We start from the raw sequence: 57671 nt of genomic DNA, 5'->3' as shown, positions 1-57671 counted from the left end.
TGATTTCAGATATCTGTAGTATTCTCTGCAAACGATCCAAGTTTGATCCTTGAGGAGGCAGAGATGTCACAAGCCGAAAATGCAGTTACTTCCTCATCGAATGGAAAACGAACGTACCGTAAAGGTCACCCGCTGAGCGCTTCAGAGCGGCAACAAAGTTTTGTTGCCCGTAAGCGTGAAACGCACAAAGAAATCAAGATCCTTGTGCCCAATGAGCTCAAGAGTAAATTTCAGGAAATGTGTGCTGAGAGTGGCCTCAGCCAAGCAGAACTGTTTAGTCGTTTAATTGATAAAGCCGAGTGAACTGGCGTTATGGGCTGACATTCTTGCTTGCTAGGATACGTAGTGCTAGATTACTGATCGTTTGACAGAATTATTTGGTTGGCCACACCACAAGGTGGCAGGGAACTGGTTCTGCTGAGGTATCAACTTGGGACCAGAAAAGCAAAAACCCCGATAATCTTCGACTTGTTTGGCGACGCGAAGAAGATTAACGGGGCCTACTTAAACTGTATAGAAGCTGTTGCTCTATGCAGGGAGTATAGTTTTATGCTCAGAAAACTGCAATACCCGTTTCTGTGCCATTTACTCCTTCCGTGCAACATAAGTGCGGGAAGGTGTGACTGACGCTCAGCCCCTGTTCTCCCATTACCGTCAGGTTAAAAACCCGAATCCGGAATTCACGCCGCGAGAGGGGAAAAAGACCCTGCCGTTCTGCCGGAAGCTGATGGCGAAAGCCGAGGGCTTCACGTCCCGTTTTGACTTTTCCGTCCATGTGGCGTTCGTACGCTCGCTGGGTAAGCGTCATCGCATGCCGCCATTGTTGCGCCGTCGAGCCATCGATGCGCTGCTTCAGGGGCTCTGTTTCCACTATGATCCGCTGGCTAACCGCGTCCAGCGCTCCATCACCAATCTGGCCATCGAGTGCGGTCTGGCCACGGAGTCAAAAAACGGCAATCTCTCCATCACCCGCGCCACGCGGGCGCTGAAGTTCATGGCGGAGCTAGGGCTGATTACTTACCAGACCGAGTATGACCCGCAGATAGGCTGCAATATACCGACAGATATCACCTTCACGCTGGCACTGTTCTCGGCGCTCGATGTCTCTGACGTGGCTGTTGTGGCTGCACGCCGCAGCCGCGTTGGATGGGAAAATCAGCAGCGCAAAAAGCAGAACCTGAATCCGCTGGAGATGGACGAGCTGATAGCGAAGTCCTGGCGGTTTGTGCGCGAACGGTTCCGCAGCTACCAGTCCGAACGTAAGCAACATGGCCTGAAACGTGCCCGTGCCCGCCGTGACGCGGGCAGAACCCGTCAGGACATTGTCACCCTGGTGAAACAGCAGCTGACGCGTGAGTACGCCAGCGGCCGCTTTACCGGCGGGATCGATGCGATGAAGCGCGAGCTGGAACGTCGCGTGAAAGAGCGCATGCTGATGTCGCGCGGTAACAACTACACGCGGCTGGCCACCGTCCCCATATAACCCTTCCTGAGTGAAAAATCCGGCTGGCGCCGGAGGGTTTCGCACGTCTGCTGCTCCCGGCTGACGGTTTTCTGCACGAAATGACGGCCGTCTTTCCTGACATTCACACCATTTCGCCATCAGAATGGCCAGAAATTGCATCAGAGTGGCCACATCTGGTTGCCAGATTCAGTTACCTACAAATAACTGCAAGGGAACTTCCCATAAAGTTACAACCGTTATGCTCACAGAGCGCCAGGCGACCTGTTTTCAAAGTGCGTAGTTTCCTTTAAAAACCTGCTCTGTACTTCTTTTAAATATCTTTTATCTCATTCATATAAATATATAACCTATTCGTCGCCTGACCTGTGGACAGGCTCCTGAGAATGTCCGCCCTTGCAGCGGACTAACGTCCGCGCCGGTTCGGTAACTACCTGAAGTAGCTCCCATCGCTATGCGACGGGCCCCAAACGGCCTAATAGTTACAACATACAAAATAATCACCTAAAGGCACCAACAGCGCACATCGGAAACCCCACTGCTCCTCCCAACCACTGAAAAGCGAGGCCGCCCCGGGCCAAAGGCCCGGAACAACATCGCTTTTAATGATGGATGTTGTAACTAGAATTCTAAGTGGCTGTGAGTGGTTTCGCTGGAGATTTTAAGTACACGCCCGTAAGCGGCCCTGACGGCCCGCTAACGCGGAGATACGCCCCGACTGCGGCTAAGCCTTGTCGTGACCACTCCGACAACGCACAAAAGCTTCTGTATCGCTTTTAGCGGGTTTTGGTCTGGCAGGGCGAAGGAGTGGATTGGTGGAACCTATCAACAATGTAACCGGCTGCGCCGGGCTACGGCGCCAGTCTCTCACTAAGCCATATTCACTATCAGCTAGCGCCTCCATGACGCTTCGCGCCATTCAGTGGACCGGCTGCGCACTGCTCGCCAGTCCGGTATGCATGTGATATAAACGATTGTGTTTATAAACACTTCTGTGGATATCGTTATGCTGCTGACCGACTACATTGAAAGGGTGTACGGAACGCCGCGCGGAAACCGTGCTCGCTTTCTGAAGGTCAACCCGGATATCCTTCCCCAAGAACTGAGCCGCTGGCTTAAGGCAGGCCTGAAAATCAGGCCAGAGACCGTCGGTGGGGACCGACGGGGCGTGCGTCTTTCTCTCTGACGACCTGCGTGAACGTGTTGCGTCACTGACCATCGCGCTGAACGTGATATCTGAGACCATGCTTAATGCCCTGGTGGAGCGCGAGGAGCTGTGCCGTAAACTGTCCCTTCAGACGGAGAATGGTGGCGCCGCGCCGGAACAGCAGATTTCCGGCATTGTCAGCCGGTACTTTTCAGCACTGCCTGAGCGCAGTGGAACCGGTTCCTGGCACAGGGTGCTGGAGAGGCTGGTCCGGGAAGTGACTGAGTCCGGCCAGCTATCATTCCATACCGGTAATATTGCCGGGAGCCGTCGGCTGAACATTCCCCGCACCGCGTATTACTGGTACGGCAGTTTCGTGGCAAAACGCGTGGCCATGATGCTGGGCTGCTACGATATCTACCTGTGGAATGAAATGATTCGGCCGTACAGCGATGTGGTCTTTGCGGGTGATGCGCGCAACGTCGTCGCCTGCTACTTCATCTGCCAGCAGATGTGCCGCCTGCTGAAAGCCGTGCGGCTTAACTGGCGTAAGCAGCAGGGGGCATGGAGAAGCCGGGCAGGGCTGGATGAGGCTGCGCACCGGTACACACAGCGGCTGGCGGAGGGGATAATGGATAACGGCATTTTTATCCGTGGCGACGAGCAGAACTCTTACCGGCTGTACGATTATGCAGAAAAACACTTCGCCTGGGCCATGCGATGAGCGGATGCAGACGGTTCCGGATGCCACTTTGTTGCTGTTCCGGTTAAAATACTCTCAGTTTGACAGCAGGTGGGGTCCCGCCAGAATTTTGTGGACAGAATGAATAAGGAAAAGAGTACTCAGTGACGCTGACAGAAAAATCGGGCCATCTGGCATGGTGTGCCCTGGTGGCGCTTGCGCTGGCCAGACAGAACGGAGATGCCCTGTCACCGGCACAGGAAAATCTCTTTCTTACCCGCTGGCTGGCGACCGCGCTGAAGCAACGACGTTTTTCGCGTGATGTGGCGCCCGATATCGAGTGGCTTCTGAAACAGGGACGCCAGCTGGGCGTCAGCGCGAAGCTGGCCAGCAAGCTGAATTACCTCTGGCGCTCCTTCACCGGCGAATTGTCTGAGCAAAACGACCTGTTCCGGCTGACGTATGCCCTGGAAACCGCGAAAGACAGGAGCTGGAATTACCGACTGTTGACGATCGGGAATGGTCAGGTCGGTATGCCGTTGCGCTGAACGCCGGCGTGAACGGCATTTATCTCTCGCGGACTAACCTCGACGTGGCAGTTGACGACGATGGGCGACAGATAAATCCGCTGCTGACGCGCCTGACCGGTAATGTTGGGGGCGTGGTAAAGCTGTTTAACCGCTGTGGCTGGCAGGCTGATTCGGCACAGGATACGACCCTGCCCCACCAGTTTATGTTGGTAGCCTGCCGGGGATAGGTTATCCTTATTACATATGTAATACATAAATGTTCATGGTTAGGATTTTCAATCGATATTTTTTAGTTGTCTTTTAACCATGAACGACAGTGACCGTAGTCTGACATTTCAGAGACTTGAAGTGGATTTCGTAGAAAAATGACCATGTAGTCCCATATTTAACCTTAAACCTGTTTTCCAGACGCACTGATCCACAGATCCTGTCTGCAGCCTTCGTTTTTTTACCACCCCGTGAAGCCTTTCTGCCAGTAATTCTGTCGGATGTATTCCGCTTTGTGCGCCTGCAAAATGCAGCCTGTCACCGCACAAAATGCATTTGTATGGATCGGTACCCAGAAAGCCCTTCATCAGTGCCGTAAAACCGGGTTTCTCTGGCTTTTTCTTTTCTACCGTATCAAGGGCTTCATAAACTTTTGGCAGCAGTGCGCCCCGTTTACGGGGGCGTTTCAGATAGCGGCCAATGTATTTGACGTTACGCCAGGCTCCCCGGGTCTTTTTGGCGAAATGGACTTTCCAGTGACGCTGATACTGAGCTTCCAGATAACGCCTCCACTATTTATTGTCCCGGATATGACCAAAACCAGGCAGGCTGCCGGAGTTTATGCGGTCATAGCTTCTGCGATGCAGTCCGGTGACGGCGATACGCCAGATGTGCTCCACATTTTTCTTTCTGAAGAACAGGGCACGCCAGTGGCCGTGCTTCAGGCACAGACCACCACGGGTGATGGACAGGTGGATGTGGGGATGTTGCACGAGCTGGCGGCCATAGGTGTGCAGGGCGCAGAGAATGCCAATTTCGATACCCATTTTGCGTGCAAAACGGAGCATGGACCGGGTGGCGCTGTGAAAGAGGTGATTGAGCAGTGGCCAGTTGATGTTGAAAACGGCCAGAGCACATGAGGCATGGAGAATGTGATGTGCTGCCAGTCGCAGTCGGGGAGGATGTGCTATTGTGTCGCAATCCACTGCTCTCTGTCTTTGAGGCCGCAACTGCTGCAGGCTTTTGATTTGCAGTTCTGGCAGAAGAAGCGGGAGGGGGCTGTCGGGTGAGGCACAGCAATAAGCGGCGAACACCCATGGCACAGGTGCCGCAGGCGAGCATACGTTCCACGGAGAGCTTCGTCCATTCACTGACGCTGTCGCCGAATTTATCGAGAAAGCGATTCCAGCCGTAATCGAAGGTGAAAAGCAATTTTGCGGGGCGCGGGATATACATAGTGCAGAGTACAAAACGGGGAAGGGGAAGGATAAAAGGCTGTGGCTGCAGGGCAGCCGCGCTCACGCCGGAGGCGCGCTACCGTTCAGGCAACGCGCCCCGGGAGACTTTAGGTTTAACAAGCACAGCATTGCCATTTTTATCAACTCCATGAACGCCAAAAATATTCTTGGCGAGGACAATCCCAACTGTTACAACGGCCATGATTATTTCCCTGTGATATTTTTGCTCCCCCCATGATGTTATGGAAGATGGATACAGTAGCAAAATCGAGAGGAAGCCCCTTTCATCCGTTAAGCCATATTTTCTTACTCCTAGTATCAGACCATTAAAAAATCAAATCAATAACTTAGATAATAAAGTAACAAGATGTAATTGTATTTGCCGATCAATTTTCACGGCTTGATAGCTATAGGCTATCAAAATAACTATGAATGATCGATAATAACCATTTTTACTGAGCGGGTTTAAGGCGTATTGTCATTTTCAGAGACGAAATGACCCCAGGTGAGTATCGCCATCCGGCATTTAGCCGGAACTCACTTAAAGCGTCATGACTTTATGGGATTGTTCACTACTGCCATGCGATTAACGCCGGGATCAGGATGGAGATGAGGTCAATGCGCGTAGTGTTTTTTGGGGGAATTGTCTTCGTCATGGCCGCTTTTTCCTGGTCAGCCCGATATTATTTTCAGCAGTCTGTCAGGTGGCAGGAAAAAGCAGGCGAAGCCAGTTCAGCACTCAGACGATATGAAGTTCAGTTAAAAGTGCTGCAACGTCAGCAGCGCAGGCTTGCAGAATTAGATGAACACTACACGGAGAAAATCAATGAAGCTGTTCAGGAAAACAGGATTCTGCGTACTCAGCTTGCCCGTGGCCATCGCAGGATGCTCATCTCCGGAAAAAATACCTGTTCAGACCGGGCTTCTTCCTCAACCTGCTGCCTGGGCCATGATGGCACCCTCGAACTCTCTGCAGATGCTGGACAGCGTATTCTTTCTGTCCGGGAAGGCATTATCCGGGACCAGCAAAAAGTGATGTATCTTCAGCGCTATATTCGTCAGTTTTGTTTGCAGGAGTAAGAATATAAAGCTGTTTCATTATGCAGTATGCGCCCATTGTTACGAACCGATTTATGCAGGTCTACAATATTAACAAAAATGGGATTAGGGGGAGCACCGGGTGGCCATTTACTGGACCTGTTATGGAAGCGATTTGCCCGTTCATTAGAAAAAGAAAATAGCTTTAAACACTAGCTAAAGTAACAGGCCGCCTCAAAGGCAGAACTTATTTCAGGATGTGAGAACAGGTAAAGTTAAAAACATGAGTCACTGATGTTCAGGTCTCAATGTTTATGTATGGTGCGCTGTAAAGAGACGCACAGATTTTACTGCTTTATTAATGCAGGCCGGTGGTTCAGGGGGCGATATAATCTGAAGAGCCTGAAGCCTTTCTTTGTTCACCGGGCCCGGGTTGCGCATATATGCTTTGCTAAGTAAGGAACTGGCATAACTCTCCTTAATTTGCTTTTGTCAAAAAGCGGACTGAAGCGTGGCCGTAACTGGATTTGTTATATTTTAATTTCTAGGTTTTTTCTTTCATTAAAGGGGAATACGTAAGAGGTTGCAGTGGTTTGCATTATCGTAATGTTTGTATTGCTTATTTTGGCAAATACAGGGAGGGGCTGTGGTGCTATATCAGCAAAATCATTCTGCCCGGGCTGTCAGCGGTCAGATAAGCCTGCAAACCTGGAGGTTACCATGAAAACTGGCATTAATGGAATTAATCTCATCACAGAGTATGAAGGGCTGAGGCTTCAGGCCTATAAATGCCCGGCGGATATATGGACCATTGGTTACGGGCATACCACCGGTGTCAGCGCGAATGATGTTATCACCGAAGAAGACGCGCTTTTTTTTCTGCGTCAGGATGTGGCTGAGACTGAGCAGGCGGTTAATCAGTATGTGCATGTTCCGCTTACGCAAAATCAGTTTGATGCGCTTGTTTCCTTTACTTTCAACGTGGGCGTCGGGAATTTCCGGACCTCAACGCTCCTGAAAAAACTCAATGCCGGGGATGATGACGGCGCGGCCCGGGAATTTGGACGCTGGATCCATGCCGGCGGTAAAACACTGCCCGGCCTGGTGCGCAGAAGAGAGGCCGAACGCGCTCTCTTTCTGAAATAAGCAGCACAGTCAGACATATTTCTTTATTTATAAGCATGAAAAAACAACTGGTGTAAATCAGGGGCGGTAGCATGCTTTTTTTCAGGGGAATACCGGGTTAATTAATCCATACACCATGCAGATAATTTCACCGGAATTATTTGCACTCATTATCCATTGTAGAAAGAAGGATTGTATTCATGGCTATTACCGCAGATGACATTGCAGTGCAGTATCCCATTCCGACCTATCGCTTTATTGTGACCCTGGGCGATGAACAGGTGCCGTTTACCAGCGCGTCCGGTCTGGACATTAATTTTGACACTATTGAATACCGTGACGGGACCGGCAACTGGTACAAAATGCCCGGACAGCGGCAGGTACCTAATATCACACTGAGTAAAGGGGTATTCCCGGGCAAAAACGCGATGTATGAGTGGATTAATTCCATTCAACTTAATCAGGTTGAAAAGAAAGACATCATGATCAGCCTGACCAATGAAGCCGGCACGGAAGTGCTGGTCAGCTGGAATGTGAGCAACGCTTTCCCGACCTCCCTGACTTCCCCGTCATTTGATGCAACCAGTAACGAAATCGCGGTACAGCAAATCACGCTCATGGCCGATCGCGTGACCATTCAGACTGCCTAACCAGGAGGACATGTTGCCATGACAGTGACAACCACTTACCCCGGCGTTTATCTCAGTGAAGATGCCGTATCGGGCTTTTCGGTCAACAGTGTCGCCACCGCGGTGCCTCTGTTTGCGTACAACGGTAATAGTACCGTCAACACGAATAAACCGGTTCTGGTTTTTCACAACTGGGCGGAATTTACCACCCAGTACCCTGCGCCGCTGGAAGACGCTTTTTATACCAGTCTGAACCTGTGGTTTATGCACGGCGGCGGTAAATGTTATCTGGTGAACGAAACCAGTATCGCCGACACGGTTGCACAATACGATGATATTACGCTGATTGTTGCCGCAGGGACGGATACCACTACAGCGACCACTGTTTATGATGCCTTCAACACGGTGGTGAATCAGGGCTACCGCATCTTTGGCCTGTTTGACGGCCCGAAAGAGAAAATTGCCGGCACAGCTAAGCCCGATGAGGTCATGAAAGCCTATCCTGCCTCCCCGTATGGCGCGGTGTTTTACCCGTGGTGCACCCTGGCATCGGGTACGGCGGTGCCGCCGAGCGCTGTCGCTGCGGCTGCCATTGCCCGGACCGACAGTACGCGTGGCGTGTGGAAAGCGCCGGCCAACCAGGCCGTGAATGGCGTCACCCCGGCGTTCCCCGTCAGCGATGATTTTCAGGGCACGTATAACCAGGGCAAGGCGCTGAACATGATCCGCACGTTCCCGGGCCAGGGCACCGTGGTGTGGGGTGCCCGCACACTGGAGGACAGCGATAACTGGCGCTATATCCCGGTTCGTCGCCTGTTCAACGCGGTTGAGCGGGATGTTCAAAAAGCCCTGAATAAACTGGTGTTTGAACCCAACAGCCAGCCGACCTGGCAGCGCGTCAAGGCCGCCGTAGACAGTTATCTGAACGGTCTGTGGCAGCAGGGCGCGCTGGCCGGTAATACCCCCGCCGACGCCTGGTTTGTTCAGGTCGGTAAAGATCTCACCATGACTCAGGAAGATATCAATCAGGGGAAGATGATCATCAAAATCGGCCTGGCCGCGGTTCGCCCGGCAGAATTCATCATCCTGCAGTTCAGCCAGGATATCGCGCAATAATTCACTGAAGGAAAAGAACATGCCTGAAGATACAACTGTACCGGGTGTTTATATTGAAGAAGATGCCTCGCCGGCGATGTCGGTGAGCACGGGAGCGACCGCCGTGCCGTTATTTGTCGCGCGTTTTACCCCGTCCGATAAAAAACTGGCGGGCGTGATCACCCGCATCGGCAGCTGGCTGGACTATACCACCCTGTTTGACAGCAACGTGCCCTCTTCCGCCACTGTTACCGTAGAGTCTACGGAGGTCACTCCGCCTCCGGCAAGCGCCGCGCCGGAAACGGCACCTTCTGAAGCGGCAGTACGCGACGGTGGGGCGGCGACGACATATTCCTGGCAGATTACCGATACTGCAGTCGTGGACCACAGCGCCTCCGTCGCCCTGCGGCTTTATTTCCAGAACGGCGGTGGCCCCTGCTACCTCTGTCCGCTGGAAAAGGCAGACGATAAAGACGCACTGGCCGCGCTGCCGGGCCTTATCGATGAAGTGGGGGCGATCACGCTGCTGGCCTGTCCGGAGCCCGATGAGGCTTACCGCACGGCGGTGTATGGTGCGCTGGCTGCATCACTGGGTGAGAACAAAGGGTACTTCCTGCTGGCCGACAGCGTCAACGGTGAGGCACCTGGCGCGGTCAGTAATTCTGCCCGGGTGGCGGTGTATTACCCGAACCTGGTGATGCCTTACACCCGCACGCTGGATGACAGCCAGGTTGCTGTTACCGGTTATAAAGACGGAAGTAACACGACGATTGCCACGCTGGCCGACCTTCGTAAAGTGAACGCTGACTTTGCCGTTACGGTTGATAAAGCCCTCGCCGAAAAACGAAATGTCCCGCTGTCGCTTCCGCCTTCCGCTTTGATGGCGGGGGTGTACAACAGGACAGACGGTGAACGCGGAGTGTGGAAAGCGCCGGCGAACGTGGTGCTCAATGGCGTCAGCGATGTCAGCGTCCGGGTCACCCGTGAGCAACAGGCGGATCTGAACCCGAAAGGCATCAACGTCATTCGTTACTTCAGCGATCGCGGGCTGGTCGTATGGGGCAGCCGCACGCAGAAAGATGATGATGACTGGCGATATATCCCGGTGCGCCGCCTGTTCGATGCAGCAGAGCGCGACATCAAAAAGGCGCTGCAGCCGATGGTGTTTGAACCCAACAGCCAGCCGACCTGGAAACGGGTGCAGGCAGCGATTGATAACTACCTTCACCGCCTCTGGCAACAGGGGGCCCTGGCCGGCAATAAGGCGGAAGAGGCATATTTTGTGCGTGTCGGTAAAGGTATCACCATGACACAGGACGAGATTAACCAGGGACAAATGATTATTCAGGTAGGGATGGCCGCCGTGCGCCCGGCCGAATTCATCATCCTTAAGTTTACTCAGGACATGTCTCAGTAAAGGGGGAAACCCCTTTTCCGACTCTTTATAAGGATACTGTGATGGCAATGGTTCTTCCCGGGGTTTCGTACGATGAAACACTGTTAACGCAGGCGTCAGGCGACGATCCGGTGACGATGCCCCTGTTTATTGGTTATACCTCTGGCGCAGTGAAAGCGGACACAACGATGCAGCCCGTCAGTGTCGGCTCACTGACACAGGCGGGCAGCCTCTTTGGACAACGCGGGACGCTGGCGTACTCCCTGCGCCACTTCTTTGAAAACGGAGGCCGGCAGTGCTACGTGCTGTCCCTCGGGCCAGGGCAGGGAGAACCGGCCGCGCGTCTGCAGGCGCTGATTGCCGAATTACAGGCACCGCCGGTGCTGGAGGCGCTGTTAGCGGATGACAAAACCGGCCTGGTCCTGGTGCCGGAGCTGAGTGAGCTCAATGAGGTGAATACGTCCGGGGGGGCGGGTATGGGTGAGGCTGACGTCGATGCCCTGTGGTATCAGGGCTGGCAGGCGTTACTGACGCTGTGTCGTCAGGCCCCGCAGCGCTTTGCGCTGCTGGAGTTACCGGACTCTCCGGCGCAGGCGGTGACGCTGACCGGACAGTCCTTTTCCGCTGACCTGTGCCAGCGCGGGGCCGCCTGGTGGCCACGACTGGAAACCAGTTACGAAGATGAAATGTCGGCACCCGTGGTGTTGTCCCCCCTGCCGGCCGTTGCGGCGGCCATTCAGCGCAGTGCCCACGATAACGGCGTCTGGAAGGCGCCGGCCAATATCCCGCTGGCCAGAACCCGTCGCCCGACCCGGAGTATCCTGACATCTCAGGCATTGCTGAATCATGACGGGGTGTCCTGCAACCTGATCCGCAGTTTTGTCGGGAAAGGTGTGCGCCTGTGGGGATGCCGGACCCTGGTCAATGAGGAGAACACGGCCTGGCGCTATATTCAGACACGTTTGCTGGTCAGCAGCGTGGAGCACTACCTGTGCAAACTGGCGCGTGCTTACCTGTTTGAGCCGAATACGGCCCCGACCTGGATGAAATTAAAGGGTCAGGTCTGGACGTGGCTGCGTGAACAATGGCTGGCCGGTGCCTTTTTTGGCACGGTGGAGGATGAGGCCTTTTCGCTCAGTATCGGACTGGATGATTCCATGACGGATGACGATATTCGCCAGGGAAAGATGATCCTGCAGGTACGTCTGGCGCTGCTGGCACCCGCGGAATTCATTGCTGTCAGCCTGACGCTGGATCTGCGCGACGGCACGGCCAGCGCAAAAACCGAAGGATTATCATGATGAATACACCCGCGGTATCCCATCGTTTTCTTGTCAATTTTTTATTTAACAACATTCCCGGTCCGTTTGACATCGCGTTTCAGCGTGTCTCCGGGTTGTCGCGGACACTGGCCGTGAGCCAGCACCGGGAGGGGGGTGAAAATGCCCGCAATCTCTGGCTGGCCGAACAGGTGGATCACGGCAGCCTGGTGCTGGAGCGGGGCGTGATGAATGCCTCCCCCCTGACGCTGCAGTTTGATCGTGTCCTGCGCCGGGAAAGTACGCAGTGGGCCAACGTGGTGATCATGTTGCTGAACGAGCAGTCATTACCGGTGACCACCTGGACGCTGAGCCATGCCCTGCCGGTGCGCTGGCAGATGGGCGACCTGGATGCCGGCAGTAATCAGGTGCTCATCAACACACTTGAGCTGCGCTATCAGGATATGCGCATGCTGGGGATAAAACTATGACCGTCGAAATTCGTGAGTTGATCGTTCAGGTTGAGGTTACCGGACCTGCCCCTTCTGCCCCGTCCCTGCCGTTTGCGCAGCACCGTGAGTGGGACGACGAGCGGTGGGTGGAAAGAATTAAACAGGAGGTGCTGGAACAGCTGCTTGAAAGGGGGTCTCAGTGAGCTTACTTGAACGGGGGCTGTCAAAGCTGACCCTCAACGCCTGGAAAGATCGCGAAGGAAAAATCCCTGCGGGCAGCATGAGCGCGATGTATAACCCGGAGACGATTCAGCTGGATTATCAGACGCGGTATGACACCGAAGATACCATTAACACGGCGTCGCAAAGCAACCGCTATGTGATTTCCGAGCCGGTCGGCCTCAACCTGACCCTGTTGTTCGACAGCCAGATGCCCGGGAATACCACCCCGATAGAGACGCAGCTGGCCATGCTGAAATCCCTTTGCGCCGTGGATGCGGCCACCGGGTCACCTCACTTTTTGCGCATCACCTGGGGAAAGATGCGCTGGGAGAATAAAGGGTGGTTTGCCGGGCGCGCCCGTGATTTATCGGTGACCTACACGCTGTTTGACCGTGACGCCACGCCGCTGCGGGCTACCGTACGGTTAGGCCTGGTGGCGGATGAGAGTTTTGTTATTCAGCAATCCCTTAAGGCGCAAAGCGCCCCCGACCGGGCACTGGTCAGCGTACCGGATCTGGCCTCGCTGCCGCTGCTGGCACTCAGCGCCAGTGGGGCGCTGGCCGGCAACGTCGATCCGTTATCACTGGCCTGGGATAACGACCTGGATAACCTTGATGATTTTCAGTCCGGAGACATGCTGCGGGCGACGAAAGGGGGGGAGGCATGAGCCACATCACCCTGCACATTGCGGGCGAGCCGAGCACACTGGGGATCCGTCACTTACGGGTACAGCAGTTGATCAATGAGATCCCGCTGGCGCAGCTGGAGCTGCGTATTCCCACGGATAACCATGGCGCAGCGGAAAACACGGTACAACGCGAAGTCAGCCGTTTTAGCCCTGGCGCCCGTGTGGTGATTGCCCTGGATAACAGTCCGCTTTTCGACGGTTATCTGGTGCAAAAGAAGATGCATCTGAAGGGAAAAGAGTGGTCCGTACGGCTGGAAGCGCGCCACGCGTTGCAGAAACTGACGTTTTTGCCCCACAGCCGGGTATTCCGTCAGCAGGATGACAGTACCGTCCTGAAGGGACTGCTGCAGTCTGCGGGGGTGAAACTGACGCAAAAAGCGACGGCGCAGCTGAGCAGCAGACACGATCAACTGATCCAGTTTCGTCTCAGTGACTGGCAGTTTATTCGCAGCAGGCTGCTGTCCACCAACTGCTGGCTGCTGCCCGATGCCGCCAGCGACGCGGTGGTGATCAGCCCGCTGACCGACGCAGCAACGGCCTCGCGGCGGCTGGCTCGCGACAGTAACGATTACACGCTGTATGAAATCAATCTGAATTTTGATAACCGCTTTACGCCGGACAGCCTGTCGCTGCAGGGATGGGATATTGCCGCACAAAAGCTCACGCCGGCGCAAAAAAGCGCGGCCGGGGCATTTCGTCCCTGGAAGCCTGCTGAGGGGCAGGACTTCCGGGCTTCCGCCGGGCGGCAGGACTACGCCCTGGCGTTCAGCATGCTGCCTGAAGCGCCGCTGCAGTCACTGTCGGACTCCTGGCTAAACTATCAACAAATGACCGGCGTACAGGGGCACATTGTGCTGGCAGGAACCCGGGACTTCGCGGCGGGTGAAAGCATCACCCTGAGCGGCTTTGGGGCGGGGCTGGACGGTACGGCGATACTGAGCGGGGTCAGTCAGCTGTTTGACACTGAGAATGGCTGGCGCAGCGAGCTGGTGATGGGGCTGCCGACGTCCATACTGGAGCCTGCGCCACCGGTGCGTTCGCTGCATACCGGCACGGTAGCGGAGTTTACCGCCGATCCCCTGCATCTGGATCGGATCGCCCTGCATCTGCCAGCCCTGAATCTGCCCGACTCGCTGATTTTTGCCCGTCTGAGTAAACCCTGGGCCAGTCACGCGAGTGGATTCTGTTTTTATCCGGAACCCGGTGATGAAGTGGTGGTGGGGTTTATCGACAGCGATCCGCGTTACCCGATCATCCTGGGTGCGATGCACAACCCGAAAAATATCGCGCCGTTCCCACCGGATGAAAAGAACAACCGTAAGGGACTGATTGTGAGTCAGGCCGACCAGACACAGGCCCTGATGATCGACACCGAAGAAAAAACGCTGAAGCTGATGGCCGGTGACAATACTCTCACCCTGACCGGCGAGGGGGACATTGCCCTGCATACGCCGAACGCCCTGCAACTGCAGGCCGACGGTAACCTGTCTGTCAACAGTAAAGAGCAGGTGGAGATCACCAGCGCGAAAATTAACATGAAACAATAACCCATTACGGCGAGGCTGAAATGAGTAACGACGTATTAACAGAGACACTGGGGCAGTGCTGGGCATTCCCGCCGCAGTTTGCACCCGACGGCGTGTCCCTGACGGCGGGTGTTGAGGCGGTGATGCAGAGTCTGCGTGTGCTGTTTATCACTGAGCCGGGAGAACGCATTATGCGTGAGAGCTATGGCGGGGGCATGCATGACTTCATCTTTGAGAATATCACCGATGAACTGCTGGCCGGTATCCACAACCGCATCGAAGAGAGCATTCTACGGCATGAACCCCGGGCGCTGCTCAGGGACGTCATTATCCAGCCGGACACACAGGACGCGAGCCGTCTGCGGGTGCAGATCACCGTGTCTCTTTCGGGCACGGATCTGGTCGAGACGGTGGACGGCACGCTGAACATCAATGAAGCGCAGACGCTGAGGTTACTGTGAGCAGCCTGGTGGTCATTGACGGTGATGCGCTGAAATTTGAAACCAATTTTGGCGCCAATATGGTTACGCCAACCGCGCCCTGCGTGATTCAGGGCTCTGGGGAGGCCGATATTACGAATAAAAAAATCTGTGTGCTCGGCGATGAGAGCAAGGTATCTATTGCCGCTACGTATACCAAGTCCACACATCCCACACCGGGGACGGGAACCATAACCATTGCTGCGTTGGCCGCCGACCAACAGGCTCTGTTCGTCACGGCAGGAACGGCCGTCATTGTGGTCGGCAGCCAGTTTACCGCGCGCTTTACACCCGGTTCTCCAGCGATGGATCCGCAAGGAAAACCGGACCCGGAAATGGGGCCTGCGCAGGGAACCGGCACATTTATTAACAGCCAGACGTTTGTCACCGCCGGGTGAGCCATTGCGCTGCCGACAGGACGAAAACGAACCCTGCGTGTCTTCTTTATCAACACATAACCAATGGACAACATCATGTCTGACCTGGAGCAACTGAAACAGAAACTGGGCAGCGGATTAACCGACCAGTCTTTCCTGCTGGAGCCACGGACAGGAAAGGACCTGCTCAGTCTGGTAGCAAAATATACCGGAACGGTGCCGTTTGCCGGCCATGCCGGAGCTGACTGGAACCGCTTCTGGCTGGCCGGCCGCTCGCCGCAGGCGCTGAGTGACATCTGTCAGCACCCCGAACAGGCAGAGAAAACGCTGCCGGTGCAGCAGGCATTCCTGCTGGCGCTGCTGCATTTGCTGGAAACGCCCGGAACCCTGCTGAACACGGTGCCGGCACGGCACCGTTCACTTTACTACCGGGATTTACTGGGATTTGCCCCCCACGCCCCACAGCCGGACAGGGTGGCGGTGAGCTTTACGCTGCAAAAAAACGCGTCCCCGACTGCGTTACCTGCCGGCAGCCTGCTGGATGGCGGTCAGGACAGCGCCGGAAACAACATCACCTATCAGACTGATGACAGTCTGCTGATCACCGGCCAGCAACTGGAAAAGCTGTGCTGGACGGCCCTGGACAAGAATACCAACACATGGCAACGGTATACCGCCATCGACAGCGCGACGGGCGTTGCGCTACCGGCTGAGGGTCTGCGTCTTTTTACCGCAACCGGGAAAGGGACAAACACTCAGGAGCCGGCTTCCGTGCTTTATCTGGGGTTCAGCGGGACGTCGGCGCAGGACACCCTGTCGGTTTACTGGTCTGTGCGCGCCTCCTCGGTGCTGGATCTGGCATGGTGTTATTACAATGGTACAGACTGGGCCTCGCTGGATGCCGGCCTGCAGGACGGTACGGCGGGCCTGTCCGTCAGCAACCTGTGGCGGGCGCGTCTGCCGGCGGACAGTCAGCCGGGTTCGCCAGAGAATGACGGGCTGCAGGAGGCCGGGTATTACTGGATCAAAGGCACGCTGAAAGAAAAGCAGGAGGCAAAGAACGGGAACGCGGCCTCCGGGGCGATGCCAAAACTGCAGGCCGTGCTGGCCAGTGCGATGACTGCGACCCTGAATATGGCGCAGGCAATTGATGACAGCCACTTTGACCGGCCACTGCCGGCCGGTACCATCAACCAGCTGGTGACGCCGGTTGCCGCCATCAGCGACGTTCGTCAGCCCCTGCCTTCAGTCGGCGGGCAGCCACGGGAAACGGAGGCGGCGATGTTACAGCGTGCCGCGACCCGGATAGCTCACCGGCAGCGGGCGATCACCTGGAACAATATGCGCAGCCTGCTGATGGCGCACTACCCGGAAATTTTTGATGTTCGTTTTCCCGATGTGGACAAACTGAGCCGGCTGCCCGCACCTGTGGAGCAGTCGCTGATGGTTATTCCTGACAGCCGTTATGGTGACAACGATGACCCGCTGCGCCCGGCGCTCAGTGACGGCCGGCTGAACCGTATGGCGCAATGGCTTGTGCAGTACACCTCGCTGTGGGCGGCACCGGCGCTCAGGAACCCGAAATATATCGATGTGACGGCCCGCTACCGGGTGACGTTCGTGGCGGGTATTCGTCCTGATTATGGTCATCGCGAGCTCGCGGCGCAGCTGCAGCACGACTATATGCCCTGGGCGACCGATCGACGTCAGGCGGTCACGCCAGGCAATCAGGTGGACTACTACCGGCTGCTGGCCACGCTGCAACAGTCACCGCTGGTGCAGTCCGTGAACTCGCTGGTCCTTATTCACGACAGTACCGATAACACGGGAAAAACCACCCCGGTGGAAACACAAAGCACCGTCATCGCCAGGGATGACGAGGTCCTGATTTTATGTCCGGAAGGAGAGACTGATGTCTAAAGAAAACGCCCTGTACCCGGCGGTGAAAGACGCGATTGCGTTTGATGCGCTGTGGCAGCAGGCTCACGAGGTAGTCACCGCGCTCAGTGGTGACGTCTGGACAGATACCGGCGATCACGATCCGGGCATCACCCTGCTGCAGTCCGCGACCTGGAACTGTTCCGACCTCAGCTATCGCGCGTCGCTGCCCCTGAATGACCTGTTGACCTGTCAGGACCAGCGCCCGTTATTCCCGGAAGAGTTTGGTCCTGAGCAGGTGCTCACCTGCAATACGGTGACGGCAGAGGACTACCGCCGGGCCTTACTGGATCTGCACAGCAGTGATATTGACACGCTGAATACCCCCGGGGATTTTTTATTCAGCGATGTCAGCCTGATTCAGGAGCCTGAAGACCATCGTTTTCACTGGTGGTATAACGCGGAAAAACGTGAATACAGCTTCACGGAGCCGGCGGTCACCAACGATGATGACAAGAAGACGCTGTCCCTGAGGGGGAATCTGTGGCTGTCGCTGGTCCCGACCCGCTATACCCAGTCCCTGTTGTCCGGTAACAGGACTGTCGTGGAGCAACATCTGGCGTCCTTTCTCGCCGATCACCGTAATCTCGGCGAAGCGGTGTCGCGCATTACCTGGCTGCAGCCGGCGACCTTCAGCCCGCGGATGACGATTGAACTGGCCGATAACATCAGCGATATCAACCAGGTAGCGGCACAGATTTATCAGGTTACCGAGGCGTTTCTGCGCCCGGTGGTCGCCCGGTATACCACGGAACAACGACGCGCGCTCGGTGACACCGGTGACGTCATCTTTGAGGGGCCGATGCTGAAACACGGCTGGCAGAAAACGGCACCCTCGCAGATCACCTCCGGAGGTTACGTCCTCAACCTCGGTCCGCTGGTGAACCTGTTGCTGGCGATCCCCGGGGTGGCCAGCCTGAGCACCCTGTCGGTCGATACCGGTGATGGCCACATTACGGCTGTTAAGGGTGACAGCTGGCGCTGGCAGGTGGCTGACGGTTATTACCCCCTGCTGTGGGGGGAGGCGCCGCTGGAGCTGCTGGCCACGACCAACGGCCCGTTAACCCTGGTGTCGAAAGGCGGTATTCGCAGCACGCTGAACAGTAAGTCGATGGCGGGCTACCTGACACAGGCAGACCTGATTGAAATGTCGCCTACGGTGTTACCTGCCGGCCACTTTCGTGATCAGACGGGCTATATACCCGTCGGTCAGCGCCTGCCTGAATGCTATGAGCTGCAGCAACCCGACGCCGTGATTGACGACCAGACGCGCGCGGTGCATCAGTTTCTGCTGCCTGTCGACCAGCTGCTGGCCGACGGTACGGCAGAGCTGGCGCAGCTGCCGGCCTTACTGGCATTTAAAGAGCGGGGCGACGTCATCCGGGGGACCCGCTGGCCCTATACGGATGCGATGGTGCAGCAGGCTGTCCATCAGCCCTACATGGACGCGCTGAAAGCGATTGCGCAGCAGGATGCTGCTATCTTCACGCAGGGTAAGCCTCCCGGGGCCAATTTTAACCGCGAACTGGAATTTCTTCAGTATCTGCTGGGGTATTTTGGCACCAGTCGGGCTGCCCTGCCACTGACGCTGGATTTGCCGGATTTTCTGGCGACGCAGCGGGCGTATCTGGCGCAGCAACCCGCCCTGGGTTATGACCGCATCAATATCCGTATTGACCAGGTTTCCGCCCTGCAGAAGCGCATTGCGGCACGCATCGGCCTGGACAGCAGCTGCTTTGCGGATAAACCGGACCTGAGTCAGCTGCCGTTTTACCTGATTGAGCATCGTCAGCTGCTGCCCCGCACCCCGGACAGTACCTTTGACAGCGAACAGACCCCGACAGGGTTTAGCGTCGACGAAACTCTCGTTACCCTGACGCAGGCGGACAGTGCCGGCAGGGTGGCCCAGGGGCAGCTTATCGACCTGATTGCGGTTGAAGGGGAGAGCCGGCTGCATGTCAGCCGCCTGCTGGTCACCGCGACCGACGGGGACAGCTTTACCGTCAGCACAAAAAACAGTCAGCAACTGCACAATACCCTGCCGCGACTTGAGGCGGCCTGGGCGGGTCACAACCTGCGCTGGCAGAACAGCAACGTCTGGCTGCAGGATATGGATTACCGGCTGAACTACGGCCAGCCGGAGAAGCCACTGCCGGATAACCAGCGCTTACTGGCGAGCAGCGCACAAACCCCGTATCCCGCCATGGTCAGCGTCGGGGATGGCATTGTCATCCGCCCGGCCGGCCTGCAGTTTTCTCAGCCAGGGATGAAAGCCTTTCGCGCTTCCCTTGTGGATGCGGACTGGCAGCTTGAGGCGACCGTGATCGAGGTCGATCCGATTGCGGGCACGTTACTTATTGAAAAGGCGGCCGGGAGCACAGAGGCGTTTCCTTCACCGGAGACCAGTTATCATTATCAGTGGGCGTTCAGCGAGGCGAACTATGCGACGACAGACCGGTTCTCCTTTGTGGTCAGCGCGGTCCTCAACCGCCGTCTGATTGACAATCCCGGGATTGTACCTGACCAGCTGGTTGCCTGGGTAAAGGGAACCATTATGGCGGAGTTCCCGGCCCACGTGTCCCTGATTAATCACTGGCTTGATGACGCCACTTTTAACAACTTTGGCGCGACCTACGCGCGCTGGCAAAACAGCGGCATGCCGCTGGGCGATGATGCCTTTGCGCTGATGCAGATGCTGACCCTGGGGCATCTCCCTGTGACCCGGCTGGACATTGGCCTGATGCGCGTCGCCACCGAAGATCAACGCACTGAGGTTGTCGGAGACGGCAGCCAGTGGAACGAAGGCGTTATCCTGCAGGAAGAGCTGTTCTACGTGCCGAAAGACGTACCGACAATCCTTTAACATCATAACGAATCTGGAGAGCAAGATGACTGATAAAACCCCACAGAACAAGGCAGACATTCCGATGAATACCCCGACAGCCCCTGCCGGCACAACGGACGCGACGCGCAACAGCGGTCCGGAGAGCAGAGCCCTGCCCGAGGCCGGTGCGCTGAAGGATCGCTTTAAGGCGGGCAGTATTCCGCTGCAGACGGATTTTGCGGACCTGATTGATCTTGCCAATATGGGGCGCCAGGCGGTGGGGGGAGCTGAAGGCCAGACCGGCCCGGCAGACGGGTTTACCCTCTCTTCCATGGGGCGTCTGGAATTAAAACCCAACACTCACAAAGGTATAAACGTTAATAAAGACGGCGTGGCTGTCAAGGTAAATACGAAAAAAGGCCTGAATGTTGATAACGACGGTGTCTATCTGCCGCTGGGATATGGGCTGAGGTATGGCGACGCTGGACTGGATGTTACCTGTACAGTAAATGGTGGACTACAGACAGGATTTGATGGCACATCGGTTATTCCCGGGAATGGCATTACGGTGGATAGCAGTGGTATAGGTGTTAAAGCCGGGGAAGGCATTACAGTTAATGATAGTGGCGTGGCTGTTAAGGTAAATACAGCTAAAGGCCTCGAAGTGAAGTCTGGAGGAATAGAAATAAATGATGGGGTTGGTATTCAGTTTGATCCTAGTGGGCAACTGAGCTTATATGTTAAGGATGATGGTGGCATTAATAGAGGGCCTGGCGGCGCGCACATTATCTCCGGGAATGGCATTACGGTGGATAGCCGTGGTGTAGGGGTTAAAGCCGGGAATGGCATTATAGTTAATGACAGTGGTGTAGCTGTTAATGCCGGGAAAGGTATCAGTGTTGATCAAAGTGGCGTCTATCTGCCGTTGGGGTTGGGGGTAAAACATGGTGGAGAGGGTTTGGATGTCTTATGTAAAGAAGATGGTGGCCTTAATGTCGATTCAAATGGCGTGGCTGTTAAGGTAAATACAGCTAAAGGCCTCATCGTTACGTCTGAAGGGGTCGAAATAAATGATGGGGTTGGTATTCAGTTTGATCCTAGTGGGCAACTGAGCTTAGATGTTAGTTTTGATGGTGGCATTAGTAGAGGGCCTGGCGGCGCGCACATTATCTCCGGGAATGGCATTGCGGTGGTTAGCAGTGGTGTGCACGTAAAACTGGCGAAAGGGAGTTTTGATAACGGTGGGGGGGGGCAAGGAAGTGATGGGACCACTAGCGGTAATGCCGGTGGACTATCGTTAAATTCGTATGGATTGTCGGTAGACGCAGGTAAAGGTATTCAGATTGATCCAGACGGTGTGAGTATCAAGCTTGCCGCCAATAGTAATTTGGCAGTGGATCAGGAGAACGGTTTACGTTGTACTCTTTTTAGCCCTGGGATGATGATGATGTTTTCCGGGGATGTTGCTGAGGTGCCAGAGGGGTGGGCATTATGTGATGGCAATAAAGGCACGCCGAACTTGCTTGACCGTTCCATTATTGGAAATGCAAGTGATGTTGTGGATAAAGAAGATATTATTTATTTTATCATGAAAATGTAATTTTATTTAATCACAGATTGCATATCAAAAGTGTGGTTTTTATGATGAGTGTGAATATCTGCAAGGCGTTCTGTAATGTTATTTCAACAGGCCAAAAGACAGGTGAGAGAATAGCATCGTCATCTTTACTTAGTGCTGGTCATATTAAGAATGCTCTTAGGATTTCGGCGCAAAATATCGTTATTTCTGGCGAAATAACCGTGGATAAATGGGTGATTAATCTGGGCGTTATTCCCGCGGCCCAGTTTGAGACGCTATTTATCCCTCGACTGGCACAGGCGTTTGCTGAACGCCTTGCCTGTGAGCAGGCATCAGCCGCTGGTCAGCAGGCGATGAGGAAGGCGACATCCGGTGCGACTGCATCAGGTATGTTACCTGGCGGATATCATCCTGATGGCGAGGAGCTCATCCGGCTTGCCCGGGGTTGTCTGACCCCTCAGACATTCAAGACATTATTACAGGACAGCCCGGTATACCAGCTTCAGCATTTGCTGAAGCGGTTACTTGAGGAGGCATGGCATTCTCCGAAAATGCTGCCGGCATCCTGGTATGGCCGGGTGACCGCCGACCGGTTGTCGGTCGCTGCCATATTGTACTTGCTCAAAGGCCAACAGGAGCATGACTGGCTGATGTATCAGCATGCTCCCACAGCCAGCCAGGTGGCTGGCTGGGCAAAGGCCATTGCCCGGAGTGAAATTCCTCCTGAACAGGTCGTGCAGCTACTGACCGGCAACCGGCCTTTCGACAGCATATCGCCCGGACAACCGGCCTGTCCCTCCCTGGTCGTGATGCGCTGGCTGTTACCGTTATGGCGACAACCTGCCGTGCGTAAGGTGATCCACCGGCTGAAAGGCAGGCAGGGCGTGCAGCGCCTGGATGCTTATCTGAGTCGCTGTTTACAACGCCAGGATGATGTCATGCAGGCAGAAAAAGGGGTGCAATCAGTTCCCGAACAGTTCGCGCTACCGCAAGATGATATGGTGTTATCTCCGGACCGGGAAATGGAACCCGACGCCCGGCAGATTGCGCTATCGCGGGATAACACCATGTTACCGGAGTGTAAAGGGATACCGGCAGCATCCCGACGCACAATGCGGCCCGGGAAAGACGGCCTCCGTTCGCCGGATACACCGCGCCCGTCGGGGCAGGGGATCAGCAACGCCGGTTTGCTTCTGCTGTGGCCACTTTTGCCTCAGCTGTTTTCTCAGCTGGGTCTGTGGGCGGAGGCGGAGTTTGTCAGCGATGCGGCGCGGTGGCAGGCCGTGTACGCTCTCGACCGGCTGGTCCGGGGAGAGGGTAACCCGGCGGAGGAGCGGTTGACGCTGAATCAGATGTTATGTGGGGTGTCGTGCTCAGCCTCCGCACCGCCGACCACGCCGCTGAGTCTGTTGCAACTGCAACAGACCGATGACTGGCTGACCGCTATCGGCCAGCAACTGCCTGGCTGGGAGAAACTGAGCCCGGCAGACATCCGGCAGCTGTTCCTGCAGCGGGAAGGTGAAATCAGCACGGAAGGTGCAGTCCCCCAAATCAGTGTGTGGCCGCAACCCTGGGATTTCTTACTCAGGGACTGGCCGTGGCCAATGACACTGGCGTCTTTCCCGTGGACTGAACAGCCACTGACCATTGTCTGGCCGCTAAATGGCTTCACAGGATAGACATACGCTATTTTCTCTTCTTACCGGATATCAATATGACGCTTTCTTCAGCACTACAGCCCGCGTTTATTCCGCGGGGTGACTGCCAGCTGTCGCTGTTGTTCAGCGAGCTGGAACGTATCGATCTGCTTTTACAGCAATATTATCACCGCCATTCAGCGCGTCACGAGGGCCTTAATGGGTTTCTGCTCAGCGAAGAGGAGGTGGAGGCGAGGATGCAACACCCTGCCGGCAGGCCTGACTGGGCCGCTGTCACACAGCCGGTATACCCGGTGGACAGCGGGCAGCCATTGCTGGCAGAAGGCTTGACGGACCTGATTCACCGTTTCGAACTCACCGATTTTGAACGGGACACATTGCTCCTGGGACTGCTGCCCCATTTTGACAGCCGTTATTATGAGCTGTTTTCCTGGATCCAGCAGGAAAGGCAAAGTCAGCTGCCCGGTTTTTCACTGGCCCTCACGCTGTTCTGCTCTTCAGACAGGGAAAAGCGGGCACAGCAGGTCAGTTTTCTGCCTCAGGCACCGTTAATGAGCTGCCAGCTGTTGACGACTGAGGAGAATAAAAAAAATCCGGCATGGAGCCAGACCCGCTTTATGACCGACAGCAGCGTGTACCATTTTTTACTCGGGCATCATTATCTGGCACCGGCGTTAGCACCGTGGGCTGAATGGGCCTCCCCTCCGGCATTACCCTTTTATCCTGCCAGCCTGAAACACGCGCTGGCGGACGTGTTACTGACTGACGATATTGAGCCGCGTCCCGTGGTGATACTGTGCGGCATGACGGGCAGCGGCAGAGCCCATGCGGTGTCGGGCATTTTTGCCTCTGTAAACCGGCAGACGCTGCAGGTCGATATCGGTAAGTGCAGCGGGAGCGACGACGATGCGCTGTTACGACATTTAACCTGTCTGATGCGCGAAGCCCGTATGCGCGGTGCGGGCATGGTTATACGTAACCTGCAGGCACGGATGGAAAAGAGCACGTCGCTGCCGGAGAGGTTGTCTGAGCAACTGAACCAGCCGGGATTAAGGGTGGTATGCCTGGTGGAACCCAGTGCCCCGCCGTTATGGCTGAAAAAAACGCCCGTATTGCAGACAGAGATGCCGGTGCTGACGCAGGAGGACAAAATACACCTGCTCAGGGGTTGCCTGCCCGAACGACATGCGACGGATATGGACCTTGACGGTCTGAGCCAGCGCTACACCTTTACCCCGGAAAGCCTGCCGCTGATTATGCAGGAGGCTGAACTGTACCGGCAGCAACGTGACCCGGGAGATGTGTTACAACAGTGTGACATTCGCCAGGCGCTTAATTTACGCACCCAACAGAATTTTGGCGTATTAGCGCAAAGAATTACGCCGAAGCGGACATTAAACGACCTCCTGGTGTCAGAGAGTCTCCGGCAGCAACTCCGGGAGATGTTGACGGCTATCCGCTATCGGGAAAAAGTGCTGGCAGGGGGTTTCAAAGATAAGGTGGGCTATGGCGTCGGGATAAGCGCGCTGTTCTACGGCGATTCGGGAACCGGGAAAACCATGGCGGCGGAAGTGCTCGCCCATACCCTGGGGGTGGATTTAATCAAGGTGGACCTCGCCACGGTGATCAATAAATACATTGGTGAAACCGAGAAAAACCTCTCCCGTATCTTTGATCTGGCAGAGCAGGATGCCGGTATCCTGTTCTTTGATGAGGCCGATGCCTTATTTGGCAAGCGCAGTGAAACCAAGGATGCGCATGACCGGCATGCCAATATTGAAGTGTCTTACCTGCTACAACGGCTGGAAAGATTTCCCGGGCTGGTTATTTTATCCACCAATAACCGCAGCCATCTCGACAGTGCATTTAACCGGCGTTTTACCTTTATAACCCGCTTTTCTTACCCGGATGAAACGCTGCGGCATGAAATGTGGCAAAAGATATGGCCGGATAATATCAAAATCGCACCGGACGTGGATTTTGAGAGATTAGCGCAGCGGGCAAATATTACTGGCGCCAGTATCAGGAATATTGCCCTTCTGGCGGCCTTCTTTGCCGAAGAAAGTGACAGTCAGGAAGTCAGCCACCGCCATATCGACGCGGCGCTAACCCGTGAGCTGGCCAAAACAGGACGGCTGGCTATTTGACCCGCCAGCTCAATATCCCGTCATCACGGACAGTGATGGCGTACCATTAATGCAGAGGAACATGTATGTCTGATTATCAAACCCTGCCCGACGTGAATAACGCGATGAATAAGATGCTGCGTGCCTATGTGAATGAGGACGTGGCAATCCGCTTTGATTTACCGGATGTGAATGCCACGCAGTCTGATGCCGCGATAAGTGTTTTTCTTTATGATATCCACGAAGACCTGCAGCTGCGTACTGCAGGATCCCGCGGATTTAATGCCGGCACGGGGCGGCTTTCACCCGGCCGGGCCAACGTGAAGTGCAGTTACCTCATTACTTACTGGGAATCAACCGGGCCCGCCACGGATGCCGGTAACCCGGACAGCCAGCCCGACAACCAGGCCATAAAGGTCATGTCTCAGGTTCTGTCAGCGTTGATTAACAACCGTCAGCTGGCTGATATTCCCGGGGCCTATACGCAGGTGATACCGCCCACAGAAAATCTGAACAGCCTCGGTAATTTCTGGCAGGCGCTGGGCAATCGTCCGCGCCTGTCACTCAACTACTGTGTCACCGTACCAATTAGCCTGAGTGATAAGGGCGAGGAAATGACCCCGGTGAAATCCGTGTCTACTACCGTTGAGCCAAAAGCGCCCGTTTCTCCACAGGCCATTTCCGGTGTACTGCGGGAGCAGTTAATGGTGGCGCTGGGCGGTGATTATGATGTCCGTCTTGCGATGACGCACGTTAATCTGGAGGCTTCACCGGTTGCCGCGTCAAACGAGAGTGCGGCTGACATCAGTGTGTCTCTGCGGGTGTCCGGTATGACGCGAACAGAATATCTCGCCCCGATGAATACGGTTTTTGAAAAGTGGAAAAAGGATGAGGTGGCGGCGGTCACGTCCGATGGCTGTCGCATTTATATTACCGAAGTTGATGATACGGGCCTGACGGGGATTTAAATACCTGACTTTCTGGGATTACCATGCTGAAAAATCCTGAAAATCAGGAGGTGATTTTATGCGCAAGCCAATTCTGGAAGTCCATCCGAGTGGATTTTATTTCTGGCTTCAGCAGCTACATATACAGCGTCACCAGACAGACCAGATGCTGACCGGGCAGATCAAACAGTTCTGGCTTGAGTCTGGCTGTATCTATAGTTATCGCAAGATCCATCTCGATCTGTGTGATACCGGACAGCAGTGCGGAGCGAACCGGGTATGACGGCTGATGAAGCGTGTTGGAATAAAAGCTCAGATTGGGTACCGTAGCCCACGGGCACGTAAAGGCGAAGCCAGCATCGTGACACCCAACAGGCTCCATAAGCGTTGGGTGAGGGACATAACCTACATCCGAACCCACGAAGGCTGGCCGTAGTGGTTGACCTGTTCTCCCGAAAAGTTATCGGCTGGTCAATGCAACCCCGCATGAAAAAAGAGATTGTCCTGAACGCATTACTTATGGCGGTGTGGAGGCGTAATCCTCAAAAGCAGGTACTTGTTCACTCGGATCAGGACAGTCAGTACACGAGCCATGAGGGGCAGTCTTTCCTGAAATCACACGGTCTGGAAGGCAGCATGAGTCGTAGCGGTAACTGCCACGACAACGCGGTTGCGGAAAGCTTTTTCCAGCTACTGAAACGCGAACGGATTAAGAAGAGGGTCTACGGAACGAGAGACGAAGCCAGAAGTGATATTTGTGATTATATCAAAATGTTTTATAACAGTAAGAGTCGGCATGATTCGAGCGAGAAGATGCCACCGGCTGAATATGAAAACGTATATTATCAACGACTCAGAAGTGTCTAGATTATCCGTGGCGATTCATGGAGCATCTTGAATAGATTTTCCCATTAAGACATCGACATGCATTATGGAATGTGACGTAGGGAGATGTGTGCTGCGTTAAGAATGACGCATGGATTTAATTTTTGACTTAACGACAGTGTAATTGCTGGCGTTAACGGCATCAGATGGATAAACCCTAGTGTTATCAAGTTCTGTAAGGCCTGATAATGAATCTATTTTTACTTTAATAGAAAGGTGTTGGCTGCTAAATCTATTTGTTTCTCAAGAGCATGCAGCTCATCTTTTCATATCAATCAGTGACGCCCCTTCCCATACACGTTTTTAACTTAAAGGAGATATATTGATGCCAACAGAAAACCCACAATTACAGCAGGCGATAGAAGAGTTTAATAAAGCCATTATCCGCGCGGCAGAGTATGAAGGAAATATTGAGAATATCATTCGAGATAAGGTTGAGCGACTTTTCCCTACGGCTGAGAAATCGCTAAAAGAGAGCGTGGTTGCGCAGGCGGTAGAAAAAATAGCTGAGGCAAACCAGGCATTTGAGTTTAATCATCTGGGTAACGATCTGCTTGAATTCCCTGCGGTGGAGTATATCGCTCGATCTTTTTTGCGCCGTACGCTGGAAAAGACGGCGATTGTTCAGGCTCGCGATCCTGCTTTTTCCGTAGTAAAAAACAATCCGGATGCCGGGATCGGCTTCCTGGATGGGTGGAGCAACGATAATGCGGAATGGGCAAAGCAAATGAACGCGTTGCTGAATGAAAGCAAGGTTAATGCCCGCGTGTTAACCAGTCTGGCATACAGCTATATCCGCCCTTTTCGCAACCCGCAGACACTACGCAAGCTGGGGGGAGAAGTGAATCTGTCATTGCTGGACAGCAAAGAAGCCAACCCGCGTCTGGATATTTTCGCCAGCTCAACGGCTGGGGTGCCGCCGGCCATGTCTAAGCCGATCACCACTCAGCCTCATGGCTGGCCGTGGCTAAAATATGTTGACTGGAACGCCGCGGAAGCATTGGGCAACAAAGCGTCACCGGATTTAATTGGCAGCAGGCCAAGCAGCGATCCGCATAAGGGGACGGGCTTCAAGTTTAAGGGCATGTTGCAGGCGATAAAGCCGCCGCCGTATCGACGTCATTCATTCTCCCTCAGGGAACGCGACGAACATGAATCGGGCTACGGCGGTTTCGTTATCAACGATAAATCGATGACCTCAATAGGGGCAGAAAAACCGTTGGTGGTGAACTGGCGCCAGCAGAACATGAATAAAAAACTGCCGATGTTTTCCGGTCCGTCCAGCACCACGTCCTATATGTATGAAATTGCCCGCTTGCTTAATCTGCCTGCTGCTGAAGCCCAGGCATTCAGGCTGCTGCTGTTGGGCTGGATGATCCAGGCACGTGATCACAGTTTTACCGAAATTATGGGGGCGCTGGATGCCTATGCCATGGAATTTGATGAGCAGGGGCCTACGGCCGTACCCAGTGATGCAAAAATGGTCTGGAGAGCCCGGCAGAACAGTGACTGGCTGCGCGCCTATGAAGATTTGGTGACCGAGGATATTGACCTGCCTGCGCTGGAAGCCAAAACCCTTATTCTCGAGGGGCAAGCGATCCATTTGCCGGCGCAGAGTGCCGTTCGCATCAGCCGGGATGAGTTTGACCAGTTCATTACCGCAGGCAGGGGATATCCGGCGCAATATGCTTCAGATGACTACTTGCTGAAAATAGGTGAGGCAGTTGCCGCGGGTGGGGAAGCAGAAGATATCTCCGGGCTGGCGTCAGAACGGATCCTGTATGCACCGCAAAATAGGGAAGATCTCAAGCTCTATAATATGCAGGAGCGAGAGCTACCGCCGCGTCCTGCCCGTACCGCCTCCGGCACGCCTTTTCTGGATGAGGAAAAAGACGCGGCGGTTACGGCCTGGATTGACGCTCTGCCTGAGGCTAAACGCGCGCATATGCTCAATGCTGCGGCCTCGCTCCTGGCTGAGTCCACGCAAAAAGACTCCCTGGGTCATGTGTTCAATTACGGCAACCGTAACGATATCTGGGAGGTGTTTCTGACGCTGCCGGGGACGAATATGCTGGCTGGCCAACTTAAGCTGGATCCGTTTTATCACGGAGAGGATCCGTTTGTGAATTTGCTGGATCGCGTGGCAATAGAAAAGACGCCACAGGCGCGCGCCCGTTGCCTGCTTGATGCCATTGGCGACAGTAAACAAAATCAGGATATTTTACTTAAAGGGATGCTGCTGGCCGTCACCCGCTTCTACACCGCCAACGGGGCCAATGTGATCAACCCGGGTTACGGTGGTTTCGCGCCTCCAAAAAATGCGGCGGAAATGGAGAGTCGCCTGCTGGCTCTGCTGAAGAGAAATCAATACCTCACTTCCGGCCAGCGCTCGCAGGCGAAAAGTGAGTACCGCCAGACGGTTGAACTGCTCCATGGGGCGCTTGAATCGCCGATGTTTGAGCGGTATTCCGGTACGCTCTGGCACGGCAGTCATGCTGCCGTGGCCGAGGCGTTGCTTGAGCAGGGAGACAATGCCCGGTTCCCGGGGTTTATGAGTACCACTTATGATCCGGCGGTCGCCAAGAGTTATATGGCGAAAGGAGCGCTGATTGTGGTGAAACCGGGGGAGGTCAGCGGATCGCTGGTTGAAGGGATCAGTAATGCTCCCGGTGAGAAAGAAGTGCTGTTTCCTGAAGGAACGCCGTTTAGCGTTGAACAAAGCTATGTGCTGCATCTTGAAAAAGGCTATCCGCCTGAAGCCAATTCAATGATCAAGAAAAAGAGATTCGATTTTGAAGTGGCGAATGGATCGAAACAGCCTTACGTGAAGATCCGGGTGACCCGGCCCGGACAGACCGACGGGAGCGATCCCGAGGGGGAACGTGAGCTGGCATCGCTGATTGAACAGCTCAAAATCGGCAGCGTTGAAGGGCTGGAGTCGGAGACGAAAGTGGTGGTACTCAGGCCGTGGGCGCCAAAAGAGGCGGAGATGACAGCAGAGGAGGCGGATGCTGTCTTGCCGTTCCCTGAAGCAATAAAACCGCAGGCGCAAATGATCGCGCGGTGATGACCGCAACGATACATACTCCCCAACGGCAAAAGCCAGGAGGGGAGATGGAGTAGCTCCTAACACGGGACAGGGATCGCAGGCCACTTCACAGTAATACACCTTTCAGCTGGCTGCTTGAGGCTGAAAGGTCAATTTCAAAAGCGGCCTGGTGCGTTACGGTTACGACAACCTTGTATTGGCCACTGACCCTTGAGGCACTGGAAGCCATACTGGAACAAACAAGTAATCAGGCACTTCATTAAATCAAAAAATTAGGGAAACTCGTTATTTTTCGAGGGTTCTTCCACTGTCCCCCCGGAGCAGGCACGCCGCGGACGTGGTTGATCTACACGCGGTGGCCGTAACTTGCGGGGGATCCATAAACCAGCCTGTATCATCAGCTTGCGTACCCTCTCTTTGGCCAGATACAGATCCATGGATCTCGGCGAGTTTCTCACAGGCTAAAGTCGGACCAAAATCAGCATAACGTTCGCGGATAATACGCAGTGCTCGTTCAGCGAGGCTCGGCATCGGTGGCTAGTTTCCTGGCAGGCCGAGAGACGTGTAGTGAGACGCTGGTCGATAACATCCTGAGTCAGTTTACATCTTTAATTGAGAAAAACTTCGTTCCGAATACCGTCATGAGTCTCGCTTTTCGAAAGCTGTGATCGCTGAGATGAGACTGTAGTGCGGACATGTCTATTTGGTCAGAGGGGGCGGACGATTTCCTGGACTCTCATGAGAAAACTTATGTTTACCGAAGCTGAATGGATCCGCGCAATTGAGCTTTACTTTAAATACGTCAGAAAATTTGCTCCCGTGTTTCGTGAGCTGGGCTACCCCTCTAAAAGAAATAGTTAGTCGTAATCGTCGGCGTCGCTACAGCATGTACTGCGGGGGGATCGGCCCGGCTTCAGGCAATCTTCTCGTCAGATGTCGATGATTACATCAGATGGTATAACGAGCACCGTATAAAAATGTCACCGGGTGCAGTCAGTCCGGAAATGTACCGGCAACAACTCGGGATCACATAATCAAAAATAGGCCAAGGAAACATCCGCCTCCCAAAGCAGTTATGCATCCTGGCGTTGATATAACCGACTTGTGTGAAGCTGCCGGGACGACGTAGCTGGCCCTTCTTTGGCTACTTCTGAACCGTGACAGGGTACGCGACCGTTTATTACAACTCCGCCATCCTGTCGCGATTACCGGAACGACTGGAGCAGAAGACAACAACTGGGCATTTCCTCAGGAGTACGCCAGGCGACTGCGCAGGGCATTCCTGAAGCCCGTCCAGGCCAGATAATGAATGATAACTGTAGAAAAGAGTAAGACACATGAATAATAACCAATACAGAGGGCTGTCTCATGTTTTATGCCAGTGAGTCAGAGGAAAAAGAATTACATGCAAAAGAAACTGAAAGAGAGAAAGCCGGTCAGTTGTTTCAACGGGCCAGCCAGGGGGGCGTGGATGCCTCACCGCCTGATGAGGGGGAAGGCTTATCGGTCAGAAGTAATCCTGGCTCTGTATTCGCCTTTATTAGTGAGGCACTCCTGGAAGAAGCTCAGGAGTTCATGCAAAAAGGGTATAACAGCCAGGTGCCCGGGGTTGACGGGGGATTACTGAAGCAGCTGCGTGACGACCTTGCCGGCGCCAAATCCCGCCTGTGCCTCCAGATAAGCGTTGGGGGGCCGCTGGGTACTCTGTGGCGGTTGAACCGGATAGGCAACATAGAGCGTCTTACGGGCAAGCTTTCGGACGACGTCATAAAGCGCTGGGTGGAGCAAGAGCTGCCATGCAAAAGCGACGGGGATACCACGAATACCGCGCTGGGGAGCCGTCGTACGGCTCAGTCGCTGGCCAGACGGCTGGAGTCGACCCTGCAGACGCTGATACGCGTTGTCCGTACCCTGAGCGCCATGGATGACTACAGCACCCCGGAAAAACGGCACGACAGGCTGGTCACTGAGTTGACCGGCGCGTTTTCCTCCAGTGATAAAAGTACGGTAATACAGGCGCTGGAGAGCCTGACGGCAGAGACGTCAGGCCGTGCTGCCTGGGTTTCTCTTATGCAGGCACGAGCAGCAGCGTGGGAGGCCGGAAAGTGGTCCTCCGTCAGTGCGATGATTGCAGCCATGCGGCACGAAGCAGAAAAAGCCAGTACAAAAGCCCGCCAGCTTCAGGGTGAACCTCAGAAATTCTTTCGCGATGTCGCTGCCTGTCTTCAGCGCCTCTCCGGCGATTTGGCAAAAGCGTCGATTCACGCTGGCCTGAGCACCATTTCCCCGGCCATACCGCAAGTGAATATTAATGAGGCGGTGGCCTGTTTGTCGCGCTCAAATTCCCTCCCGCAGCGAATCAGGGCGGGTTTTGATAAGAAAAAATTACAGGCGCAAACTGCCGTGGCGGGAATGAAAGTACACGCGCACCGTCTGGTCCGCATTACACAGCATGGTCACCCCACCGGAACGCCGGCAAAGTCCCCTGAACACGTCGTTGCTGATTCCATCATCAGAAGCATTTTATGGCAATGGCAGCAGCCGGCAATCAAAATTCAGTACGCCAGCGCAGCGCTGTTGTCAAAAGTGGATGAGCTGAAAAAAATTGAAGGGATACTGGCTTCTTACTCCGTGGCAGATGACCAGGGAAGCGAACAGGAGCGCCGCAATACCCCTGTCAGCCCGTCGGGTGAGGAAGACCTGGTTGCGCGGGTAAGGGAATGGGTGAACGACAGTCTTGAACAGGAAACCCCCGAAAACCAGCGGGCGGTAAAAGTGGCGACGCTGGAACGGTTGCTGGGCGGCGATATCGACTATGCGCAGTCCCTTCTGGCTCGCCTGGGGAGTACCACTGACAGTATTCAGAAGGCGCTTAAAAGGCAGTGGATGTCGGTCAATGACATGCTGGAACCCCTGCTGCCAGCTGATATTGCCCGCTCTCTGCAGGAAAAAGTTGATCATTTGCTGTATAAATTCATGCCTGATATGGCCAGAGCGCTTGCTGGTGCTGCACAGGCGCTGAATGATGCCACGCTTGCAGCCGGGAAATCAGCGCGCAATTTCTTCGGGGCCAGGGCACAGGCAGGCAAGGCACAGCTGCTGGCGACAAAGGTGAAGGAAAGTCTGTCGGCAGAATCTGCACGACTGACCGAAAGGCCCCTGGATGAACACTCACGGGGCACACGCCTTGCCAGACACTGGGCAAACCTCGCCAGCGCACAGAACGAGGGTAATTACCCGCCGCCGGATGCACGGCAGGTGCTTGCATCCCTGAAAGCGCAGGGGCTGTTAGCGGGTACCCTTTCAGCCGGCGATCCGGCCGGGTATCTCTTCGCCACCCGGCTTGCCGGTGAACTTGAAAATGCCCGTCATGATGAACTGAGATTACCGGTGAGTCCGGAGCAATATGCTGCCCTGGAGAAGGGGCTTGTTGAGTATATTGTGAAGTGGGGGCAAAAACGGATCCCGCGAGGGGTCACCCGCATTGTTATTGAACTGTCCTTTGAACAGGCTTTAAATGCGGTATCGTTCAACGTGTCCGGCCTCTTCCGGCTCCCCTATAAGGTGCTGAAGGCCTCGATAAAAATACCGTACAATGTTAATAAGGTTAATAATTATACCATGCCCGGTCATGATAAGCCTTATAAGGCGATTTATGGCTTGCTGGGTAAAAAACTAAAGCAACTTGGCTTTAATCTGCTGACGGCGCCCGTACCTGGCGCGGTCAAACTGGCAGCCGGGGCCGGGCTAACCGCAGGTGCGGCCCTGTACAATATGTATGTCGGGCGCAGCGAGAACACCTTCAGTGCGGTTTATCAACATGTGGCGGAAGGAAAGCAAAGTGAAAAAATAAAAATGGGCTCAGTGGGTGGAATGGTTTTTGATGCAGTACTCGATACTGCCACTACGGCCGCTTTTAAAGGGGGGCAAAGCGCCTGGCAATCAGGGCGAAGTGAAAATAACGCTATTTCCGGTAATGCGTTCGTTAGCAAACAAGCTGCTGTAAGCAATGAAGAAACGCCCCGACAGGCGCAAAAAATGGCAACCGGATATGATAACCCTGCTCAGGAGAATGCTGCGGCAGATGAAAGAGAGGACGTGCCGGTGAGTCACGGCTCGCCATTACAGTCACAAACGGATGCTGAGCCGTTGTCTGATGAACACGATCCGGATCCTGCCCGCCCCCGCGTCAGACGTAAACGGGCACTGGCGAACACAGCGCCAACCCCTCAGTGGCATAATAATATCCCGTCCGATGCGACGTTACAGTCAGGGTATTTTGATTTTGATCGAGACATTCATTATCAGGCGCTCTCTGTTGCTCAGAAAAAACAAACTTACTTACACGGCATTCAGTTTGTCTTGCGTCAGTTAGAAAATGATGAACGCTTTACAAAGGAAATCCGGGAGAATGCCAAGCTTGCCAGAATAGGTGCCAGGCTCCTCGTTCCTGTTGATATAGGAGGCTGCAGGCTTAATAATACGATATTCCTTCCTGACAGCCCGGGCGCCAAATCGGGTGTGCTCATTAGGCTGGACTCTGAAGTTCCTTATTACTATGTTGATGAAGGAAAAGACCTTTCAGAGGATTTGGTAAGGGATTTTCCTTACTATTCTCATATGCGATGGCGCCGTCAGGAGATAGATATATTTGGCGATATTATAGACATCACTTACCCCAGTGGTATTGAAACATTTAATAATATCAAAGCCGGCAGGAGCAGTTTCGAAAAGAACTTTAATTCTTTTAATCCGGATCCGATGGATATAGCGAGGCTTTCGGCAACACTCGCTGATACGATGGAGGTTGATTATGTGATTAAAGGAAAACCCATCTTTAATAAATTATTAATCTCCAGAGCGATTGCCGGTGCGCATATCCCTGACCCTGGGGTAAGTGCATCCGAAGCAATATATCGTCTCGAATTCACCTGGGATAATTTGTCACCGGCAGAGTATCTGAGGTCGTTTTCAAGGCCCTTCTCTACCCTCAGTGGAGAAATGCAGTTAGTGTCCAGCTCCATTAACGGGGAAACGATACAGGAAACTGAACTGCATGTTCATCAGGCTGAATATACAGGAAGCTGGGTTGATGCTACCGTCGGGGCCATCACCTCATTCACGCCGGCGGGGTGGGTGCTCAATACCGCACAATCGGCAGCGGACATTGCTGCTGATTTAACAGAAGGTAAGGATCCCGATCCACTGGCGGTTGCCGGCCTGGTGACAGGGTGCATTCCTGACGGTCGAATTGCTGCTAAAGTCGGAAAATTCACCCAGATTGGCGGTAAGGCTGTTAAATACGGGTTCAAGATTGGCAATAAAGCTGTCGACCTGGCCATCGTCGGGAGGAGCATTAAGACAGCCGCAGACACGGGTGAACCTCTTGCCATCTACCAGGCATTTTTGGTCAGCGGTATGAGTGTTAAGGACTCCTATGACATAACAAGGAATATGTCATCAGCGCTAAAACTCGGCAGGACAATAGAAGAAAGCGCGTCACTGGAAGAGCTTGAAGCACTTCAAAATAAGGCTCCGGAGTATTCCATCGCTGAACCGGTTGAGCGTACATTCAGAGTAGGCTCGAGAGAGATGCTCGGCAGAGCAGTGAATGGCGAAATTGAGATATTCAATGAGAATACCCGCACCTGGGAGAAGGGGAACAAACTTCACCTGTTAGCGTTCAGGCTCCAGAATGCCGGTGGGGGACGACGGCTTACCGCGTTGTTCAGGAATAAAATCGTTATTGGGGAATATACATTTAAACAAGTCAAATATAGTCAGGGTAAATTCAATGAAATGATGCGGATAGCGAAGACGTATACCCCGACATCAAATAGCACAGAACGAATTGCAAAAATTCAACAAGATTACAGAGCCGGGAAGGAAATGAGTCATGCACCTCAGCATGATTATTACAATGGCTTATCCCTTGATGAAAAACTTGATTTGTTTAATAACCTTGATACGGATGCATTTACGCGGGGTGTTTTAGCCGGGAAAATAAATGAAGCCATTGAAAGTATCAATTTATATGAAGCAGCGAAGGCCGCTGATGACTGGAAAGCGTCGGCAAATAAAGCAACGGATGTTGTTCTTGTACCGCAGGGGATTTTCTTAAAAAGACAGGCGGGTGAGTGCCTGCCTGAGTCCGTACTCATGGGTTGGGCTTTACAGAGTGGACAAGATGCAAAGTTAGCAAAAAAATTGATGAGTATTTACTCATCACCCAACGTTGCTGATAATCCTTTGTATAAGTCACTCGTCGGGTTACATGCAGATGGTAATGCATCTAAATTTAGCGCAGCCATCTCTGATGTTAACGTGAGTGAGCTGGATTATGCCGAATCAAAACTTTTTTCAGGGGAAAATTCATCGGTCAGGGTTGATATCCCTGAGCATACTATGCTGATATCCAGGGTGAACCAAAAGGGTAAAGTCAAGTATGTCTTCTATGATCCAAATTATGGTTTAGCTTATTTTTCCAGGTATATGGACATGTGTGCTTTCTTTAAAAAGAAAGTCAGGTCGTATAATATGCCTGAAAGTTCGGTTACCTTCCGTTATTTAGATTACTCACGACTTCCTTACGTTAAAATAAACGGAAGGAACTTGGATGAAATTATAAATGATGAAGTGCCACCATTATACAATCAAGAACAGGTTAATTTACAGGGCAATTCTGAGACGTCTGCAACATTCGAGCCAGCTATGTTCAGAAAAGCATTGGCAGAATTTTTAAATCAACAAACCGCGCAGGGACCGGGTGATCCAGCTTATATGCCCTATTTGTCCGCGTTTAACTCACTGCCGGAAAGCAAGGAGATTACTTTGCAGCAGGTGAATGACCTGAAACACGCGCTTTACGCATCCGGAAATGACCTGGGGGCCCGGGCTAAATATCAGTATGCATTACTGGCATATTTGTCCGGTCCGGAAGGGATAAAACTTCCTGTCGACATAAATGAAATTCGCACTCGCATTGTGCAGGAAAGAGACCACGCTGAGTACGTATATGGCTGGAAAGTGAAGGAAAGGGACCGGTTCTGGACCGAGTTGAATAAGAAGATGGCAGAGCCACCAAAAATAAGAATACCTCCTACAGCTGCCATGCGAACTCAAGTGAATGATTACAACAGGGAAGTGGATTACTTAAGAAATTTAGTCGCTGACAGGAATAAAAAGATGAGTGAGTGGGATAATAAGAAAAGGCAGGCTACATTACGGCTTGATATGTGTAATGCCTCCAGGGATGAGTTTTTTATTAAACAGCCTTACAATGACTGACTTTATCAGGGGTTTCCCCAGTTGTGGCGGGTGTTTTACGGTCTTGTGTCGGTAATGATTTCATCATCCGGAATGACCGTAACGTCTACCAGCGGGAAATCACTGCTGTAGAGTTTTCTGGCCAGAGCAGGATCGTCAAATTCATCTAGCCAGCGGGTGGAGTACGGATACGGGCTGCGCTTACCTGTGTAGAACAATACCGGTATTACCAGTGGCATTTTTTTATGGCCTGCCTCCAGGTGGCGCTGCATGGCGGCCACTGCATAGCGAATCAGTCGAAAAGCCATATGCCTGTCCGGCGTTGACTTGTGCTCGACCAGAACATGAATATATCCGTCGCCGCCAGTGGTTTTCAGGCTGTAGAGGACGTCGCTGAAATACTGGCGGAGATCATCCTCAACGAACGAGCCTGATTCCAGCTTCAGCGTGCTGAGGTCGCAGATGGCCCGCAACTCTGCGGGCAGATGCAGCTCCATAAAATCACGGGCAATGTCCGGCTGCGTCAGGAACTGCCTGAAAGTGGCATCGTGGGGCGTGGGGGTGCTGTTTTTCTTCTTCATCAGCGCTGGCTCTGAACAAATGACCCCGATATATTACCACTATTGGCTGTATGCTGCTCTATGGCTGCACATGCATCATGTTTTGGGGGCGATGACATCAAATTTCTTCCTTCCTGTTCTGGACTCAAAGAGGATGTTCACTTAACAATATCAGGATAAATCTCATCAATCTTGATATATAAGTTGCCTGTTTCGGCTGTACGTCTGGTTTTTTTCTTCCATCAACATTCTGAAACTGATGTTATTTTTTTACATTAGAACATGATCATAACCGGTGACAAATGACCTTCTTTCCCCTCCCCCATGCATCCAGACCACTCTTTGTAAATCCAGCCCAGCTGAAGAATACGCCGCGAGCCCATGAAACTTTCTGCTCCAGCTTGCCATTAAAGTAAGCGTCGTCCCAGCATAGTCTGCAACCAACTTAACTGAAGCGGCGATTACTGATTTCTTCATGGGATCTCCTTGTTCGAATATGCTGAAGCTAGCCGAATTTACCAAAGAAAGCAAAAACCCCACCGAGGCAGGGTTACGATGATTGATTTCGTTTGGGAGGTATCTTCAAAGATTGAGAGTACACAGGACACTTTCATGCAAAGTCAAGATTAACGTGTAAAAATGTGTCGCCATTTGCTCCGATCACATTGATAAGTTGTTGCATTCTCGAATTCGTGAGTGAATGGTACAAACTGGTTGGTAACCCGACGGTAGCCGATGCCCTGATGGAACAGCTTCTGCACAACGTACATCGCGTTGAGCTCAGTGACGAATCAATACGTAAACCGATAAATACGGGTTAAAAACTAAAGTAAGAAATAACCAGCGCGGCAAGCGCGATTGAAATTGCCGGAATCATCGCAATACGCAACTCTCGCACCGTTGGTAACACTAGAGATATCTGGTTAAAATACAATCAGGAATCTGGCTGGCCACTTCCAGATTCCTGGCGCATCTTCTTATACCTCAGTTAGTTATAATCGATCAGTCTATGTTTCCACGAATATTTGCTGAAGTATCTGGCGCTCCTTTTATAGAAGGTGAAGCTGTTTTAATTTGTACAAATTCAGAATTGTCAAACGAAGCAAAAATTCTCATCGTTGCAGTACCGTAATCGTCATGCCAGCAATGATGGTAAAGTCTTGTCAAACTTGCCCAACTGGGGGTATTCGCAGTATCAGTTGTCACTTTATTATTGAGAGAAACATACTTTACCGGATACTTAGTATCATCGTCTCCACCAACAATGTTTATTTTTGCATCAATATAAGCATTTACTGGCGCTAAAAGTGTTTTGTCACCCGTGCTCAGGGTTACAGACCCTTCAACCATCCAGTTGCGAGAACTCTGTGTCAAATCCCAAACACAATCATCTTCTTCTTTTTCTGGCGGTGTCTCATCATTAGAGGTGAAAATATAATAGCTTCCTGTTATCAATTGCTTAATGTCATTAACGCCAGGTTTAGAAACTGTGACCGTTTTTTCTACCGTAGACTTTAATCCGTGTATTCCTGTAGCGACAATGCTCACTTGTAGCGTTTTTCCCCAAAAAACTTTGTTCGCATTAATATTCGTAACATCCCCAATTAGTTTATCAGCTTGCTGATTACTCAGTACATTTCCATTGGAATCAAGAACATTAATCTCCACTTTTGAGGGTTTAATTGTAAAGTCACTGGTGTCTGCACTCCAGGTAGCCTGTGCGTAATCCGTCGCAAATATCGGTGTCCAGTCGCCGCTGCTGGTAGGTATTCCTCCTTTGCTTATATGTTGCAATTGAGTGAAGTTGATTGCTGGTTTGCCATAGACAATAACGTTATACTCAGCACTACTCTCCTCATAATAATCATTATTCACCACCGTTAACCGAATCTGAGTGGTTCCGTGGCTAATGGCCGTCTGAACGCTTCCGTTGCTATCGACATTAATCACATTATCGTTACTCGAACTCCATTTAAGCTGTGCTTCAGGGGACAGTTTTTGTTCAGGTTTTTGGGGAGTAAAAGATTCATTATCATTTAACTCAACTTTTGGCTCAGCAAAGGAAAGTTTAACAACACCTTTTGACAGGTTATAAGGCACAGAAGCCTGCGACGCTTTAAATTGATCTGTTTCAGGTGTGGACACCATCAGGATGGTGTTACCTGGTTTTACGTTCGTAACTTTCCCATCTTTGTCAATGGTAGCGATTTTCGAATCATTACTTTCATATTTTATTGTCAGAATGCCCTTTGCATCCGGGTTACCAAAGTTAACGGTGACAGTATGAGCAGAATCTTCCCCCCACGAGGCATTAATGACGTTTTGATTAGGGGTTGTCTTAGGATCAGCTTTAGACACATCCAGTGTGTACGACGCCATCGCCTGATTGTACTGCTCATTACCCGGTGTATAGACCGAAACTCTCGTGCTTCCTGCTTTCAAAAGAGTGACTTTCCCGTTCCCGTCAACAGTGGCCACACTGGGGTTTGAACTCGACCACGTCTGCTCCACACCGTCAGGCATACCGCGTACCACCTGAGACGCATTGAAACTTCTCGTCCATGTCACTGGCTGTTCAGCATTATCAAACCGCAAGTCTGGAGTAACAGCACCTACTGTGATAGTCACGGGGTTCCCAACCGTTGTACCGTCAACTTGTGCATTAAGAGTAACCGATCCTTTGGTTGTCGCGGTACCGGTCGCCACATATTTTCCATTTTGCTGGTCCTGAACCGGGCTGAGCTTAAAGCCCGCCAGAGAGTCTCCCCCCATAATTGTCACTGTTTTTCCCGTAACCGGATTACCATAGCTGTCTTCAAGACTGGCTGTCAGCTTGACCGAATCCTTTCCGTCGGAGCCTATGCTGGTTTTATCTGCTCCAAAGGTCGCATTTTTTATCTCTCCGGCCACCACGGTGACGTTGTCTGCCTGCATGTGGTTATCTGTATCAAGATATGCAGTCATCTGAAGTTGGCCCGTGGTGTGGCTTTTCACTGTTGTGGTCGCGATACCTTTTTCATTGGTGCGCGAAGTTGGTTCATAGCCTTCCGCCTGACCACGAAGTTGCCAGGAAACCACCACATTTGTTAACAGGTTCCCCTGTGCGTCAGTGACCGTGGCGCTGTAGGTTACCCCTTTTGCGTCACCGGCTACCAGTGTGGTTTTATCTGGTCTGACGGTAGATAGTTTCCAGCTGTCTGTATCGCCTTTCACCGTCAGTGTTCGACTCTTTTTCAGCGTAATATTCCCCACTTTAGCCGTAAGTGTGGCGCTGCCTGCTTTGTTGCTGGTTACCGTCATGGTATAGCGGCCAGGTGCGTTGCTGTTTTCCTGGCTTTCGCTGACGAGAACATTGTTGTTATCGCTGTGACCGCTGACACTTTTCCCTGCAAGGAGATTGCCATTACTGTCTCGCAACGTCAGGGTCAGCGTTGCAGTTTCTTTTCCTGCAACAATGGTCGAAGGGACAAGTGTCAGTTCTGAGCGATTCTCATCCACATCACCGGCACTGAACATCACATCAGGAGCGGTTATAGTGCCGGACGGAAGAATGAGTTTTACTTTGGCAGTACCTGCGAGCGCACGGGTCAGCGTGACGCGGGCGGTGCCGGAGTCATCTGTACGTGTTACCTGTGAACTGAGCGTACTCCCTTCGTTTGCACTCCAGGTTACCGGGATACCAGCCCCCAGAGTATTCTCGTTAGCATCGGTCAGTACCGCTGTATACGTTACAGAATCGCCCACCGTGGCAGATGTTGGCGTCGCGCTGATGTTGCCTAGGACTTTGGCCGTACTATTATCTGCATTAAGCGTGAGTGAAACTGTATGGTTGATGCGGATATTGCTCACATTCGCGCTGACCAGTGTGGTTCCCGTTTTTTTGCCCGTTACAGTTGCCTCGTAGATTCCAGTCGACACCTCTCTGAAGGCTGATGTGTTCAACTTCAGGTCTGCCGTAAAATTCGCGTTTATTTTATCCTTGAGACCTGTCAGTAGGTTGCCCTCAGCATCCCGGACAGTGACGCTGAGAGTGGCAGTTTCTTTTCCTGCTGTAATGCGGGAAGGGGAGAGACTGAGTGAGGATTTATCGGCACTGATATCGCCGGCTGTGAAGTTGACGACTTTATTTGCCTTCACAGGCGAACCTCCACCCAGCATAGCAGACACCCGCGCCGTACCCGCAACGCGACTACTTAACGTGATTTCAGCCACGCCGTTCTCATCAGTACTGCTCAGGCTTGAAGAGAGCGTGCCTAGTGTGGTAGTCCAGCCCACGGCAACGCCTTTAAGTTTTGTGTTGCCATTTTTATCTTTAATTTGTGCCCGGATTGTCACGGTTTCCTGTCCATCGGCCTTAGCCGTGTCAGCACCGGATATCGCCACATTGTCAATCTGCGCAGAATCCTGGTTTGCTAAAAGAGCCAGTGGCGTCTGCAGGTTAACCGCACCGCTTTGCGCCGTCAGTGTCCATATTCCTTCGGTCGTTCCGGTAACCGCCGCCTGATAGACACCTTCTCCCTTTTCTGCTTGGGTAAAGTGGATACCTGATTGGCTGTCTGCCTGCCAGTCGATGCGCTTTCCTGCTACCGGGTTATCCCATTTATCCCGAAGAATAAGTGAGGCAAAAGCTTTTGACTTACCGTCAGCGGTAATAGACTGGGGTGAAACAGAAAGCTGACTATGCTCGCCGACAGGTTCCCCGGGCCCAAAGTCAACCTGAGCCGAACCTTTGTGGCCATTATAAAGTACGGCAGTGATCGTCGTCATCGCCGCCTGCGTTCCCGACAGTTTTACCGTCGCCAGGCCTTTCTCATTGGTCTGGCTGACCGTGTCACTTAACTGATTGTGATCGGTTTGCCATGCCACGCTCGTGCCGGATACGGGGTTTTGGTTCCCGTCAAGAACGGTGGCCGTCAGTACAACAGGTTGAGCTTGTCCTGCCATTGCCGACGTTTTGTCTGGAGCGACAGTCACATTGGCTGTCTGCTCATCAGGCAGAGCCTGTAGGGTCAGTGTTTTCTCAGAGCCTTTACCAGAGGAGGCAGAAACTGTCACCTGGCCTGTATATCGGGTTCTCAGGGAGGCTGAAGCCATGCCATCAGGGTTGGTTACCGGACGAGCAGGGGAAATTTCGGCTTTATTGCCGTTGCTGAGCGCAATTTCCACACCGGAAAGCGGGTTTCCGTGGGGGTCAGTTACGCTGACAGTGAGTGTTGCAGTATCTTTACCATTGGCCGTCAGTGTCTGTTTATTGCTTGTCAGTGCTTTAATAACAGGGCTCTGTTTGTCAGCAATAAAGGTAAACGGAGAGGCAGATTTTGATGACGCATTTGTGGATGCGGTCACGACTACGTCGCTGTATGCTCGCGTACTGGTGACTTCTGCTTCTGCTATCCCTTGCTCAGAGGTCAGGGTTTGTGAGTGTTTAAAGGATACGATGCTGCTGTCCTTGTTAGATTTCCAGTCTACCGGAATACCGGAAAGCGGGTTGCCATTCTGGTCTTTGATAAGCGCTCTGAATGTCACCGCAGTGGCTCCGTCGGCGACACCGGATGCCGCTGTCGTATCCACAGAGGTCACGATGGCGGTCGCATTATTGCCGGTAAATGTGGTCTCTTTTGAGACTGATCGGCCATTAACGCTGGCTGCCACACGCGAAGTACCGGCAACGGTACTGGTCAGGGTGGTGGTGACCATGCCCTTAACATCTGTTTTAACAGTTTTTTCTGAAAGTACAGCACCGTTATCTGCACTCATTGTAACCAGGATGTCTGGTACAGCATTGCCCTGTGCATCGGTCACACGGGCTGTCACTGTTTTTTGTGTTTTACCATCTGCCAGTGAGACTTCAGGGAGGACACTGAAATTCTTTTTCTCAATCCGCGCCGTATTCTGGTCAGGACGGAATGAGAGTTTCAGTGTCTTACTCCCCTTGTCTTTAATACTGGCCGTAATGATTGTTCCACCGGAATGCAGGGAGGTTACCGGAACAACGACAGTGCCATCGGACTCAGTGACAGCCGTTCCTGCAACAGTCGCGCCATGGTCTGCTTTCAGTATGACGGCCTGACCGGGTACGGGATTATTTTGTGCGTCAACAACCTTTACTCGAAACTTGTTCTGCGATTGCCCATCAGCAATGGCATTGTTTTCAATTATGTCCAGGGCATCAATCAGAGCGGTGGTGTTATCTGCTGTCAGCGTTACATTAGCCGATGCAAAATGGACGTTTCGGGCTGATGGTGTCAGCGTGAACGTTTCCGGCATGGTTCCAGCAGTGACTTTCATCACATATTCTCCAGCGGCACGTCGGGAGAATGCCGACAGGGTGGCGCGATGGCTTCCACGAAGTTTAGATGTTTTATCAATGCTGATTTCTTTTACAGCAATATCAACCGGATGCCCATTTTTGTCTTTCACCTTCAGGACAAACTCTTGCTGCGCCCCCCCGTCAGCAGGTAGTGTTGCGGTAGAAGGCGAGAACGAACTGGTCGTTGTATCGATCGCAGCCTGGGTGACGGTAACCTGAGTGTCGGCCGGGCTGGAGACATTCCCTTTTTTGTCCACGGCCACGCCGCTCACGGTGTAGCTATTAACGGCCCCCCCGCCAGAGTGGTATGTCGGCATGACAACGTCCCAGCCGCTGCCGCTCTGCAAAATTTTTCCTCCGGCAGCAATCAGTGCCGGCGCTAACCAGTCGATATGCTCAAGCCCATATTTGCTTGTTACTGATACCCCGAGCGATTTTCTTTCACCGGCGTAGCCAGTGACTAAACCAGCCGTTTTGAGACGGATCACTTCTTTTTTGCGGTATTCCAGAACAATATTATTGTTGCGTTCTACGAAATTATAACGGCTACCCACCAGGCTGCGCATAGCGGCCACTGCATCAGGGTTAATCTGCTGTTGCCACGGCACTCCGGGTTGGTAATTAATGTCGACGCCAAAATGAGTATCATTCTCACTCGATTTACCCTGCCGTTGCTCGGCGCTGAGTGTAATTAACGGTACTGGTGTGTAGGTTACTCCCGCCGTAATGGCGTGTGGGTCTCGCTGGCGATTATCTTTGCCAAACAGTCCGACCTCCTGGCCATAATATTGTTCATAGGTCAATTTTCCACCCAACTGTGGTAGCACAGGAAGCCAGGCCTGAGCCCGGACATCCCATCCATTAGCGGGCCGTTCTTCATAATCGGTAATATCTGGCGAGTTTTTCCAGTTAGTCAGGCGTTGGTATCCGTTTACACCTAACTTTAAGAAATTGCGCCAATACTCCAGCCCTAGCCCCATGCGAGCATGGTCACGCGAGAGGTCATAGTCTAAAAAAGTATTCCCTCCCAGCATCCACGAATCAGTAAACCAGCGATATCCCATACCCAAGTTTAACTGGGTGCGGTCATCTGTGCGGTGCAGACTGGCCTGGGTGAAGACAAGACTGTCATTTTTATCATACAAAGGGACCAGCAGGTCAAACTGAGAGTTTTTGAGGGAGAAGTGTTTGTTGGTATCCAGTTGTACTCTTGCAGTACCAAACCGGCTTAGCCACTGCTGAATTTCACTACTGACCTCGCCGGAGGCCATCCCGCGAGCCATTGACGCCGCCGCATCACCGTTTGGGCTCTGGCTTAGAAATGTGCCTGCCTTTGAAGCCATCCCTGCCAGTTTTAGATTTTCTGCTTCGTCGTCAGGCGTGCCGGATGCATCAGATGCAATGTTATGATGTATATCTCTTGATAAAGGCTCATAAGGAACGTCGAGTTCATCTCCCGGCTGCAGATGGTCAAAGCCATGCGAAAAAGTACGTAGCTGATTTAACTGGCGCAGTGCTGACAGCGGTATATTGTATTTTTTTGCTACTGACTCTATGCTTTCTCCTGATGACAGGGTGTAGACTTTTGTTGGCACTGCCGCACGACTATTGGCACTTTCCAGAAAGTGTCGGTCGTTACCCGCGCCTGCCATTAATGGTGTGAATGCGCCTGCCAGCGGGAAAGCTATTTGGGCGATAATATTCACCCATGCTATCAATTTCGTCTTGCGCGGGCGCTTAATCACTGGCTTATTATGTTGTGGGTAAATGGAGTGTGTAGTCACTGTATAGTTTCTCTGTAACGTTGTTTAAAATCTAAACGAGATACACATCAGCATTCTGATGCGTTTTTAATGACGATGAGGATGGGCTACGTGGTGTGTAAAAAGTAAAAATTCATTGATGTGTTTGAAGCCCAGTTTTTTAAGCGCCCGTTTACGCCAGTAGTAGGCATTTTTAGTCGATATATTCATCCACGCGGCCACCCCATGCATATTCTGAACCAACAGATACCGATTTAAAGCGGTCCACTCTTTCGCGCATAGAGACATATCGTTGGCATCTGCTTTCCTGGGCTGTAACTTCCCGTTCATCCATAACAACACTGACTCACGCATGCTGCGCAGTCCTGCTTTAGCAAGAACAATGGCGTGAGTCCCGCGGAACTGTTGAAGAATTAAGGGCGTCATTTCATCCACCAAAAACAGTGCGGGAAAGTGCAACTGATAAGAGATGCTTTGTAGCCACTGAAGGCTACGAGATATTTCGAGCGGTGAGCAATCGACCAGAGTGATAATGATATATGCCTTGTGTTCCGCGCGGTAAAGGCTGAAATCAACAGGTAATGGGTTAATATCCCATATGGCCTCAGGTATCAGTTTCATAATACCAATTGTAAACAGGGGAGAAGCAGAAAATAACTTGATTAACAGAGGAGATACATTGCAATGGACTGAGGGGTGCATGGTTTTTGGCTCCAAAATATAAAAAAGTGCCTGAAGCAGAAGCAATGCTGTCAGAGAACTTACGCAGAGTTCATAAGCAGGAACTTTGGCTAATTAGTCAGTCACGGAAAGTCACTAATTAAAACACAAACGCCGCTGATCAACAAAAACGATCAATAAAAAGAAATTAATCGTTAAAAGCAATCAATGGCCAGATGATTGATCGTTAATGTCGATCATGCTTTAAGGCATATATACAAAAATATTCTTAATATTCATGGGCAAAGAAAGAAATATCAAAAATGGGTTTAAATGGTGAAATTGCGGTGACAGGAGAAATTCCGTCAAGTAAAGAAATTTTTTATTACATTTTTGGCAGCGAGAAATATACAGGTATATTTTGATATTTTTAAGACCCGTATATTCCTACCGACTTCAGCAATCACATCTTGCACGGTCGCCTCCCGCGCTGGCTGCCCAGTCTATGGTCTCTCTGTCGCAGCAGTCCAGCGAGAACGTGACCCGCAATTTTTCATTGTTGTCGCAGCCAGACTTGAAGCCGTCTGAACACCAGCGCATGTCGTTTTCTGCAACCGCGATTTTACCCTTATGCTCACGCTTCAGTCGCTCCGGTTTTCCGTGCAGTAGCAGCAGGTTATGCTCACTCATTATCCGGTATAGCCGTTTGGCATTTGTCGGTGACAGTCCTTCTGTGCGACGCAGCTTGCGCAGGCTCCCCCATACACCTCGATAACCATAGCTGAGCATGTCGCTGATGATATCGAGGATATCCGACAGTATCTCAGCATCAGCTTCGCCATTACGTCGTTCACAGCGCCCGTCCTGCCAGTCTGCAGAACTGTTAATCTGCAGTGACATCTGCGTACGCTCCCATGGCGCGGCTGAGCAGGGCTATCCTATTCCCCGCCCTTTGGCAACATGGGCGCGTGCGCTATCCATTTCCACAACTGACCGTACTCCGTGGTTTCTTTGGGGCTCTCAACTTCCGTCGTCTTCTTACCCAGCAGGCGCTAGATCTCCCGGATCTGTTTCAGAGCATAAGCTCAGAAGCTGGAACGGTTTCCTTTCCGGCTGCTACAGCGGTGATGCTGCCTTTCTGATACTGCTTCTTCCACTTAAACAGCAGGTTGGGCTGAACACTGTGCAGGCGGGCGACATGTGTAACATTCATGCCTGGCTCCATCGTCTGCTGGATAATGGCAATTTTCTCCTGAGGAGTCTTGCGTTTACGGATTTCTTGCCCTAACAGGATCCCGGTCATCTCAAAGCCGGATCTTTAAATTTAAACGCATTGCTTCGGCACAAATGATGGAGATTTAAGCAGAGCAATAAGCTGGTATGGTAGTGTAAGAACTAATCTCACATTTTGAACCGGAGAATTTATGGCCCGTACGATGACAGTAGACGTGGGTGATGAGTTGCGTGATTTCATTGATGCCCTGGTCAGGGCCGGCGATTACCACCCCCAGAGTGAAGTTATGCGGGACGCACTTCGTTTGCTGCGTGAAAAGGGATCAGCAGCGGTGATGCGAAACCATGGAATAAGGATGCATTCCTGAAACAGGTCAGAGTCAGGGAGAGGAATGAAAGAGATTGAGATGATCCGAAAGGCGGAAGAGAATCTTGAGGCTATCTGGGATAACAATTTCAGGTATTTCGATGTTATTCAGGCTGATGAGTATATGGGCCGGATTGCTGCTGTATTTTATGTGCTGGCTACACATGACATCGGGATCCGGTGCCCGTAACCGGAAGAAAATATCTGCTCACTACCAGTGGCACAACACATGATCTATTTTGTGCCAGTGCATTCTGTGATCACCATAATCCGTATTCTCAGTCAGTCTCAGGACACAACGAGGCATCGTCTTATGAATTTACTTCTCATAAAACATAAGTTAAATATTAATAAATAGTATGCTCTACAGCGTCAACCCGAAGATATACAGCGCTCAATTTTTTCGCACCACATTTATCCTACATTACTTTTTCCAGTACACGACAAATCATTCATAATTAACAGCATAATTTTTCCTTTTGAAATGCATTTAAGGAGTTATTCTTAGACATATAATGATACATGAATGGTACAATTCATAATTGAGTGAGATATTTTTTGTTGTACCATGGTATAAATATCCTTAGTGTGCCTCCCCAAAAGACACCATCAAATAGTCCGGTGAGCCCACCCATCAGCATGCAGAAGCTAGCTGATGCCGCAAGTCCAGGCTGAAGTAAGATGGCTGAAGTGAGAATGAATTTTGTACAAAAAGTTATACCGATCATTCCCAGCGTCAGCGGCGTCCCGGCCCTGATAACTCTGTCCGGGTTGCCTGAATCCTTTAGGAGAGGCTGTGACCGCCACATCCAGTATCCGAGTGCCCCCCCGCGAATATTCCGGCGACCATCAGAGTGAAACTTAACCCTGCCCTTTCTGTTTCAGCCATAATTCCGTAGCTTCCCCAGACAAGAAACAGTACCGGGAGTAAAAAAAGCCGTCCGGTTTTCATTTCCCTGTCATAAATGGCGGCAAAACCACGACGAAGTAAAAAAACCAGCAGGAGCCAGACCCAGAACGGTACATGGCTGAAAAATACAGACAGGTTCATAGTTTTTTCCTTTCCGTTTATTGATGACTACATTTAGTTGTTGAGAATGGTTTCAGCCTTTTACTTGATTGCCCGCAGGCTATTTTTCTTTTTTTGTGCCCGGACGGAGGAGTTTATTCAACCTGCGCTGTTGCCAGGATTTAAGCTGATTATGAATAACAAATACCCTGAGTCCCCTGAACATAACCAGACTGCCCCATATAGCTGTCACGACAATGGACCAGTAGCTTTCCGGTGTAAGCAGAAAGTTAATAACCATCATTGCGGTGCATGTCAGAAGAGCCGTTGCAAGTATTTGCCAGAACTTCATTTCCCGGGCAACCTGGACTCTGGCATCACTGATACGTTCATTCAGTGCGTTGACGGCGTCACCGGCCTCTTCCGAGAGCTCAGATACGCTTACGTCAAAGGCTGAGGCAAGCGCACTCAACGTTTCAAGACCAAGTTTCTGCCCTTTTTCAGTGCGCTGGACCGTTCTGACAGAAATCGATGCCACTTCAGCCAGTTGCTCCTGAGACCAGGCCTTCTTCAGGCGAAGGACTTTCACTTTTTCTGCGACGGTCATCGATATACATCATGTCTGATATATGTTGGTAGCGGCTAAGATATTCGCGTTTCCTGTCGGCACCGTACACGACACGGGCCTGACAGTAAGATGACACCACGGCGACAGGTGCATCCCGAATGACGAGATGAGCCCTTATCACAGACTTACTCTTCAAAAATAAAGGTATCTCCGCAGGCGACAGGTTGCGTATTCCTGAGCCACAGTGTTCCCCATCTTCCGGTGCAGTGGCAGCCCAGAACCTGCTCAGGTGCGATCTCACGCAAAAATGCTTTCAGCCTTATCAGCCTGAGCGGTGACGCTGCCCGTAGATGAAATCCCCCAATAAGGGCGTACACGCGGTTTTCCCCCGTAATGTTCATGCAGTAGCGAACGGTGTTCTCCAGCCCACGGTGACCACACCCGGTCATAATGACCAGCCCACGCGATGAGCACCAGATAAGCGTACCTTCATCAGACACATAATCAGGCGTGCCGTTTTTGTAATCGGTATAACCCCAGGGCTCCGGGCTTTCCACGGGGATTTCACCACTCCAGACAAAACGTCCTGCCACGACCCTCGGGGTTTTAATGTACTCCACGTTAAGACCGCGAAAACGTTCCACTACCGAAAGTTTCTTAAGAGGAATGACTTTTCCGGGAAGCCTGATACCCGCATACCTTTGCCGTAATACGCCGGGATGGCAGATAATGCGCGTCCCGGCGCTGAGGGATGCTATTCCGCCACTGTGATCGTAATGCCCGTGTGATAATACAACCGCGTCCAGATCTGTCAGCGGCTCGTTGATCAGCCTTGCGTTGTGAACAACGGTTTCATCCAGGCCGGAGTCAAACAGTATCCGGCTCTCTCCGTCGTTCAGGAGGATGGAGAGGCCTGCACGGGACTGCATTCCTGCGGCCGTGCGCGGGGACAGATGGTTTTCGACCAGAATGGTCATTTTGAGTGCCACAGCTTAGTTCTCCCTTCGAGGGTAATCACCCGATAGTCCTGAAAGCAGAGCTGTTTCGTGGTCCATGGCAGCATTATTCTCACTGCAGCAGATAAAGACTTATCAGCATGCCAACCCGCCATACCCTGCTCCCCGAAAGCAGCCAGATTTCAGCAGTGATAACGAAAATGAGTGAAGCTGTCAGAACGATATCAACCCTGTTCAAAAAATCATTACCCTTTTTAAAACCTGTGCTTGTATTCATTACAGAGTACTTCCTGCTGCATGCACTTGTTTAAATAACCCGGAAACGGAAAGGGATTAGTGAGTATAACGTCACTAAACAGTGATAGTGTATTCACGGAAAGACCCTACAGGACGAATAATGAAATTACAAAAAAGGGCGCTGGCTACCGGAATTCTCGTACCCGTAATTCTGGCTACACTCTGTCGTCAGGCATAGCCTGGCGACAGCTGAACAGGGACACGGCCGTGACGGCGGACATACTGATGTGCCAGGTCGACCATATCACGTCCATTGCCCGCCATGCGAGCATGGTAACAACCAGGCTCGCCGCTCTTCCCTGTGAAAGCGTCCTGCAGCAGATGACGGAGAACGGCGCACTCATGCCTCACATCCGCAGCACCGGGCTTATACGGGATGGTATAGTAATCTGCTCGTCCGTGACCGGTGTCAGGCAACAAAGTGCCGATGAGATTTTCGATGTTGCCGATTCAGCTCCCAGGGAAAATAATTATCATAGCCACGGGGGGACCAGCAGCGTGCCTGTGCACGTGGCTGTTATCTACGCGTATGGCACCTGCTCCGGCGCCAAAGCACTGATGCGATACCAGCGTCCCGACGGCAGGAGTATTTCGTCTGGGGTGTTTATCCAGGCCGCTGAAGAGGAAGGTCTGATAGTCAGCCTGACGCAGCATCTGTTCAGCCTGATTGAAGAGGATGTCAGGGCCTGGCTGGCACCATCATCAACTCACTGGCCGGACTTTGGGTGCAATACTTACCCGGCACACCGGAAAATGCGTTCCTTACTGCGACGCTATCATCTGATTAAGCTTCATGAAATGCTGGAATGCGATGAGCTTTCCCGGCATATACGACCGTCGTAATGAATAAGGCTGCAGCTTTTTATACCTTCCAGTTGCCGTCCCTCCGACCTGACCCGCGGCTCAATTATCCACAGCCTCGGTGGAAAAACAGGCAATATGCCTGTGGATAACAACGAAGGATCGGCACAAAGCCACAGAGGACTGGTGGGGAGACCCCGCCGGTTCGAAACGCTCAAAATCCAGGAAAAAAGGCATCTGTCGTTGATTGACAAAAAAAGAGGCTGAAAATATTTTTACTGCATATCCATGGACCTTACCCGATTATGTTGGGAAGGATCAGAACGGCATATTCAGTTTACCGTTGTGGAACATCACTCCCAGCTTAAAGCATTCCCGGTTGCTGTACCCCTCGCTTTTATTATCAGCAGCCTGATCTTGCTGTTCAGTGCCTCTGCAATTCCGTTTGATATACCGTTGCGCATGGTGTTCAGGATACCGTACAGCTTTTTCCCTATCGTTTTAGCCACGTTCTTCACTATGGAGACATCGCAGTTAGCTGCCAGCTCCAGCCATTTTTTCCAGTCATTGCGTCTTTTCTCGAACCATGGCCTGTTCTAGATATCCTTTGGAACCTCTTTCAGCACCCGGCGCTGGCCAGTCAGCTTCATCCGCGCATGCAGCCATACCAGCTTTTCCTGCCGGGATCCGGTCATCCACTTGTCGCTGAACTGCCACAGGAAGCGGGCAGCTGATACTGAGGGCGGTCGCAATGACGCGATTTGAGCGGCGCTGTTTAAACTTAATCCGTAATACATTAAGGTAAATGCTCATTTCTGGTCTCATGTTCTTTTTTTACATGCCATGTCATATCCCTGGAGGGTGAAAGCCTCTAAAATAAGGCGGAACAGGAGATGAGCGATCGGATGAAATCGGTATCAGAATCAGCAGACCCCATATACCCTGTAATTACCTGACTGACAGCCTGTCCGTGCACGTAGAACCGTTTAGAAATAATCAGGTATAATGAGTACCAAATTCTGCTCTAAGGTCAGTTTTTTATGAATATTTTTAATAAAATTAATCTGCGAATTTTATTGTGGGCTACTTTCGCTGGCGGAGCCATAAGTTCTCTGGTCAAATCTGGTACCGAGGCTAATATGCCGCCACGTATGACCGGAGAAGTTTCTCCACCAGCACTAAATATTGATGCCTGGCTCGGCCCGCTGGGTATCAGTTCTCACTCACTGGATTAGGTTTATCAGGGGATAAACGTTCCTGGTGCGGTCATGCTCTATCACTGGGGGTTTAGCTTTATTTTCGCCGGCCTTTACGTCCTGGCGTCTGCCTTTTTACCCGGAATTAGACTCTGGTATGGGGCAGCTTACGGGATTGTGATTACTCTGGTTATGCATGGTTTACTTATTCCTGCTCTGGGATTCAGAAACCCCGTTTATCTTAACGGGCAGACAGGCTGGCTCTGGGATCTCAATGGCTATGAATTCTGGAGTGAGCTGCTTGGCCTATATGCTGGTCAGTCTCCATTGAAGTAAGCCTTATAGCCGTTCTGGCTATGTTTTCTCGTCCGTTACGGGGGATGTGGGTGACCGGCTCAGGTCTGTAGTGATGTATCCCGGGAGCATCCGGGCCTGGTGTAGTTGGCTTCTCAGGAAAACCCTTTTTATCAACCGCTGGTCTGTGCAGGTGTAGAAACAGCGCTGTTTTTCACGTGACGTGGCCACCAATGTCTTAATCAGGGCCGGACGCCTGGCGTTCGTGCGCGACTGCAACATAAGCTGGATTATCTCTGGCGCAGTTGTACCGGTGAAAAGTCTGAGCAGAACGACCGGGTGTATCACGTCCTCAGCGGCAGTGAGTGGAATGGTCGACGTCAGATTCAGCCGTCGGTGTTGGTAAACAGCATCTGTCTGCTGAAAAGCGCGCTGGATATTAGTTTTAATGATGCGCGGAACGCAGGTTATGCTGGCACCTGCCAGAATTGGTGGCCGGTCAGACGGGCTGGATGCGCTGCTGAAAAGATGTGGCTGGGAGGCCGTCAGCAATGACGTTCTCTGAAACTGGTGGCCACCAGAGTAGGCTGAACTGTCTGACTGGGTTCATTCAGTCATTCGTGGACTTTGCAATCTTATCGTTCACCCTTATCGTGAACGCAGAAAATTGCAGACAGCATAGTTAATGAACTGAGGCAAGGAAAATGGAAAATACAGGAGAGAGTGTGCGCCATGGCGCGCTTGAGTTTTTCGATGTTACCTATGACATGCTGACATCCTCACACGCTGATGAGCTGTACCGGTTGAGAAAAATCACATTCAGTGACCGGCTGGGGTGGGATGTAAGGTGCAGTACGGGCATGGAGTCGGATGAATTTGATACCCACGGAACGCGATATATTCTCGGGATCTGCGAAGGGCAACTTATCTGCAGCGTGCGCTTTGTCGATCTTGGGCGACCAAATATGATTAATCGTACATTCAGCGCCTGTTTTGGCGATGTGCCGCTCCCGCCAGCGGGCGTAGAGTCAAGCCGTTTTTTTGTTGATAAAGTGCGTGTCAGCCAGTTGCCCTGTAAGTCTTTTCCGGTGAGCCAGGCGCTTTTCGTGGCAATGATTAACTGGGCGCGTAAAAACGGGTATTACGGTATTCACACCATTGTAAGCCTGCCGATGCTGGCCATCCTGAAACGCACAGGGTGGAAGATAGACGTGCTCCGGGAGACGTTTCTCAGTGAGCAGGAACGCATTTACCTGTTATATCTGCCGACGACGGCAGAAGACCAGGCCTGGATGGCATCAAAACTTGCCCGGGTTACGGGTCATACGATTACTGGCTGGCCTGTGGTGCTGCCTTTGTCAGTAATTCCAGCTCCGTGCTCAGCCGGATAGCCTGGCGGGCATTGCTTACGCCCAGTCTGGAGACAATATTACGCATGTGAAACTTTACGGTACTGACGGAAATGCCAAGTATGGTGGCAGTTTCGCCATAGGTTTTTCCCATGCTGGCCCAGTAGAGCACCTGGTGCTCCCGGGGCGTCAGGAAGTTTTTTTTCGTATCGTCTTGACATGCTGTCCCGCAGTCAGAGGCCGCGCCTGCAAGGCGATACATTTCAGCATTAATTTCTATAAGCAGCATCTGCATTTTTGCGGGGTCAGAAAACAATCGCTGTCCGGGAGTTGCGTCAGCGGTAGTGAAAGAAAGCAGCGACAAATTGTTCATGTGGTCATGCAGAACAAAAGTAAAGCCGCTGGTGATATTGTATCGCCGGGCACGTGAAAAAAGTCCTCTGAGCCGTAATCCTGAAACCAGAGTCATGTTTTTGTCCCAGGCAAAAGGGGAGGAGCATCTGAACGCGTTAAGAACCACCGGGTCCGAGAGCTGAAGATGTCCGTTCCGATAGAGCGTGACCCATTCTTCAGGGTAGGAGGAGATAATAAGTGCTTCAGAGGGGTTTCTTTTACTGACCACGGTATAGGCATATCTGACGTTCTCAGACACGACCAGATGCTTTTCGATAAACCGTTGTAGTCTGTCTGTTGAGGCTATGTCTTCCCTGAATAGGCCATACATAAGGGATCCTTTGCTGCGTTACAAGTAATCGATTAACGAACCATTATTATCGGACAAGAACCTGAAGTGTACTACAGCAGCACAGAAAGGTAATCGTTGCGTAAAATAAGACACGGAAGGGGCGGACAGTGCTTAGACAAAAGGCTGGCGAATGGTGAGAGAAGGAAGGTGGCAGGGCATGAGTTTCTGCTGCTGCCACAAAAGTATTTATTATTATGTCAAAAAGTGCTTCTTGTTGTCTGTACTTATTATACTAAGTGCCGGATAATAGCGTACTGGAGTACCCTGGTGTAACTTCTTTGCAGGTCATTGACCTACCTGACCGGTTCGCTGAAGGGGCTGGTCAGGTTCTTTTTTAGTATATTGAAAAGCGCGCATTAAGCCACCTGTCTTTTAAGACAGGTCATAGCCTCATGAGGCTGAGTTGATATCTGCGATTATGAAGGGATATCGCCCGTTTACCCGGGACCGGTCGTCACCGTGGCCGGGATTCGTCTGAACGTAAATGTCGCATTTTCTGCTTCGCTCCCATTAGGCTAAAAGAGCAGGGTTTCATTGCTGGATGGTGATGTTCTGCCGGACTTCCCGCGGGCAGGGGCATTGTTATTGCTTCAAGCCATTATGAATGGCCTGCTCGCGTCGGTGGTCGTTGTCTCCGCGGGAATGGAAGTAAAAATATCAGGGCAATGAGAGTGTTCTGACCTTCTCTCCTGCGCAGTTCCGCTCTGTTTGGTGTCAATGGCCGGTTGCTCACTCTGCGGCAGTTGCGAAAGCAGGATGATACGGACTCCATGCTGAAGCTGCCTGCGTGGTACTGGGGGGGAGCGTGGCTGCCGGGAAACTTAAGTCTATCACCGGGCCAGGGACCGGTTTATTGGGCCCTGTGGTCAGTGCAGAAAGACTGTCATTCAGCTTAAGCGTGGCTGGCTTCAGATCATAACTTTCATGGACGAGCCTGAGGAACGTGTCACGATTAAAGAGATCTTCGATATCACACTCCTCACGCTTTGACTCCAGTGCATCAGACACAAATACCACGTTCTTTCTGTTAAGCATACCCTGCTGCTGAAGCTCAACTGAAGTCTCCCGGCTTTGCTTCTCATCATCCAGAAGCACAACGACATTGAGGTTCTTAGAGGACAAAAGAGAAACCATGTAGGACATGCGTTGTGCCCCACCGGCAGGAGTTATTGTTATTTTGCTGTTCTGATTTATTCAACAAAGCCGTCTTTGAATTATATCACCACATCCACCATACGACTTTCTAAAAGCCAATTCGTTGGCTAGCTGATTTTTTTCATTTCACAGTCTGTTCAGGCAAGGAAATTACGGTCTGCATCCGCCACCAGAACATATGCACACGCAAAAAATAGCGAGAGATATCCACCGGGGAGGAAAAGGGGTTTGAATCGCAGAGATTTCATTTTAGGTTCGTCGCTGCTGTTGGGCTGTGCCAAAGCAGGTTTCACCGCGCCAGAAGCCAAAGCAATTAATACCTCGGTTTATCGACCCCGCGTTCATTATGCGCCGGTCACCGGATTTATGAATGCTCCCAATGTGTTGCTTTATTGCGAAGGAGAATACCACCTTTTTCACCAGCATAATCCTTCAAGCGCGTTGGTGGGAAATGTCCACTGGGGGCATGCCGTCAGCAGCGATGTGCTGAACTGGAAGACCCTGCCTAACGCGTTGAACAACACGCCCTCCGGGCAGGCATTTAGCGGCAATGCTGTTGTGGATAAAAACAACAGCAGCCATAT

Annotated in this window: 37 protein-coding genes and 12 pseudogenes; 34 read left to right on the top strand and 15 right to left on the bottom strand. The window is 52.2% G+C overall.

Annotated elements, in window-relative coordinates:
- Positions 1-63 precede the first annotated feature (63 nt).
- Positions 64-303: a replication regulatory protein RepA gene (repA, locus tag ACWKX3_RS20225; protein WP_048960020.1), complete on the top strand. Its 240-nt coding sequence runs from the start codon at positions 64-66 to the stop codon at positions 301-303.
- Between the two features lie 45 nt (positions 304-348).
- Here the strand turns inward: repA (ACWKX3_RS20225) and ACWKX3_RS20220 are convergent.
- Positions 349-491: pseudogene (locus ACWKX3_RS20220) on the bottom strand (replication protein RepA).
- 58 nt (positions 492-549) lie between these two features.
- On the opposite strand from ACWKX3_RS20220, the gene tap reads away from it, so the two are divergent.
- The 4 genes and pseudogenes from tap (at position 550) to ACWKX3_RS20200 (ending at position 4048) form a co-directional block, all read left to right on the top strand.
- On the top strand, positions 550-627 hold the full coding sequence (gene tap, locus ACWKX3_RS20215) for a RepA leader peptide Tap (protein ID WP_011201829.1): 78 nt from the start codon (positions 550-552) through the stop codon (positions 625-627).
- The gene (repA, locus tag ACWKX3_RS20210; RefSeq protein ID WP_454542312.1) at positions 608-1483 is read left to right on the top strand and encodes an incFII family plasmid replication initiator RepA; all 876 of its coding nucleotides are present in this window, start codon (positions 608-610) and stop codon (positions 1481-1483) included. The genes tap and repA (ACWKX3_RS20210) overlap by 20 nt, the downstream gene beginning before the upstream one ends.
- Before the next feature lie 1130 nt (positions 1484-2613).
- Positions 2614-3333, top strand: a complete 720-nt coding sequence (locus tag ACWKX3_RS20205; protein ID WP_454542311.1) for a hypothetical protein — start codon at positions 2614-2616, stop codon at positions 3331-3333.
- Positions 3334-3455: 122 nt separating this feature from the next.
- Positions 3456-4048: pseudogene (locus ACWKX3_RS20200) on the top strand (DUF2913 family protein).
- Positions 4049-4228: 180 nt separating this feature from the next.
- Here ACWKX3_RS20200 and ACWKX3_RS20195 read toward each other — a convergent pair.
- Together ACWKX3_RS20195 and ACWKX3_RS20190 are read right to left on the bottom strand one after the other, a co-directional pair.
- Positions 4229-5264: pseudogene (locus ACWKX3_RS20195) on the bottom strand (IS91 family transposase); the annotation flags it as partial.
- A 90-nt stretch (positions 5265-5354) separates the two neighbouring features.
- Positions 5355-5468: pseudogene (locus tag ACWKX3_RS20190) on the bottom strand (IS110 family transposase); the annotation flags it as partial.
- Positions 5469-5884: 416 nt separating this feature from the next.
- Here ACWKX3_RS20190 and ACWKX3_RS20185 point away from each other — a divergent pair.
- From ACWKX3_RS20185 to ACWKX3_RS20090, 20 genes and pseudogenes are all read left to right on the top strand, one after another.
- Entirely contained in the window at positions 5885-6346 is a 462-nt protein-coding gene (locus ACWKX3_RS20185; RefSeq protein ID WP_454542310.1) for a lysis system i-spanin subunit Rz, read from the top strand.
- A gap of 564 nt (positions 6347-6910) precedes the next feature.
- Complete coding sequence (locus ACWKX3_RS20180) at positions 6911-7450, top strand: lysozyme (protein ID WP_454542309.1); 540 nt, start codon at positions 6911-6913, stop codon at positions 7448-7450.
- A gap of 179 nt (positions 7451-7629) precedes the next feature.
- A complete protein-coding gene (locus ACWKX3_RS20175; RefSeq protein WP_141113651.1) occupies positions 7630-8079 on the top strand; it encodes a phage tail protein in 450 nt (149 codons plus the stop codon).
- An 18-nt stretch (positions 8080-8097) separates the two neighbouring features.
- A complete protein-coding gene (locus ACWKX3_RS20170; protein WP_454542308.1) occupies positions 8098-9174 on the top strand; it encodes a phage tail sheath family protein in 1077 nt (358 codons plus the stop codon).
- Positions 9175-9193: 19 nt separating this feature from the next.
- A complete protein-coding gene (locus ACWKX3_RS20165) occupies positions 9194-10570 on the top strand; it encodes a phage tail sheath family protein (protein WP_454542307.1) in 1377 nt (458 codons plus the stop codon).
- Positions 10571-10611: 41 nt separating this feature from the next.
- On the top strand, positions 10612-11850 hold the full coding sequence (locus tag ACWKX3_RS20160) for a phage tail sheath family protein (RefSeq protein WP_454542306.1): 1239 nt from the start codon (positions 10612-10614) through the stop codon (positions 11848-11850).
- Positions 11847-12299 carry a phage tail protein gene (locus ACWKX3_RS20155; protein WP_454542305.1) on the top strand — a complete coding sequence of 151 codons (453 nt, stop codon included), beginning with the start codon at positions 11847-11849 and terminating at the stop codon, positions 12297-12299. The genes ACWKX3_RS20160 and ACWKX3_RS20155 overlap by 4 nt, the downstream gene beginning before the upstream one ends.
- On the top strand, positions 12296-12463 hold the full coding sequence (locus ACWKX3_RS20150) for a DUF5908 family protein (RefSeq protein ID WP_165586835.1): 168 nt from the start codon (positions 12296-12298) through the stop codon (positions 12461-12463). Before ACWKX3_RS20155 ends, ACWKX3_RS20150 begins: the two co-directional genes overlap by 4 nt.
- Positions 12460-13149 carry a CIS tube protein gene (locus tag ACWKX3_RS20145; RefSeq protein ID WP_454542304.1) on the top strand — a complete coding sequence of 230 codons (690 nt, stop codon included), beginning with the start codon at positions 12460-12462 and terminating at the stop codon, positions 13147-13149. Before ACWKX3_RS20150 ends, ACWKX3_RS20145 begins: the two co-directional genes overlap by 4 nt.
- Positions 13146-14717 (top strand): phage baseplate assembly protein V, encoded by a 1572-nt coding sequence (locus ACWKX3_RS20140; protein ID WP_454542303.1) that lies wholly within the window; start codon positions 13146-13148, stop codon positions 14715-14717. Before ACWKX3_RS20145 ends, ACWKX3_RS20140 begins: the two co-directional genes overlap by 4 nt.
- 20 nt (positions 14718-14737) lie before the next feature.
- Complete coding sequence (locus tag ACWKX3_RS20135) at positions 14738-15157, top strand: GPW/gp25 family protein (protein ID WP_047359725.1); 420 nt, start codon at positions 14738-14740, stop codon at positions 15155-15157.
- Positions 15154-15573, top strand: a complete 420-nt coding sequence (locus ACWKX3_RS20130) for a hypothetical protein (RefSeq protein ID WP_454542302.1) — start codon at positions 15154-15156, stop codon at positions 15571-15573. The genes ACWKX3_RS20135 and ACWKX3_RS20130 overlap by 4 nt, the downstream gene beginning before the upstream one ends.
- A gap of 75 nt (positions 15574-15648) precedes the next feature.
- Entirely contained in the window at positions 15649-17472 is a 1824-nt protein-coding gene (locus ACWKX3_RS20125; protein WP_454542301.1) for a hypothetical protein, read from the top strand.
- Entirely contained in the window at positions 17465-20353 is a 2889-nt protein-coding gene (locus ACWKX3_RS20120; protein ID WP_454542300.1) for a hypothetical protein, read from the top strand. The genes ACWKX3_RS20125 and ACWKX3_RS20120 overlap by 8 nt, the downstream gene beginning before the upstream one ends.
- 25 nt (positions 20354-20378) lie before the next feature.
- Positions 20379-21914 carry a hypothetical protein gene (locus ACWKX3_RS20115; protein ID WP_454542299.1) on the top strand — a complete coding sequence of 512 codons (1536 nt, stop codon included), beginning with the start codon at positions 20379-20381 and terminating at the stop codon, positions 21912-21914.
- Between the two features lie 44 nt (positions 21915-21958).
- A complete protein-coding gene (locus ACWKX3_RS20110; RefSeq protein ID WP_454542298.1) occupies positions 21959-23572 on the top strand; it encodes a contractile injection system tape measure protein in 1614 nt (537 codons plus the stop codon).
- 35 nt (positions 23573-23607) lie between these two features.
- Complete coding sequence (locus ACWKX3_RS20105; protein ID WP_454542297.1) at positions 23608-25698, top strand: ATP-binding protein; 2091 nt, start codon at positions 23608-23610, stop codon at positions 25696-25698.
- A 65-nt stretch (positions 25699-25763) separates the two neighbouring features.
- Positions 25764-26645, top strand: a complete 882-nt coding sequence (locus tag ACWKX3_RS20100) for a DUF4255 domain-containing protein (protein ID WP_454542296.1) — start codon at positions 25764-25766, stop codon at positions 26643-26645.
- 70 nt (positions 26646-26715) lie between these two features.
- Positions 26716-27491: pseudogene (locus ACWKX3_RS20095) on the top strand (IS3 family transposase); the annotation flags it as partial.
- Positions 27492-27834: 343 nt separating this feature from the next.
- Positions 27835-30576 (top strand): ADP-ribosyltransferase, encoded by a 2742-nt coding sequence (locus ACWKX3_RS20090; protein WP_454542295.1) that lies wholly within the window; start codon positions 27835-27837, stop codon positions 30574-30576.
- 284 nt (positions 30577-30860) lie between these two features.
- Here the strand turns inward: ACWKX3_RS20090 and ACWKX3_RS20085 are convergent.
- A pseudogene (locus tag ACWKX3_RS20085) lies at positions 30861-31157 on the bottom strand (ISNCY family transposase); the annotation flags it as partial.
- Positions 31158-31424: 267 nt separating this feature from the next.
- On the opposite strand from ACWKX3_RS20085, the gene ACWKX3_RS20080 reads away from it, so the two are divergent.
- Positions 31425-31592 (top strand): IS3 family transposase, encoded by a 168-nt coding sequence (locus ACWKX3_RS20080; RefSeq protein WP_454542356.1) that lies wholly within the window; start codon positions 31425-31427, stop codon positions 31590-31592.
- Positions 31593-31926: 334 nt separating this feature from the next.
- Complete coding sequence (locus ACWKX3_RS20075; protein WP_454542294.1) at positions 31927-37845, top strand: hypothetical protein; 5919 nt, start codon at positions 31927-31929, stop codon at positions 37843-37845.
- A 41-nt stretch (positions 37846-37886) separates the two neighbouring features.
- On the opposite strand, the pseudogene ACWKX3_RS20070 reads toward ACWKX3_RS20075, so the two are convergent.
- Both ACWKX3_RS20070 and ACWKX3_RS20065 read right to left on the bottom strand, forming a co-directional pair.
- A pseudogene (locus ACWKX3_RS20070) lies at positions 37887-38405 on the bottom strand (Rpn family recombination-promoting nuclease/putative transposase); the annotation flags it as partial.
- Between the two features lie 249 nt (positions 38406-38654).
- Positions 38655-38861, bottom strand: a complete 207-nt coding sequence (locus ACWKX3_RS20065; protein ID WP_454542293.1) for a hypothetical protein — start codon at positions 38859-38861, stop codon at positions 38655-38657.
- Positions 38862-39025: 164 nt separating this feature from the next.
- On the opposite strand from ACWKX3_RS20065, the gene ACWKX3_RS20060 reads away from it, so the two are divergent.
- Complete coding sequence (locus ACWKX3_RS20060; protein ID WP_454542292.1) at positions 39026-39205, top strand: ATP-binding protein; 180 nt, start codon at positions 39026-39028, stop codon at positions 39203-39205.
- Positions 39206-39386: 181 nt separating this feature from the next.
- Here ACWKX3_RS20060 and ACWKX3_RS20055 read toward each other — a convergent pair whose 3' ends face one another.
- From ACWKX3_RS20055 to ACWKX3_RS20045, 3 genes and pseudogenes are all read right to left on the bottom strand, one after another.
- Positions 39387-46400 carry an Ig-like domain-containing protein gene (locus ACWKX3_RS20055; protein ID WP_454542291.1) on the bottom strand — a complete coding sequence of 2338 codons (7014 nt, stop codon included), beginning with the start codon at positions 46398-46400 and terminating at the stop codon, positions 39387-39389.
- Positions 46401-46544: 144 nt separating this feature from the next.
- Positions 46545-47078 carry a hypothetical protein gene (locus ACWKX3_RS20050; protein ID WP_454542290.1) on the bottom strand — a complete coding sequence of 178 codons (534 nt, stop codon included), beginning with the start codon at positions 47076-47078 and terminating at the stop codon, positions 46545-46547.
- A 519-nt stretch (positions 47079-47597) separates the two neighbouring features.
- Positions 47598-48420: pseudogene (locus ACWKX3_RS20045) on the bottom strand (transposase); the annotation flags it as partial.
- Between the two features lie 121 nt (positions 48421-48541).
- Between ACWKX3_RS20045 and ACWKX3_RS20040 the strand changes: the two are divergent.
- Positions 48542-48756, top strand: a pseudogene (locus tag ACWKX3_RS20040) (type II toxin-antitoxin system ParD family antitoxin).
- Positions 48743-48907, top strand: a complete 165-nt coding sequence (locus ACWKX3_RS20035) for a hypothetical protein (protein WP_454542289.1) — start codon at positions 48743-48745, stop codon at positions 48905-48907. The pseudogene ACWKX3_RS20040 and the gene ACWKX3_RS20035 overlap by 14 nt, the downstream one beginning before the upstream one ends.
- A 594-nt stretch (positions 48908-49501) precedes the next feature.
- Here ACWKX3_RS20035 and ACWKX3_RS20030 read toward each other — a convergent pair.
- From ACWKX3_RS20030 to ACWKX3_RS20020, 3 genes are all read right to left on the bottom strand, one after another.
- The gene (locus ACWKX3_RS20030) at positions 49502-49768 is read right to left on the bottom strand and encodes a hypothetical protein (protein ID WP_454542288.1); all 267 of its coding nucleotides are present in this window, start codon (positions 49766-49768) and stop codon (positions 49502-49504) included.
- 79 nt (positions 49769-49847) lie between these two features.
- Positions 49848-50333 carry a helix-turn-helix domain-containing protein gene (locus tag ACWKX3_RS20025; protein ID WP_454542287.1) on the bottom strand — a complete coding sequence of 162 codons (486 nt, stop codon included), beginning with the start codon at positions 50331-50333 and terminating at the stop codon, positions 49848-49850.
- A gap of 146 nt (positions 50334-50479) precedes the next feature.
- Complete coding sequence (locus ACWKX3_RS20020) at positions 50480-51283, bottom strand: MBL fold metallo-hydrolase (protein ID WP_454542286.1); 804 nt, start codon at positions 51281-51283, stop codon at positions 50480-50482.
- 489 nt (positions 51284-51772) lie between these two features.
- On the opposite strand from ACWKX3_RS20020, the gene ACWKX3_RS20015 reads away from it, so the two are divergent.
- The gene (locus ACWKX3_RS20015; protein WP_454542285.1) at positions 51773-52390 is read left to right on the top strand and encodes a CSS-motif domain-containing protein; all 618 of its coding nucleotides are present in this window, start codon (positions 51773-51775) and stop codon (positions 52388-52390) included.
- Between the two features lie 276 nt (positions 52391-52666).
- Here ACWKX3_RS20015 and ACWKX3_RS20010 read toward each other — a convergent pair.
- Positions 52667-53073 (bottom strand): annotated as a pseudogene (locus ACWKX3_RS20010) (transposase); the annotation flags it as partial.
- A gap of 315 nt (positions 53074-53388) precedes the next feature.
- Between ACWKX3_RS20010 and ACWKX3_RS20005 the strand changes: the two are divergent.
- Positions 53389-53951, top strand: a pseudogene (locus tag ACWKX3_RS20005) (DUF1440 domain-containing protein).
- A 591-nt stretch (positions 53952-54542) separates the two neighbouring features.
- Positions 54543-55229 carry an acyl-homoserine-lactone synthase gene (locus ACWKX3_RS20000; protein WP_454542284.1) on the top strand — a complete coding sequence of 229 codons (687 nt, stop codon included), beginning with the start codon at positions 54543-54545 and terminating at the stop codon, positions 55227-55229.
- Here the strand turns inward: ACWKX3_RS20000 and ACWKX3_RS19995 are convergent.
- A complete protein-coding gene (locus ACWKX3_RS19995; protein WP_454542283.1) occupies positions 55168-55911 on the bottom strand; it encodes a LuxR family transcriptional regulator in 744 nt (247 codons plus the stop codon). The genes ACWKX3_RS20000 and ACWKX3_RS19995 overlap by 62 nt on opposite strands.
- A gap of 750 nt (positions 55912-56661) precedes the next feature.
- A complete protein-coding gene (locus ACWKX3_RS19990) occupies positions 56662-57075 on the bottom strand; it encodes a hypothetical protein (RefSeq protein WP_454542282.1) in 414 nt (137 codons plus the stop codon).
- Positions 57076-57315: 240 nt separating this feature from the next.
- Here ACWKX3_RS19990 and ACWKX3_RS19985 point away from each other — a divergent pair.
- Positions 57316-57671 (top strand): annotated as a pseudogene (locus tag ACWKX3_RS19985) (glycoside hydrolase family 32 protein); the annotation flags it as partial.

The organism is Enterobacter sp. UPMP2052, assembly GCF_053709675.1.
This window is presented reverse-complemented; position numbering and strand designations above follow the sequence as displayed.

What these genes read in the sequence shown, in the direction of transcription:
- ACWKX3_RS20025 (WP_454542287.1), bottom strand. Translation starts at nt 50,333, where the DNA reads ATGACCGTCGCAGAAAAAGTGAAAGTCCTTCGCCTGAAGAAGGCCTGG.
- ACWKX3_RS20100 (WP_454542296.1), top strand. Translation starts at nt 25,764, where the DNA reads ATGTCTGATTATCAAACCCTGCCCGACGTGAATAACGCGATGAATAAG.
- ACWKX3_RS20090 (WP_454542295.1), top strand. Translation starts at nt 27,835, where the DNA reads ATGCCAACAGAAAACCCACAATTACAGCAGGCGATAGAAGAGTTTAAT.
- ACWKX3_RS20175 (WP_141113651.1), top strand. Translation starts at nt 7,630, where the DNA reads ATGGCTATTACCGCAGATGACATTGCAGTGCAGTATCCCATTCCGACC.
- ACWKX3_RS20170 (WP_454542308.1), top strand. Translation starts at nt 8,098, where the DNA reads ATGACAGTGACAACCACTTACCCCGGCGTTTATCTCAGTGAAGATGCC.
- ACWKX3_RS20120 (WP_454542300.1), top strand. Translation starts at nt 17,465, where the DNA reads ATGTCTAAAGAAAACGCCCTGTACCCGGCGGTGAAAGACGCGATTGCG.
- ACWKX3_RS20000 (WP_454542284.1), top strand. Translation starts at nt 54,543, where the DNA reads ATGGAAAATACAGGAGAGAGTGTGCGCCATGGCGCGCTTGAGTTTTTC.
- ACWKX3_RS20165 (WP_454542307.1), top strand. Translation starts at nt 9,194, where the DNA reads ATGCCTGAAGATACAACTGTACCGGGTGTTTATATTGAAGAAGATGCC.
- tap (WP_011201829.1), top strand. Translation starts at nt 550, where the DNA reads ATGCTCAGAAAACTGCAATACCCGTTTCTGTGCCATTTACTCCTTCCG.
- ACWKX3_RS20075 (WP_454542294.1), top strand. Translation starts at nt 31,927, where the DNA reads ATGTTTTATGCCAGTGAGTCAGAGGAAAAAGAATTACATGCAAAAGAA.
- ACWKX3_RS20015 (WP_454542285.1), top strand. Translation starts at nt 51,773, where the DNA reads ATGTGCCAGGTCGACCATATCACGTCCATTGCCCGCCATGCGAGCATG.
- ACWKX3_RS20155 (WP_454542305.1), top strand. Translation starts at nt 11,847, where the DNA reads ATGATGAATACACCCGCGGTATCCCATCGTTTTCTTGTCAATTTTTTA.
- ACWKX3_RS19995 (WP_454542283.1), bottom strand. Translation starts at nt 55,911, where the DNA reads ATGTATGGCCTATTCAGGGAAGACATAGCCTCAACAGACAGACTACAA.
- ACWKX3_RS20160 (WP_454542306.1), top strand. Translation starts at nt 10,612, where the DNA reads ATGGCAATGGTTCTTCCCGGGGTTTCGTACGATGAAACACTGTTAACG.
- ACWKX3_RS20035 (WP_454542289.1), top strand. Translation starts at nt 48,743, where the DNA reads ATGAAAGAGATTGAGATGATCCGAAAGGCGGAAGAGAATCTTGAGGCT.
- ACWKX3_RS20030 (WP_454542288.1), bottom strand. Translation starts at nt 49,768, where the DNA reads ATGAACCTGTCTGTATTTTTCAGCCATGTACCGTTCTGGGTCTGGCTC.
- ACWKX3_RS20180 (WP_454542309.1), top strand. Translation starts at nt 6,911, where the DNA reads ATGTTTGTATTGCTTATTTTGGCAAATACAGGGAGGGGCTGTGGTGCT.
- ACWKX3_RS19990 (WP_454542282.1), bottom strand. Translation starts at nt 57,075, where the DNA reads ATGTCCTACATGGTTTCTCTTTTGTCCTCTAAGAACCTCAATGTCGTT.
- ACWKX3_RS20185 (WP_454542310.1), top strand. Translation starts at nt 5,885, where the DNA reads ATGCGCGTAGTGTTTTTTGGGGGAATTGTCTTCGTCATGGCCGCTTTT.
- ACWKX3_RS20105 (WP_454542297.1), top strand. Translation starts at nt 23,608, where the DNA reads ATGACGCTTTCTTCAGCACTACAGCCCGCGTTTATTCCGCGGGGTGAC.
- ACWKX3_RS20125 (WP_454542301.1), top strand. Translation starts at nt 15,649, where the DNA reads ATGTCTGACCTGGAGCAACTGAAACAGAAACTGGGCAGCGGATTAACC.
- ACWKX3_RS20050 (WP_454542290.1), bottom strand. Translation starts at nt 47,078, where the DNA reads ATGAAACTGATACCTGAGGCCATATGGGATATTAACCCATTACCTGTT.
- ACWKX3_RS20140 (WP_454542303.1), top strand. Translation starts at nt 13,146, where the DNA reads ATGAGCCACATCACCCTGCACATTGCGGGCGAGCCGAGCACACTGGGG.
- ACWKX3_RS20135 (WP_047359725.1), top strand. Translation starts at nt 14,738, where the DNA reads ATGAGTAACGACGTATTAACAGAGACACTGGGGCAGTGCTGGGCATTC.
- ACWKX3_RS20065 (WP_454542293.1), bottom strand. Translation starts at nt 38,861, where the DNA reads ATGAAGAAATCAGTAATCGCCGCTTCAGTTAAGTTGGTTGCAGACTAT.
- ACWKX3_RS20115 (WP_454542299.1), top strand. Translation starts at nt 20,379, where the DNA reads ATGACTGATAAAACCCCACAGAACAAGGCAGACATTCCGATGAATACC.
- ACWKX3_RS20110 (WP_454542298.1), top strand. Translation starts at nt 21,959, where the DNA reads ATGAGTGTGAATATCTGCAAGGCGTTCTGTAATGTTATTTCAACAGGC.
- repA (WP_048960020.1), top strand. Translation starts at nt 64, where the DNA reads ATGTCACAAGCCGAAAATGCAGTTACTTCCTCATCGAATGGAAAACGA.
- ACWKX3_RS20150 (WP_165586835.1), top strand. Translation starts at nt 12,296, where the DNA reads ATGACCGTCGAAATTCGTGAGTTGATCGTTCAGGTTGAGGTTACCGGA.